A 41,760-nucleotide genomic window follows, 5' to 3' on the forward strand; every position below is an offset into this window, starting at 1 on the left:
CCTGGTCGTTTTTGGCGGGACGGCTCCCGGCATCGTGTGCGCCGTGCGCGCAGCGCGCGAGGGGATGCGGGTTGCACTGGTAACATCGGGCATCCACTTGGGCGGTGCGCTGCCTTCGCTCGGCGCGTTGGAGACCCACTATCGCGGTGCGCGCTCACCGCTCGTGAGCGAATTCGAAGCGCGGGTGAAGGAGCATTACCGAACGCGCCATGGCGAGGATTCCGAGCCGTTTCGCGTCTGCACGGGCGGTTCAATGCTCACGTTCGAGCCGCATGTGGCCCAGGAAATTCTCACACGCTGGATCACCGACGAACCGGGCATTCGCTGGTTGAAAGGATTCACGCCGGTCCGCGTGGAACGCGAAGGCGCGCTGATCCGCGCCGTGGTGTTCGAGGTGACGGAGGCAAAAAAACTGGCGACAGGAGGAACACTGAGGCTTGAGGCGGACGCCTTTGCTGACGGCAGCTACGAGGGCGACCTGATGGCGCTGGCCGGAGCCGGGTTTCGCATCGGACGCGAGGCGCGCACGGAGTTTGGCGAGCCGAGGGCGGGGCGGGTTTTCACGCGCTGGCTGAACGGCGTTCACCCGCGGGCCGCCGCCGAAGGCCGGCTCAATCTTGTCACCGCCAAAGCCACCACCTCCGAGCCACTGCCGGGCAGCACGGGCGAAAGCGACGACAACGTGCAAAGCTACAGCTACCGCCTCTGCCTCACAGACGATCCCGCGAACCGCCTGCTGCCTGCCTCCCCCCCCCCCCGGCTATGAACGCGAACGCTTCACGCCGATCCTGCTCCCGCCCGCCGAAAAAGAGCGCATGAGACTGCCGTTTCACCACCGCTTTCTTATCCAGACCCTGCACGAGATGGTGGAGAATGACCACGTCTTCCACGGGCACGCGCTGCCCAACCGCAAACGCAGTTGGAACGCGACGAATCTCACCGGCGCAGGCAAACGCTACGCGGCGGCCTCCCCCGCCGAACGCCGCGCCATCGAGTGCGCCCACGCCACCCACGCGCTCGGCCTCATGTGGTTTCTGCAACACGATCCAGCGGTGCCCGCCGACATCCGCTCCCGCGCCCTCGAATGGGGACTGGCCGGCGATGAATTTGCCGGGACGCAGAACCTGCCGCCCCAGCTCTATGTGCGCGAGGCGCGCCGACTTGCGGGCCGGGCCGTTTTCACCGAGCACGACGCCCTCGCCGAACCGGGAAGGGAACGCGCCCCGGTCCACGCCGATTCGATCGGCATCACCGAGTTTTCCCTCGACTCGCTGGCCTGCACCACCGAACGCCTGCCGGGAACAGGCGCATTGTGCGACGGACAACTTTTCCAGATGGAAAACTCGCGTCCCGGCCAGGTGCCGTTTGGGGTGCTTTTGCCGCGCGAGATCGACAACCTGCTCGTCGTCACCTGCGTCTCCGCGACGCATGTCGCTTGGGGCACGATACGGCAGACGCCGACATTGATGCACCTTGCGGAGTCGGCGGCCTGGGCACTGGTGCTCGCGAGGCGTCGCGGTGTGGCTCCGGCGAACCTCGATGTATCCGAATTTCAACGACACATCGTGAGTCACGGCATCATGATTTCGTTTTTCAACGACTTCGACATGTCCTGCCCCGAGCCGTGGGTTCCCGCGATGCAACTGCTCGGCATCCGAGGCTTTTTCCCCGATTACGACGCCGCGCCGCACCGCGTGCTCAACGAGGCCGCAGCCCACGACTGGAGCCGTCGTGCGCCGCATGTCGAGGCAAGCCGGCTCCTTGGCAAAACCCATGCGGAAGCCGCGTCGATGATCGTGGATTCGTAGCGCGAAGAAACGTCCGCGCATCATACTATTTTCCAATCAGAAATATCTCACGCAGAGACGCGGAGGCGCAGCGAAAACAGATGTATTCTCTCTGCGACTCTGCGACTCTGCGTGAGTTCTTTTTACCCTCTTATTATATCTTTGAGTGAGGGAGTGGTATCAGGCGGCGGAGGCACCATGAGCTAACTCACTGGGCAACGACATGGTTCATTTATTGGACCATGTAATCCGTCTTTTGAAAGCCCTGTTTCGCCCAAAAACTCCCCCAAGAAACCCGTATTCCAACCAGATTTTATCAACCCAACACCTCCCGCCCTCCCGCCCTCTTTCCTACTGCTCACTGTTCACTGCTCCCCCCCCCCCCCCCCCGTCCGACTCACAACGCCTGCCGAAATTCATGCACACCATTGCCACAACCACACTTCCCGCGCTTACCACTGACGTCCTTGTCATTGGTTCCGGAGCCGCCGGACTCACTGCCGCAATCGCCGCCGCACGCAATGGAGCCAGCACCCTACTCGTCGAGTCTGCCGGATTCCTCGGCGGACTCTCCGCCACGCTCCCCTGGCTAGGCTTTCACGACCGCGATTATCGCCAAGTCGTCAAAGGACTCCCCGCCGAATTTGTTCACCGCCTCCAGCAAGCCCGCGCCGCCTCGCCCTACGAATACGACATCAAGTGCGCCTCCGCCGTCAGCATCGACACCCACCGATGGAAATGCCTCGCCATGCAACTCTGCGCCGAGGCTGGCGTGAAGCTCATGCTCCACACCCATTTCCTGGACACCCTCCGCGACGGCGACCGAGTCACCGGCGTGCTCGTCCACCACAAATCCGGACTCCAGCGTATCCACGCCCGCACGACAATCGACTGCACTGGCGACGGTGACGTTGCCGCCCGCGCTGGCGTTCCTTGGGAAAAAGGCCGCACCGGCGACGGACTCGTTCAGGCGCCGACTCTTGTTTTCCGTCTCGGTGGCGGCGACCGTTCCGCCTTCATCGACGGCTGCAAACGCGAGGAACTCAACTACCGCGAATGGCTCGCGCCCTATCCTGAACTTCGGGCCAAAACGCTTGCCCGCCTCGACCGCATGCAAGTCATCATCTGCGGCGGATTCGCCCCCCTGCTCGCGCAAGCCCGCGCCGCGGGCGACCTCGACCTGCCGCAAACCCGCATCGTCGGCGTCAAGACCCACATCCCCGACGAATTCACCGTCGTCATGACCCGAGTCCTCGGCCTCGACCCCGTTGACGTCCACAGCGTCACCGCCGCCTACGCCCGCGTTTACGAGCAGATCCCGCCGCTCGTGTCATTCTTTCAAAAATACGTCCCCGGCTTCGCCTCTGCGCGTCTTCTCGAAATCGCACCCATGCTCGGCATCCGCGAAAGCCGCCGCATTACCGGTGACTACCTCCTCACAGAAAACGACCTGCTGAACGGCTGCGTTTTTAACGACGCCATCGCCATGGGCGCTTACCACATCGACATTCACCGCCCCGCTGGCACCTGGGTTGAATCCCGAAACGTCCGCGCCTACACCATTCCGCTTCGCAGCCTCATCGCCCGCGGGGTCGATGGCCTCATGATGGCGGGCAAGTGCATCTCGGCCGCACACGAAGCCGTCGCATCCACCCGAGTCATCCCCATTTGCATGGCCCAAGGCCAGGCCGCGGGCACAGCCGCCGCCATTGCTGCCCGCCGCCGTGCCAGCATCCGCCAGACACCACTCACCGAACTCCAAACCCTGCTCCAGCAACAAGGTGCCGAGATCGGCCGCACCCTCGAACCACCCAACCAAACTCTCATCGATGAAATCGGACAACTTCCATTCGACGAACCTCACACCACCGGCGACCGCGATGCGGCCTCATCCGCCTCCTTGGCATGGCTCCAACGCTGAAACCAACAATCTTCTTTATGGTATCTTTATGGAACCACGACATTGCGCTTTTGAAACCGACAAGTTGCACCGATGGTCTTGCAACAGCCCAGTTCCGCATCACCCGCTCGATAACATAAAACCCCGTTTACAGCCGCCACATTCCGCCTGCGCTCCTGAATATTCCCGACAACCCGAAACACCAAATCCTAATCCTGCTATGAACACCACCACCCGATACCTCCTATCCTCCGCCGCCGCCCTCCTGCTGGGCAGCTCCGCTCTAACCGCCGCCGACTTCATTTGGAACTCCGCTAGCAACGCCAATTATACGTCCGACGCGGCTTGGAAGGGCGGCACCAGTCCACATTCGAGCACTTCTTCCACCACGAACAGCATCGGCACTCCGGAGACTTTCACCAACGTGGGCATGAATGGCGGTGGGTCCTACGTGCAGAATTTCAACGTCATACTCACACAAAACTGGTTGTGGCGTGCCCCTAATACAGTCAACGGCCTCCTGCGGATCACCGGCACTCTCACCAAAGCAGGGGATGCCGCGCTGACCTTCACCAACTCTGCGGTCGATACACAGACCTTTACACTCACCATCAACCAACTCAACGTCCAAGCAGGCGTTTTGAATTTTGGACAAACCCGTGAGAGATCGAGAGAACAACTCAAGACCCTCACCGTGACGGGGGGGACCACGATTGCCGCCACCCTGAACGTCAACTCCCCCTCCGCTTCCTTCGCCGAGGTTACCCTTAGCGGCGGCATATTCAATATCCTTCAGGCCAGTGATGAGAGCGCAGCCAACACGACCTACGTCGGCGGCGTCACCGTGAAGGGGCTATCCGGCAACAGCGGCACCGTGCAAACACGCGGGGGAGATACGTGGACGACCTCCCGTGCCGCGCAAGGCACGCTTACTCTTTCCGCCGAGAGCGGTTCCGGTTCCTACACTTACGGCGGCACGCTGGCCGACGGCTCGGCAGGGAGCACCTTGGCTGTGGTGAAGGACGGGGACGCGTTCTCCCAGACGCTGACCGGCACCAACACCTATACCGGCGGCACCCGGGTCGAAGCCGGAGTCCTTGCCACCGGCGTGACGGGCGACTTCGGAACCGGTGATGTCCGCGTGCTCGCCGCCACGCTCACCTTGGGCAACGCCACCTCGATTGCCGACACCGCGACACTTTTCTTTAGCGACACCTCCACGATCAACCTGAGCTTCACCGGCACCGCGCTCATCGGTGCCCTGACCAACGAAACGAGCGGAACCAGCGCCGCCGACGGCCTCTACACTGCCGCTCAACTCAACGCATTTTTCGGGGGTAATATCTTCAACGGAGACGGCTTGCTAGGGGTAGGTGCCGCCATTGTCCCCGAGCCCGCCACAGTCACCGCCCTGCTCGGACTGATTGCCGCAACCCTTTTCCTAGCCTGCCGCCGTCAACGCTCCGCCTCCTAAGCATATTTGAAAAGTGGCGCGGACGTCTCGCCCGCTGTAGGGGCGTCGCTTGCGACGCCCGCGCCAGCCGGATGGATTTACCGAATACCAGAAGAGCAATCGCAGGCCGAAACGCGGTCGCGGGCTTCGCAAGCGAAGCCCCTACAACGGAGAGGCGCAGGTGCGGGCGTCTCGCCCGCATCTGATAGCTCTGCCTCTCAACCCTGTTTCAGAACAACATGTCACACCTCTGCCGCCGTTTGTTTGGTAAAAAAACGCGCACAATATTCCGCATAACATCACGTCCTAACTCCTAATTTCTCCTTCCTAATTCCCCTCCCCTCCCCCCCCCCCCTTCCATGAGAATCAAGCGCCTCCATCACCTTTTCACACTACTGGCCACGCTCGCCTTCCTCTCGGCTGATGCCGCCGCATCCGCAGCTACGGCGGCGACCGACGACACCGGTGTCGAGCGCACCCTGTATGCCCGCTGGCGCGGAGCCAACGCTCACATCAAGTCCCTGCCACCCGCGCTGATCGAGTATCTCGCCGCCAACAAAGCGAATGCCATTCGCATCCTGATGGAACTCGACATCCACGACGAAGCTTATGCCAAGGAACTCCGAACCACCAAACGCAAGCCCAAGGTTCCCACGCCCGAAGATCCCCTCGCTCCCTACGAACTCCACCTCGCACGACTCGACTCGCTCATTCCCCTCTGCCGCCAGCACGGTATCCAAATAATCCTTACTGCGGGCGGAGTGTATGGAAAAAGCGGCAAGCACGACGTCTTTTACGAAACCGGACGGGACGACCGCGACCCGCACCTGATCGACTTCTGGCGTGCCATGAGCAAACGCTACAAAAACGAACCGACCATCGTCGCCTACGGCATCAAAAACGAACCCAACTATCGCGACCCCAAGCTCGCCAAGGAAATCTGGTGGGACTGGCTTCTGCCCGAAACCATCAAGGCGATCCGGGAAAATGACAAAAAGGCCTGGCTCGTGGTGGAATCGCCGCCCAACGGGTCCTTGGCCTGGGGCTTCGCGAAGATACCAACAATCGATGACAAGCGCGTTATCTACGCTCTCCACCACTACATGCCGCACGCCTACACGCACCAAGGCGTGCGCGCCATCCAGAAGCGCGGCCCCGACACCCGCGGAGCCTACACCTATCCCGGCGACTCCCCGCGTTTCGACGGCGGCAAAATGGTCACAGGCTGGGACAAAGCCGCTGTCGAGCGGACGATGAAAGAAGTTTTCCTCTTCCAAAAGCGCAATCCGGGTTCGCGGGTGCTGGTCAGCGAATTTGGCGTCATCCGCTGGGCGCCCGGCGGTGCTCAATGGCTGACTGACTCAATCGAAATTTTCGAGCGCCACGGCTGGGACTGGACCTTCCATTCCCTCGCTGAATGGCCCGGCTGGGACCCCACCTACGAGGCGGACGCACCCATCAAACGCCGCCCGAAATTCGAGGAAGGTATCCAAGAAACGGATCGTCTTAAAGCCGTCAAAGCCGGCTGGTCCCTCAACACACGCGACACCTCCCGCGCATCCAAACCATGAAGCACCTCTTCCTACCTCTCCTCATGACCGCAGCCCTCTCCTGCGTTCTCCCATCGGCATCCGCAGCATCGACCGATGCCGCCGATGCCGGTGTCGAGCGAGTCCTGCATCCACGCTGGCGCGGAGCCAACTCGCACATCAAGTCCCTGCCACCCGAACTGATCGAGTATCTTGCCGCCAACAAAGCGAATGCCATCCGCATCCTCATGGAGCTCGATATCCACGACGATGTTTATGCCAAGGAACTCCGAACCACCAAACGCAAGCCCAAGGTTCCCACGCCCGAAAACCCTCTCGCACCCTACGAACGCCACCTTGCGCGACTCGACGCTCTGATTCCCCTCTGCCGCCAGCACGGTATCCAAATCATCCTTACCGCAGGCGGCCTGTATGGAAAAAGCGGCAAACACGATGTCTTCTACGAAACCGGACGGGACGAAACCGACACCCACCTGCTCGACTTCTGGCGAGCCATCAGCAAACGCTACAAAAACGAACCCGTCATCGTCGCCTACGGCATCAGGAACGAGCCCAACTACCGCGACCCCATCATTGCGAAAAAAATCTGGTGGGACTGGCTCCTGCCCGAATCCATCAAGACGATCCGTGAAAACGACAAAACAGTGTGGCTGATGGTGGAGCCGCCGCCCGCCGGATCCTTGCCCTGGGGCTTTGCGCAAATACCGGTGATCGATGACCCGCGTGTCATCTACGGTCTCCACCACTACATGCCCCACGCCTTCACGCACCAAGGCGTGCGCGCCGTCCAAAAGCGCGGCCCCGACACCCGCGGAAAATACACCTATCCCGGTAAAGCCCCCCGCTTCGACGGATCGGACACGCTGGTTCACTGGGACAAAGACACCATCGAAAAGCGCGTCCTGCACGAAGTCATTCTCTTCCAAAAACGAAATCCCAACGCCCGCATTTTGGTCAGCGAATTTGGCGTCATTCGCTGGGCACCGGGCGGCGCGCAATGGCTGGCCGACTCGATCGACCTCTTTGAACGCCACGGCTGGGACTGGACCTTCCATTCGCTCGCGGAATGGTCCGGCTGGGACCCCACCTACGAGGCGGACGAACCGCTCAAGCGCCGTCCCAATTTCAGCGAAGGCATCCAGGAAACGGCGCGCCTCCAAGCCATCAAAGCAGGCTGGCTGCTCAACGCATCGGAAAAATCAAACGTTAAGAATTAAGGGAACGAACCCACACACACGAAACGCCTAAAAATATTTGTAACCAAACCCGACGGCGAAGCCGCCCCTTCGATGTTGGACGTTCAACGTTCGATGTTGGATGTTCGGCAGCGAAGCTGCCCTCCCCCCCCCCCCCCCATCTGGACAATGAAGCACCTCTTCCTAGCTCTCCTCATGACCGCAGCCCTGACCTGCGTTCTCCCGTCAGCATCCGCAGCATCGACCAATGCCGCCGATACCGCTGTCGAGCGCGTCCTTCACCCGCGCTGGCGCGGCAACACCGAAAGCCTGGGCAAGGCCAGTGTCGAAAAAATCGAATTTCTGGCCGCGCAACACGTCAATTTCATCCGCTACCACATCAACATTGACGCGCGCATTGAGGAATTTCGTTCCCAGATCAGAGCGGAGAAACGCAAGCCCGCCGCGGCCACGCCAGAAAATCCCCTCGCACCCTACGAACGACACTTCGCTCGTCTCGACGCATTGCTGCCGACGCTGCGCCGACATGGTATCCAGATAATGCTTACAGCCAGCACGCTCTACGGCAGCCCGCAAGGCGATGTCTTTTATGAGACCGATAAGGACGACTACAACCGGCACATGCCCGAGTTCTGGTCAGCCGTGAGCAAACGTTACCGGCACGAGCCGACCATCGTCGCCTACTGCATCAAAAACGAACCCAACTATCGCGACCCCATCCAAGCCAAGAAAATCTGGTGGAACGACCTTTTCCCCAACTCGCTCAAGGCCATCCGTGCAAATGACGACCAAGTATGGCTGGTGCTGGAGTCCCCACCGACCGGAGCCTTGGCCTGGGGTTTCGCGCACATACCGGCGATTGATGACAAACGTATCATCTACGCATTCCATCACTACATGTCGCACGCCTACACCCACCAAGGCGTGCGAGGGATTCAAAAGCGCGGCCCCGACACCCGCGGTGCCTACACCTATCCCGGCGAGGCACCACGCTTCGACGGAGGCAAACCCGTCTATTGGGACAAAGCCGCCGTCGAGCTTACGATGCACGAGGTGTTTCAATTCAAAAAACGAAACCCTGGCGCACGCATTTTAGTCAGCGAATTTGGCGTCGCTCGCTGGGCCCCCGGCGGCGCTCAATGGCTGACCGACGCAATCGAAATTTTCGAACGCCACGGCTGGGATTGGACCGTCCATTCCTTCGGCGGATGGAACGGCTGGGATCCGACATACGAAGCCGACGATGGTCCGCGCAACCGTCCCGATCCCACCCAAGACATCAAGAACACCGACCGTTTCCAGGTGGTGAAAGCCGGCTGGGCACTCAACGCACCGGAAAAATCAAAAAATAAGAATTAAGGGAGGTTCTGAAAATTGAAAAATCACACAGAGGACACAGAGCAGGCACAGAGATTGGGGAGGACAAAACGACTCCGCACCTTTTCCCGTTAATAAAATTTTTCCATTTAAAATAAATGACTTACAGAAATATCACCTTGCAGAAAAAACATCCGATAATCGGACAGACCTCCCCAAGCTCTGTGCCCGCTCTGTGTCCTCTGTGTAATTCTTAGAAGCTCCCTTAAGAAAACGAACCCACTTACACGAAACGCCTAAAACCATTTGTAACCAAACCCGACGGCGCAGCCGCCCCTCCCGCCCTCTTTCCTACTGCTCATTGTTCATTGTTCACTGTTCATTGCCCCCCCCCCCCCCCCTCTCCAAACCATGAAACACCTCTTCCTTCCTCTCCTCATGACAACAGCGCTGACCTGCGCCCTCCCGCCTGCAAGCGCAGCATTGACCGCAGCCGACGATGCCGGTGTCGAACGCGCCCCTCATGCACGCTGGCGCGGAATCAACGCCCACATCCGCTCCCTCAACGAACCCTTCCACGACGTCCTCGACTACGCGGCCAACCAAGGTGCCAACGCCATCCGCATCAACTTCGAACTCGATTCCCTCGACCCCGCCTATCTCAAGGAACTCCAAGCCGCCGGCCTCAAGGCCAAGGCACCCACTCCCGAAAACCCTCTCGCGCCCTACGAACGCAACCTCTCCATACTTGATTCCATCCTTCCCATCTGCCGCCAGCTCGACGTGCAGGTGATCCTCGCCGCCGCCGACCTGCACGGCAGCAGCAACGACGTTTTCTACAAAACCAGCCAGCGCGAACGCGACGCGCACCTGATCAACTTCTGGCGCGCCATCAGCAAACGCTACAAGGACGACCCGATCATCGTCGCCTACGACATCAAGACCGAGCCCAACTGCGCGGACACCAAGCTCGCCAAGAAAACCAAGTGGAACTCGCTCCTCTCCGAATCCATCAAGGCGATCCGCTCCAACGACAAAAAAGTGTGGCTCGTCGTCGCCGCTTCGCCCAACGGCAGCACACCGCAAGGCTTCGCCCAAATGCCGCTGATCAAGGACCCGCGCGTCATCTACACCTTCCAGCACTACACGCCTTACGCCTATACGCACCAAAGCCGTCAAGCTATCCAGAAGCCCGACTTGGACAAAGCCGCCATCGAGCGGACAATGGAAGCAGTTGTCCTCTTCCAGCAGCGCAATCCGGGTGCGCACATCTTAGTCGGCGAATTCGGCGTCATCCGCTGGGCACCGGACAGTGCGCAATGGCTGGCAGACTCGATTGAAATCTTCGAACGCCGCGGCTGGGACTGGACTTTCCAAACCATTGGCGAATCACCCGACTGGGACCCCACCTACACCGCTGACGACGAAGGCAAAAAACGTCCGTCCTTCAAAAAAGGCATTCAAGAAACCGACCGCCTCAAAGTCCTGAAAAACGGCTGGGCACTCAACGCCGCACAAAACTAATTCCATGTCCTCTTTCGACCCATCCGCCTGGAAAAAAATCGGGAACGTAATCTCTCCGGAGACCATTCCCGGCCGCATCATCAACTTCAGCTCCGACGCAGAGCCTGCCGCCGCCGGGGACACTTGGCGTATCTGGTTCGACATCGAGGAAAACGGTGGCCGCAACATCTGTTTCGCCGACGGCTCCGTGCACGAACCGTCCGCCATGCAACGCACACGCGCCGTGCTTTCCTCCGGTCCGGCGGATCTCTCCGCGCCGCTTTCGCTTGGCAATCTCCCCGATCGATGGAATCCGCGCCATCCCCAGCATCTCCGGCTCAAGGACGGCACCCATCGCCTCTACTTTTGGACCCGATACCCCGGAGTCACCCGCTACCTCGCAGCCGACAGTGTGGACGGCCTCCACTACACGGTGATCGACCCGCACCGCGCCTGCTTTTACCATCCGCACGACCGCGCTGTCGCGGAAAACGCCGTGCCGGACGGTCTCACCTTCGATGGCAACCGCCACGCCTCGCGCCCCGCCAACGAACCCGCCGCGCTTCCCCACCAAGTCGTCAACGACGCCACCACCGTCTATCAACTCCCCGACGGCACATTCGAGGCTTACACCGCCGTCATTGAGCAGATGCCGGGCCGCAAAAATGACCCCGGCTATGTCGCCTACGACAACGCCGTCGGTTACCGCCGCTTCATCCGGCGTTTCGTCAGTGCCGACGGTCTGACATGGAACGGCCCGGTCGGCGAAATCCGGCCCGACGCCTCTGATCCGGCTGATCTCCAATTCTATTATCTCACGGTCACGCACACGGAGCGCGGCAGGGTGGGCTTGCTCGGTCACTACCGTTGCGCCGCGCAGACCATCGACGTGGAACTTTGTTTTTCGGATGACGGCGTCACTTGGCACCGCCCCTACCGGAAAACGCCTTGGCTCCCGCGCGGACGTGAGGGCGAATCCGACCATTGCATCATTATGCCGGGCCGCAGTCTCGTCCGCCACGACAAGGCCTGGTGGTTGTTTTATAGCGGATACAACTTTCTGCACAACCACTCACGCAGCTTCGGTGGTCCTGAAGCCTCGCACCTCATGTGCGCCAGCATTCCCGAAATCCCTTTCCCCCCAAACATGTCATGAATAATCCAATACCAAACGTCTCCGCAAATGCGCGTCTTCCCCTGAAGGCGTTTACCTTGATCGAACTGCTCACGGTCATCGCCATCATCGGAATTCTCGCCGCAATCATGATTCCAACCGTCGGCGCAGTGCGCAAAAAAGCCAACACTGCCAAGGCGATTACCAACCTCCGCAGCATCTACACTGGTTTTATTCTCTACGCGAACGAGAACAAGGACCAGATCTGCCCCGGCAACGATGCGAACTTCACTGGCAACGATGCGCATTTCCCTTGGCGCCTCAGGACATACGTCAACCAGCCCGACAAGGTTTACAAGACGCCCCAGTCGATCTTCCAACACCCCATGCACGAGACACTATATACCTTGGGCAGTTTTAAGATGAACATTAAGTGTTCCCGTGCGAGCGCAACGGCTCCGGTCAAGCGGTTCTCGGAATTTGATGTCCCTGCGTTGCGACTGTTCTTGTTCGACTGCGGCACCGATACCCTTGGCGGCGGAGGCCACAGCGGCGACCCGAATCTCATCGTCAAGCGGCACGACGGCAAAGCCATCCTCCTCTTTCTCGATGGCCGTGTGCAGTTCCGTGCGCAGCTCGATGCATCAGAAAAAGGCTTCTGGGTCGGCCAAGTCTCTCCCGCCAGTCCGTGAAATCGGACTACATTAATCGCAAAAACAACGCTCCATTTTTTTTCTCAAAACAGGAAAACGCACAGTGGTCTTCTTAAAAACTATTCTGCGCTGACAGCGCGTCGATGCTGACGTCGCCCTCTGCGTCCCCTGTTGCAACTGCTTCGTCCAACTCTCCCTCGTCGCCGAAATCGACACTGCACTCGTTCCGTTTCCATCGCTCCATCGCCCCATCCTCACCTCGCATAACCACGCAAATTTTATGAACTCACTCGACATCCGAATGGTTGCTCCGCTCGCACCGCTGCATGCTGATGGCTCGCTCAACACTGCGCTCATCAGTCGTCAGGCTGACATTCTTCGCCGTCGCGGCGCACAAGGATTTTATCTCTGCGGCGGCACGGGCGAAGGCCAGCTCCTCACCGTCGCCGAACGCAAACAAATCGTCGAAACTTGGCGCGACATCCTCCCGGCAGACGTTCCCATGATCGTCCACGTCGGCTCAGGCAGTCCGATGGACGCCATTGACCTCGCACGCCATGCGCAGGCAATCGGCGCGAGTGGCGTGTCGTCCGTCACACCCTCGCCCTACGCCGCGCGCGACATGAACGCGCTCGTCGCACACTTTGCCGCCATTGCTGCCGCCGCGCCTGCGCTGCCGTTTTACTACTACCACAACTCCGCCTCGCCCGGACTGAAAATCAAAGCCGTCGATTTCCTTGCCGCCGCGCAGAAACAAATCCCGACGCTCGGTGGCATCAAATACACCGACGCCGATCTCATGGATTACAGCCGCGCCCTCCGCTTCGACGGAGGCCGTTACGCCGTCCTCTACGGCAAGGATGAAATGTCACTCGGTGCGCTTGCCATGGGTGCGCGCGGATTCATCGGCGGCTCTTACAACATCCTCAGCCCACTTCTTCGCCAAGTCCTCCAATGTTGGGACGACGGCCTTCTGGACGAAGCCCGCGCCGCGCAGGACACGCTCATTGATTGTATTGCGATTTTCGGACGCTACGGCGGTCTCTCCGCGCTCAAAGCTGCAAGCCTTGAACTCGGACTTGATCTCGGTCCCATGCGCCTGCCCCTTCCTACTGTTCCCGTATCCAATATTCCACGACTACACGCCGATCTCGACGCCGTCTGGCCTGAATGGCGTGAAACATCGGCACCATCCCGCATCATTGAGCCATCGCGGAACGGTGTCTCGGCACACTCTTAGAACATTTTCGGTTTATTTTGTCTCACGCAGAGACGCAGAGAACGCAGAGTCGGGAAAATACAATATTCGTAATTTATTTATAATCAGCAATCTGCATTTTCCCTGCGCCTCTGCGTCTCTGCGTGACCTCTTAAACCTTGCGACAAATTGAACCGACAATGCTCCAGTATCCATTTTTCCACTTCGCAAATATCAGCTACGACATCCCCTGTGCGTCGCTTCTCTACAGGGAGGTTCTCAAAATTGAAATGTACACAGAGGACACAGAGAAGGCCCAGAGATTTGGGAGGACAAAACGACTTCACACCTCTTTCCGCTAATGAAAATTTGGGATTAAAAATAAATGAGTTACAGAAACCTCCATTCGCAGAAAAAACATCCATCAATCGGACAGTCCTCCCCGATCTCTGTGCTCCCTCTGTGTCCTCCGTGTAATTTTTGAAGGTCCCTACAACCATGCCCTCACAACAAAATACAGAACACGTCTTGTTCCCTTTCGATAACCGGGCACTCCCGTTTTTTCATGGCGTGCGCCTGAAAATGATCCCGTTCGCATCTGCTGCCGATTCCAATGGCTTGCCAAACATGGTTGTTTCTCCGGGACCTGACGGGACTCCTGATTGCAAGGGCATTTTGTATTATGGAACCGTGCTGTCTGTTGGTGAAGAACTCTGGATGTGGTATCTTGGACAAGGCGAAGGAGCTGAACAACGACGCCACTTCCGGGTATGTTTTGCAAAGAGTCGGGACGGTCGCAAATGGGAGAAACCCGACCTCGGTCTCGTCGAATATGCAGGCTCGAAAAACAACAACCTGGTCGATCTCGGCGGTGGTGAATTTTGCGTAGTTGGCTGCGTTGTCTTTCATGACCCGGACGAAGCGGGCGCGGGGAAACGCTTCAAAATGTTTTTCGAAACACGCAAATACAAAGGTAAGTTCGCCGTGGCGTATTCTCCCGACGGGCTGCGCTGGACGGAGTCGCCAAACAATCCGCGCGGCCCCTTTTTCGAGCCCGCCGGTGGCATCAAGTGGAACGGAATTTATCACGTCAACGGACAGGCGCACGACACGCATTTTCCTGCCGGAGTGAGGAAATTTTTCACCCACCAATCCTACGATTTTGAAAACTGGACACAAGTCGGCTGCCTGGGATTCAGACGTGATGCCGTGCCGCCAAAACCATTGACCACGACCGGCCCAGTCGATGGAGAGCAGGTTCATTTGGGTGCAGGTCTCTGGCATCGTGGCAATGTGATCGTTGGTTTCTACGGACAGTGGCACGGGCATCCGTCGAATGACCGTCGTTGGGTGTCGATCGACCTCGGTTTGGTCATCAGCCACGATGCACTTCACTTTCACGAACCGGTTCCCGATTTCAGAATTGTTCAGGCAAGTGAAGCCGTCTCCTGGCTTCCTCCTGCGAACTTCCCTTTCGAACGCGCCTCGGCGCTCATGCAGGGACAGGGATTCGCAAACATCGGTGACGAAACTCTCTTTTGGTATTCTGTCTGGGGAATCCCCAATGCCGGCATCCGCTTGGCCCGATGGGGACGTGATCGCTTGGGATATTTTGAAGTAGGCGGTTTGGAGCCGTGGATGGACCCCAACCATTCGCCGCACATCATCTCGGAACCACTGATGCCGAAGGGAGATTCCGCCGCCATCAGCGTCAATGTTGACGGACTGGGAGAGTATTCGTCGCTCAAGGTTTCCATCCTCGATGAACAATTCCGACCACTGCCCGGTTTCACCGCGCAAGATTGCACGGGGCCTGCGCAATCAGGATTTCGGCAACGCGTTGTTTGGGGCGCGAAGGACCGCGTGCCGGTGCAGGGAGCCATTCGCATCCGTGTGGATTTCGCCGGAATCCGCCCGGAGGACATTCGTCTCTACGCGATTTACATGGAGAACTGAGCAATGATTCATGGAAATTTGGATACAATTTCGGACTTAAATTATTTCGGATTGGGCGGGCATTTTCAGGCCGCGTTTCGTTACCTGCACGATCTCCGCAAAAGCCGCGCGCATGTTTGCGGGAAAACATCAATCCTTGGCGACAAGGTTTGGGTTAACGGCATCTCGAAAAACGGCTGTCCCAAAGCCGGAGAAATGGAGTTCGAATACCACAAGCGTTATGCCGATGTGCATTGGTGCATGACAGGCGAAGAGACCATCGCGTGGAGTCCAAACGCAGACGGGATGACGCCATCAGGCGCATTTGAAACGAGCAAGGATTGCGGCATGTTGCGCGGGGCTGTTTCCAATGTCGTTCACCTCAAGGGCGACTGTTTTGTCATCCTGTTTCCCGGCGAACCTCACGCCCCGCTGATTGGCGAAGGGCTCATTACAAAAGTGTGCGTCAAAGTGGAGATGGACGCACAATGAACATTCTGATTTTTCGCGACATTTCAGCGACGGATCTTGCCGCCTTGTCCGCGGAATTTCCGCAATGCAATTTCCGGCAAACAATGGATATGAGTTTGCTGGAAAAAGATCCCGACTGGCCCGCCGTGATTTTTGGCAACGTGCCATCCGCCCTCTTGCCTCGATGCAGCAATCTACGATGGCTCCAGATTGTTTCGTCGGGTTTTGACGAATACCTTCCGCCTCCTGCCCCGCATGTCATCATGACCACGGCTCGTGACATCCGCGCACCCATCATTGCGGAACAAGTTGTCATGACGATCCTGGCCTTTGCGCGCCAGTTGCCTCACTTCCTGCAATGCCAGCGCGAAAAAAAATGGGACCGGCGTCCGAGCATTCCGCAGATCATCCAAAAGCAAACGGTAGGAATTCTCGGCTATGGAAGCGTGGGCAAGGAAGTGGCGCGACTGCTCAAACCTTTTGGCGTCCGCTTGATTGCAACCAAGCGCAGCGTCCCCCCCCCCCCCCCCCCCCCCGAGTTGGATGCGCTCCTGCCTTTGGCGCAGTTGGATGAACTTCTCGCCACAAGCGACCACCTGGTCGTTGCGCTGCCGCTCACGGATCAGACACGGCGCATTTTGGACAAAAACCGAATCGCCATGCTCAAGCGTGGAGCTGTCGTTCACAACATCGCGCGGGGCGGATTGCTCGACGAAGACGCGCTGATCGAGCGCTTGCGCGATGGCAGTCTGGGCGGCGCGGCGCTGGATGTTTTCGAGCGGGAACCCTTGCCTGCGGACAGTCCCTTTTGGGAATTGCCCAACGTTCTCGTTACGCCCCATCTGGCCGGGCATCACGCGGAAGTCGGAGCACTTTTGTTCCAGCAATTCAAACTCAACCTCGCCCGCTTTCTTGATGGCAAAGCGCTGGAGTGCGTCGCCGATTTTTCCAGAGGTTATTAAGGGAGCTTCTGAAAATTGAAAAATTACACAGAGGACACAGAGCAGGCACAGAGATTGGGGAGGACAAAACGACTCCGCACCTTTTCCCGTTAATAAAGTTTTTCTATTTAAAATAAATGACTTACAGAAAAATCACCTTGCAGAAAAAACATCCGATAATCGGACAGACCTCCCCAAGCTCTGTGCCCGCTCTGTGTCCTCTGTGTAATTCTTAGAAGCTCCCTTAAGTCCCCATGAAAATCACCGGACTCACAACCCGTCTGCTGAAAATCGATGCAAGCCCTCGTTATCGGAATGGCATTGTCCCCACCGGACGCCCGCCGCATTGGTTTTTCCCGCTGGTGATTTTGCACACGGACGAAGGTGTGGACGGCCACTCGATGGCGTATGGACCGCATGGTGACGGACACGCGCTGGCTGCGATTTTGCACGAGAGTTTCTGGCCTCAACTGGAATTGGCCGACCCCGATCAGGTCGAGGCAATCTGGCAACGTCTCTTCCAACGCCAGCGTCATCTCTACAATCAATCAGACAGCCTTGTCGGCGTCATTGATGTCGCGCTCTGGGATCTGCGGGGGAAACGCTTGCAGTGCCCGATCTCAACCCTGCTCGGTCAATACACGGATCGCTTGCCGGCTTATCTCACCTCTCGCAGCGAGCACTTCAACGAGGAGGAAATCGCAGCGGAAGTTGCGGCTGCAAAAGCGTCAGGATTTTGTGGATACAAACTGCAACTGCGCGACGGACCAAAGCGCGACATCCCGCGTCTCAAGGCTGCGCGCCTCAGTGCCGGTGCGGATTTCCCGCTCATGCAGGACGCCAATTCCGCCTATTCCCTCCACGAAGCGCTCGCAGTGGGACATGCGCTCGACGCCTTAAATTATCATTGGTTCGAGGAACCGCTGCCCGAACAACAATTGGAGAATTACCGCCTTTTGTCTTCGCGTCTCAAGACGCCCATCGTTGCCGCCGAAACAGTGAGGCTGACGGACCTTCCCAATTTCATGACCAACCGCGCAATGACATTTGCCCGCGGAGATGTGTTGATCAAGGGAGGTGTTACCGGACTGAAAAAGGCGCTGTCAGCGTGCGAGTTGTTTGGTTTCAACTTGGAAATCCACACCGCCAACACGCCGCTTCTGGATGTTGCGAATCTTCATGTGGCATGCTCGGCCCGCAACACGAGTTGGATGGAAGTGCATCATCCTGTTTTCCGTTTCGGCCTGAAAGAACATCCTTTTGACAGTTCTGACGGCATCATTCGTCTTCCCCAAAAACCGGGTCTTGGCGTGGAGATCGATTGGGACTGGGTTGAAAATCACACCGGACAAATCCGTCACAGCGGAAACACCCCTTAGCCTCCCCCCCCCCCCCCGCACGCACGCACACAACCTGCAAAAAAATTTTCAAAATGGCCCATCCTCTCCAAGCTGACCTTCTCATTTACGGCGCCACACCCGGCGGAATTGCCTGTGCCGTCCGTGCCGCTCGCGAAGGAATGAGCGTCATGCTCGTCCACCATCATCAGCACATCGGCGGCATGATGAGCAACGGCCTCGGCGTGTTCGACACGCTCTACAATGGCCCGCGTTCGCCCTTGCACGACGAAATCCGCAAACGCATCACGCAACACTATCCACCCGACGCTCACGGCTACGAACCACACGTTGCCGAATCGGTTTTCGAGTCGATGATTGCTGCCGAAAAAAACATCACGCTCATCCGCGAACACCATCCGGTCGCAGTCACACGCAACGACAGAACAATCAAAACCCTCACCATTGCTCCGACACCTCGCGCAACCGGAAACACCTGCTCATCGTCCACGCAAATCCTGAAAGCCGCCGCCTTCGTCGATGCCTCCTACGAAGGCGACCTCGCCGCGCTTGCAGGTGCGACAATGACCGCCGGACGCGAAAGCCGCGCTCACTACAACGAACCCCACGCCGGACGTATCTACACACGCACTACAAAACACAACCTCCCCTCCCCCCCTCCCCCCCCCCCCGATTCCGTTCTTCCGACATTGGATGTTCGATGTTCGACGTTGGATGTTGGATGTTCGGCGAAGCCGCCCCTCCTTCGCCATTTCCCGCTGACGAGCGGCCCGCTGCTTGCCGGCAGCACGGGCGAAGGCGACCGCGCCATTCAAGCTTACAACTTCCGCGTCTGCCTCACCTGCGATCCAACCACCCGCCTTCCTGTTGAAAAACCCACACGCTACGAACGCGACATCTTCCTCGATCTGCGTGACCGCTGGCGCTTCACCAACCGACTCAGCAACCACAAAACAAGCTGGAACGCCCCGCTCCTCACCGGCGGCAATCACGACTACCCCGACGCCGACTGGCCCGCGCGCCATGTCATCACGCAACGCCACCGAGACCTCGCGCTCGGTCTCCTCTGGTTCCTGCAAAACGATCCCGAAGTCCCTGACGAAATCCGCGCCGAAGCACGCAACTGGGGACTGCCTCGCGACGAATTTTCCGACAACGCACACTTCCCTTGGGAAATGTATGTCCGCGAAGCCCGCCGTCTCATTGGCCGTTATGTATTCACCGAACACGACGCCCTCGAAGGACGCACGCACGACGATGCCATTGCCTTCACTGAATGGCCGCTCGATTCCCACGCCTGCACCACGTCCACCGTTCCCGGCAGCGACCACGAGGGCAAAATGATCCTCGCCGCCGAAACGCGTCCCGCGCAAATCCCCTACCGCTGCCTGCTCCCGCACGAGTTCGACAACCTCCTCGTCACCACCTGCCTTTCTGCGAGTCACGTTGGATGGGGAACCATCCGCCTCGAACCCGTCTGGATGCACGTCGGCGAAAGCGCCGCATTCGCGATTTCCCTCGCCCAAAAACTGAATCTCGCGCCAGCCAAGCTACCAACGTCGGCACTGCGCACAACGCTTGTGAAAAACCACATTTCGCTGAGTCCATCACGCTCCTGAAACAACATTCCGAAAACCGAATAGAAACCTAACAACGAATCCAAACCATGAAACGTTCCCGAATGATCTCAACCAACCTGCTCCCGCGCCTTGCGCTTGTTTTCACTCTCCTCCTCACCGGCTCCGTGGCGCTTTCCGCCCAAGCCTCCGGCGACTCCGCCAAGCCCAATCCCGCGCTTGTGCCCGCAACGCGCAACACATGGATATCGACTCACAACCGCCTTGCCTCCGCCGCCAGGCAGGAGGGTTGCGACATCATGTTCCTCGGCGACTCGATCACCTTTGGATGGAAAGATAATGGCAAATCGATCTGGGAGGAACGCTACGCCCCGCTCAAGGCCGTCAATTTCGGCCTCGGCGGCGACCGCACCGAGAACATCCTCTGGCGTCTGCAAAACGGTGCGCTCGGCGGCGGCATCAATCCGAAAGTCGTGGTGCTCATGATCGGCACCAACAACACCGGCCGCGACAGCGCGGAACAGATCGCCGAAGGCATTGCCGCCATCGTGCAAGAAATCGGCAAACGCGCGCCCAAAGCCAAGGTGTTGCTCCTCGATATTTTCCCGCGCAGCGAAAAACCGGACGACGTCCGCCGCGTAAAAATCGACGCGATCAACGCAATCATCGCAAAACTCGACGACGCTCAGCGGGTGTTTTTTCTGCCGATCGGGCAAAAATTCCTGCAACCCGACGGCACGCTCAACAGCAAGGCATTCAAGCCCGACAACCTGCACCTGAGTCCTGTTGGTTACAAAATCTGGGCCGACGCCATGGATGCCAAACTCAGCGAATTGCTAAAATAATGACACAGCCCGGCAGCTTCATCACCAGCCCTGCGGGCGCTTGGGAAACACCGTGCGACGACCTGCGCTCTCCGCTCTTCGCCGAGATGCCTTCCCGCAAAGCAACATGAGATCATATTATTTTCTATACGCTTGTTTTACCCTCTGCGCCGCACTGGCGGGACACGCCCAAAGCATCATGCCCAAGTCGGGCAACATGGGCGTGCCCACCTTGGATTTGTCCGCTGACACTGCGCGACAAGTGGTGGTCGCGCAGGGCACGGAAACGGAATATCAAGGGCAGCCGACCACGGTGCTGCTGCCGGACGGGAAAACTATTTATTGCATGTGGACCTACGAGCACGGCGGGAAATGCGGTCCCTTAAAACGGAGCGACGACGGAGGGCTGACGTGGAGCGAATTGCTGGATGTGCCGGCGTCTTGGCACGAGACGATCAATTGCCCGACGATTTACAGGCTCACGGCTCCTGACGCGCGTGCGCGTTTGATGGTGTTTGCGGGAAAGGGAGATCGCAAACGGTCGATTTCATTGTGGCGCTCCTATTCCGAGGATGATGGGAAAACATGGTCGGAGATGGAACCAATCGGGTTGAGCGGTGCGGTCATGCCCTTTTGCACGATAAAACCCATCGACGGCGGCAAGCGTCTGCTCGCATTGACCAATTTGCGGCGCGAGGGAAAAACGATTGAGAAGAGTTCGAATATTATCGCACAAAGCATCTCGGCTGACGGCGGCCTCACCTGGGGGGCTTGGAAAATAATACTGGATCTCCCGGAGCTGAACCCGTGCGAACCGAACTTGGTGCGTTCGCCGGATGGGAAACAGCTCCTCTGTCTCCTGCGCGAAAACGACAAAAACGCTTCTTTGTATATGACGAGCGACGACGAGGGCGGCACATGGTCGCAGGCGAAGGCGCTGCCGCCGGCCTTGCATGGGGGCCGGCACATGGCGAAATACGCGGCGGACGGGCGACTGCTTGTGTGTTTCCGCGACATGGGCGTGAAGAGTCCTTCCCGAAATCATTTCGTCGCCTGGGTGGGGACTTATGAAGACATTATCAATGAGCGCCCCGGCCAATATCGCATAAAATTACTCCACAACTACCGGGGGCGTGATTGTGGTTATCCGGGGCTGGAGTTGCTCCCCGACGAGACCTTTGTGGCCACCACGTATTTAAAATATCGCGAAGGCCCGGAGCGAAATTCCATTGTCAGCACGCGCTTCAAACTGTCCGGAACTGACGCCTTGGTTTCGGGAAAAAAATCCGGCGCGCGCCATTGATGCCAACCCAGCGAATCGCTCGCTCCAAACCATGCCTAACGCTCGAAACGCATCGTCCAGATTCCTCGGTTCACAAAATGCCGGCATTGCGTTGCTCCAGCAAAAACTCGCCGGGCGTGCCGATCTTCAATCCATAAACCTCTCGTCCCAACTTTGTGTGAAAATCCCCCGTATCCAACGTAAGCAACCAAACGGCCCGCGTTGCCAGCGCTGTGATGACAACCGGACGATCCTTTGCCTTCGGAAAAACAAGCGGTTTATCGAGGGAAACCGCATCCAGCACAAAACGCATTCGCGGTTCGATTTGTGTTTTCCAAGCGAGTGCCGAAGCGCGGCCAACCTTGGACAAATTTTTGCGTGTTTCGTCCGCACACCAAGTCGAACTCACCAACTCCCAACCCTGTGCCGCCGCTTCCCTGATGAGGAATCGCGAAGCGCCCCTTGCCGAACCTGCCGCCGCAAGCAGCACACTGGTGTCGAGGAACAACCTCATTTGGCAACTCTCTTGCCCGCTGCTTTGAATGCCTCCATCTCGGCCTCGTCGCGGGCGATCCATGCCCGGATTTTCGCCTTGGGAATATCACGGACCGGCAACGCAATCGCAGGCTGCAAAAACAATCCGCCATCACGTTCTTCCACCAACACCATCGGATTGGGCAGGGCATCAAGTCCCAGTTTTCGCCGCATATCGGGAGGCAATGTCAGCGTGCCACGCTTGGAAAGAGGAAGAGTCGTTGTCATGCGGCAATACTGCATTGCTGCATCCGAAACGCAAGCGTCCTTCCCCAATCCACCAAGCTACCAGTCTCCACTTTTCTACAATGATTGATTCAAACTCACACTATGACCTCGTCGTTATCGGCGGCACACCTGGCGGCATCGCCTGTGCCGTCCGCGCTGCTCGCGAAGGATTGCGCGTCCTGCTCGTCAACCACACGCAACACCTCGGCGGCTTTATCACCAGTGGTGCGGGCGGTTGGGAAACACCATGCGATTACCTGCGATCCCCCCTCTACGCCGAGATGATTACGGGAGCCGCCGAATACTACCGCGACACCTACGGCGAAAACTCGCCGCAACACCGCGCCGCACTTCCCAATCCCGACAATCGCTTTCACATCGAGCGCCCCAAAGTCGAACCCCGCGTCGCCGAAATGCTCTTCGAGCAAATGGTCGCCCGCGAAAAAACGCTCACCGTCCTCAAAGGCTATTACGTCGCCTCCGCCGAACGTGACGGAGCAAAACTCACCGCCGTATCGTTAAAAGAACTACATCCGGAAAGTGGCGCGGGCGTCCCGCCCGCAAGCTCCTCCGAAGCGGGCGAGACGCCCGCGCCACCACACACACTCCGCATCACTGCACGCACCTTTGCCGACGGCACCTACGAAGGCGACCTCGCCGCCGCCGCGGGTGTGCCCTGTCAGATCGGACGCGAACCACGCTCCCGCTACAACGAGCCCCACGCCGGCGTCATCTACTCCACCGAACGCCCGCACACACCCGACCAATCCCGCTTCCCGCAGGACGCCGTTGCCGGACGCCTCAACATCCGCAGCTTCCCCCACGCCACCGGCCCCCTCCGCCATCCCGACAGCACCGGCGAAGGCGACTCCGCTGTCATGGCCTACAACTACCGGCTCATTCTCACCAAAAATCCGGCCAACCGCATCCCCATCCAAAAACCAAAAAACTACGATCCCGACGCGCACAAAAAAGCCAGCAACGGCAGCTACGTTCCCAGCCTGCCCAACGTCATTGCCGACCGCCCCAACGTCGTTCCCAACATTCCCAACGAAAAAATCGGCTGGAACGGCGGACGCCTCATCGGTCCGCACAACGCATATCCCACCGCCGACTGGCCCGAACGCGAACGCATCTCGCGCCACTACCTCGACACCATGTTGAGCCTCCTTTGGTTTTACCAAAACGACCCCGCCGCCCGCGAATGTGACCGCGACTACTGGAAAGACTACGGCCTCGCCGCCGACGAGTTCATCGATAACCAAAACGTCCCCTACGAAATCTACGTCCGCGAAGCCCGCCGCCTCATTGGTCGTTACATCTTCACCGAACACGACGCCCTCCCTGTCCCCGCCTTCGCCCGCATCCACGCTGGCGCGCGCACGCCCATTCACCCTGACAGCGTTGCCACCACCGACTGGCCCATCGACTCCGTCGCCTGCATCGAACGCAGTTCCGGTCCCGGTGCGCATCCCGACGGCATCTTTTTCCTCGCCGAAGAATCGCGCCCTGCGCAAGTCCCCTACCGCACGCTCCTGCCCCAAGGTCTGGACAACCTCCTCGTTCCCGTCGCCCTCTCCGCCTCGCATGTAGGTTGGGGACCCATACGCCTCGAACCCGTCTGGATGCAAACCGGTGAAGCCGCCGGACTCGCCGCCGTGCTCGCGCAAAAACACGACACCACACCCACCGCACTCAATCCCGATCAACTCCTGCGCGGACTCGTCGAGCGACACACGATGATCTCCTTTTTCAACGACGTTGATCCCGTCTCAGCCGAACCGTGGATTCCTGCCGTGCAATACCTCGGCACCAAAGGATTTTTTGCGACCTACGATGCGTATCCGCACGAACCGCTCACATCTGCCACGGCAGACTGCTGGGCCAAGGCATTCGCCGCACTCCTCACTTGCGACACACCCGACGATGCCTCCCTCGCCGCATCCGCCGCCCACTCCCTGCCAGCCAACGAACCCACAAAACCGTCCGCCACCGCCACCGCCATCGTTGCCAGCACCCTTGGCGAATTTGCATCAAAACTGCGAACGGCCCTGAGTAATAACAATCTGGATACAGAACCACTCGAAGCGGCCAGGCGCGCACTCGGTCTGCGTTGTGAAGAACCGCTTCCGCGCTCCGCCGCCTGCCAGCTCATTTACGAAACACTCGGCGCGATCAAAACCCGAAAGCACACCTGATCCTCCCTCCTCTCTCCCCCCCCCCCCCCCGTAGCCGATGCCTTAACGGTAGGGAGGCCTCTCCGAGGCCTCCGAAACCACGCTCCAACTACCTATGATTTTCGCATCATCACACCACGCTCGCGGAGGCCTCGGAGAGGCCTCCCTACCAGCCAAGCACTGGCTATAGATTTTTAAAAATCCATCATTCGCATGTTTTTTCCACGCCTGATCCTCGCCCTGTTGCTCACTGCGACCGCGCTCACGCCTTGCCTCGTAAGCGCGAATGTTACGCTGCCCTCGGTTTTTTCCGAGCACATGGTTTTGCAACGCTCCAAACAAACCCCCGTGTGGGGACGCGCCACGCCTGGGGAAAAAATCACCGTCACACTGACAGACACAACTGGCGCTCGTATCGAATCCACAACTACGGCTACTCCAAACGGATACTGGCGGGTGAACCTTGACCTCTCCGACACCACGCGCATTCCCACCAATACCACCTGCCAACTGCTCATCAAAGCCGACAACACCCTCGTCATTCCCGACGTTCTGCTTGGCGAAGTCTGGCTGGCCTCCGGTCAATCCAACATGGAATGGCTGCTGAAAAACACCACGAATGCAGCCGAGGAAATTGCCCGTTCCGACAAGCCGGGCATCCGTTTTTTCACCGTCAAAGGAAACGCTTCGCTCACGCCCCGCGCTGATGCCGCAGGCAAGTGGAGTGTCGCGACACCCGACACGACGCCGGGGTTTTCCGCAGTCGCCTGGTATTTCGCGAGTCAACTTCAAGCAGGACTGGGAACACCCGTCGGCATTATCAACGCGAGCAGAGGCGGCACGCCCATTGAAGCATGGACCAGCCTCGATGCCCTGAAAACTGACCCAGAGATTGCAAAAATCACCTCCGCCGAAATTGAAACCGCCGCGAATTTTCCTGCCATCAAGTCCGCATGGCTCGCCGCCATGAAACCTTGGCTTGCTGCCAACCAGCGCGAAGACCGCCCCACCCCGCCAGATGTCCTTGCCAACTACGCCACACAACCCGTTTCCGCCGGGACCGACGGCTGGACCACGACAAGTCTGCCCGGGACACTCCCAAGCGAACGCATCCTATGGATTCGCCAGGAAATCAATATTCCCCCTGCTGACGCGGGAAAAACGCTTCCCATCGAAATCGGCGAGATTGTGGGCTTCGACACGGTTTATTTTGACGGCCTCCCCATCGGTGGCCGCGCGCTTGAAACCCATGAGGGCGACGGACGCACCCATCTCAACGTTCGCCGCCAGTATCGCGTTCCCGGCACGAACGCCACTGCTGGCAAGCACACACTTGCCATCCGCATTTACGCTCCACTTGCCGAAGCCGGGATCAATGCCGTGAGCGACTTCACTATCGGAAACCAGAAACTGCACGGCACCTGGTTGCTGAAAACCGAACACCCCTTCGCGCCCCTTTCTCCTGTCGCGCAAAGCACCTGCCCCGGCCCACTCAAAGCCCCCCGCCGTCCGGGAACCGTTCCCGGCTCGCTCCACAACGCCCTGATCGCCCCCCTTGTCCCCTATGGACTGCGCGGCTTCATCTGGTATCAAGGCGAACACAACGCCAGCGAACCTCTTCGCTACCGAGCCCTCTTTCCACTCCTCATCAACGACTGGCGTACCCAATGGGGCAATACAGACCTGTCCTTCTACTGGTGTCAGTTGCCCAACTTCCAAGGCAAGACAAGCAACCCCAATTCCCCCGTCGGTTGGGCCAGCCTTCGCGAGGCGCAAGCGCAAGCGCTGCGATTGCCTCGCACCGGTCAGGCCGTGCTCATTGACCTCGGCGAAGCAGCAAACATTCACCCATCCGACAAACGCGAAGTCGGCGCGCGTCTCGCAGCTCTCGCCCTTGCTCACGATTATGGGAAAAACGTCGCCGCCTCCGGTCCCGTTTATGATTCCATGCGCATCGAAGGCTCATCGATTCGTATCCAATTCAAAAATACAGACGGCATCAATGGCGGTCTCATTGCCCGTCCCGTGCCCGCCGAATATCTCCATGCAAGCGCTCCGCGGCGTGTCACCAAAGCGCTCAAACGCAACAGTCCCGGCAGCCAGCTCGAAGGCTTCGCACTCCGCGGCGACAACACCGAAAAATGGCAGTGGGCCGACGCCCGCATCGACGGCGACACTGTAGTTGTTTCCTCACTACGTGTTCCCCGTCCCAAGGACGTCCGTTATGCATGGTCGTCCAATCCCACCTGCAATCTCTACAACGCTGCCGGATTTCCCGCCGCCCCGTTTCGCACCGATACGGATTGAACCTCCCGCCTCCCGCCCTCTTTCCTACTGCTCCCTGTTCACTGCTCCCTGTTCACTGCTCTCCCCCCCCCCCCCCCCCTGCGCGCTCATTTTTCCTATGAAAAACCCATTCAAATCCAAAGTTCCCGAAGCCGACCGCGTGCCGATCGGTCAAAAAATCGCCTATGGACTCGGCGGACAACTCGAAGGCACCGCCGTCTGGATTCCCAAGGCCAATCTCACGCCCGTCTTCAACATCGGCCTTGGTCTCGATCCTGTATTCATCGGCATGATACTCATGATCTGGCGCATATGGGACGCCTTTACCGACCCGATCATGGGCAACATTTCCGACAACACCCGCACACGCTGGGGACGCCGTCGTCCCTACATCGTTATCGGGGCGCTTCTCACCGGACTCTTCATGCCCTTCATCTGGTGGATGCCTCATGGTCTGAGCCAGTGGCAGATGGCAACGTGGCTTGGTCTCGGCGGCATCGTTTTTTACTCCCTCTATACCCTATGGGCCATGCCCTACTATAGTCTCCAGTTGGAGATGACTCCCGACTACGATGAGCGCACCAATATCACCTCGTGGCGCGCCATCTCGCAAAAATTCATGTTGCTCACCAGCGGCTGGATTCTCGCTCTGGCCACGCTTCCCTTTTTCAGCACGCACGCGGACGGTTCGCCCGATCTCGTCAATGGTATGCGTTGGATCAGCATCGGCCTTGGCATCTTCACGATCATCTTCGGCATGTTGCCCGGCCTTTTCGTCAAGGAACGCTACTACGCAAAAGAGACCAGCAAACAACCCCGCCAACCCTTGATCGCAGGTTTGAAACAGACTTTTCGCACACCTCCTTTCCTGTGGCTGCTGGTCATCGTCATCTCCAAAAATCTGGGCGTAGGACTCGTCGCCGCGCTCGGATTTTACGTCAACGCCTACTACGTGTGTCGTGGCGATCTTGCACTGGCGGCAAAGATGCAGGGGCTCAAATCCACCGCTGTGTTTTTGCCCGGCATTTTGGCGATTCCTTTTTGCACCTGGCTCTCCTCGCGCTACGGCAAACGCTTCCTGCTCTACTTGACGGGTGGGGTCGCCATTACCGGATATCTGTCGATCTATATTTTTTACACGCCCGCCCATCCTTGGATGCAGGTGTTTTCCGGGCTGCTCATCGGCCCGCTTGCAACGGGTCTCTGGCTGGTGGCGCCATCCATGCAGGCGGACATCGTGGACTACGACGAACTCGCCACGGGCAAGCGACGCGAAGGCAGTTTTTCAGCGGTTTTCTCCTGGGTGTTCAAAGCCTCCACGGCAGCGACCACTGGGCTGAGCGGAGTCGTGCTCGTCTGGACAGGCTACAAGGCCGTTTACGGGAGCGCGCAACCTGCGGGAGTCGCTGAAAGCCTGCGCGATTTTTACATCTGGATTCCAGTGGGATTCATCGCGCTGAGCCTTTTCGCCGTCAGCCGTTACAAGCTCACCCGCGAGCGCATGATAGAAATCCGTGCCGAATTGGAAGCACGCCGCGGTGTCATCTGATGCCATTTTACGATCAAGAATATCTCACGCGGAGTCGCGGAGAACGCGGAGGAGAAAATAACAAAACTCCGCGCCTCCGCGTCTCCGCGTGAGATATTGCGCCACGACTGATCACCATTCTTCGGTTTCGCCGTCTGCGAAATCGTTGTCGAATGCTTCATCGGCTCCTGCATCGGCGTCTTCCTGAGCTTTCCACTTGGGAGTGACGGCTTCGCCGCTCGCTGCCTTGCCTCGATAAGGCGTGCCGGGTTCGTGCTTGGGTTTGCCAACGAGTTCGAAATACACGGGGCAACCACCCAAATCAAAGGCCTCGACAATGCCCGCCTCAAGGTAACGGCGGTAGGTTTCGGGGAGTTTTTCTTCGCGGTTGCAAAACAGTTTGATGCGGAAAGGACGCGTGCCGGTTTGCGTGCAGTAGTAGGCACGGAAACGGCGTCCAGCGATGGAGGGGGGGGGGGTGCGTTCGCAGAGATGCTGGATGATCTGGTTGAGTTTCGCCGTGGGGAGTTTGCGGTCGAGAACGCGGTGGATTTTCACGGCGGCGTTGAGCATCCGGTCCACTTCCAGGTTGCCGAGCGCGGAGACAAAAATCACCGGCGAGCCGGGCGTGAAGAAGAGACAGTCGAAGAGGGCTTTTTCGTATTTCTCGCGGTAGTCGCGTTCGTTTTTGTAGCCGGGGAGTCCGCCAAATTTCGCAAAGGATTCGTGAACGAGGTCCCATTTGTTGACGACAACGATGATGGGTTTGCGCTCTTTGACGGCTTCACCGGCGATGGCTTTGTCCTGCTGGGTGACGCCGTCGAGGGCGTCGAGAACGAGGAACACAACGTCGGCGCGCTGGATGGCATCGAGCGAGCGGAGGCGGGAAAAGTATTCGACGGGCGAGGCGAGTTTGGTCGCGGCTTTGATGCCGGCGGTGTCGATGAGGAGGAAGGGGTGTTCTTTGTGGTCGCGTCCGCGAAAGGTGAAAGGGAGTTCGACGGCGTCGCGTGTAGTGCCGGGGACATTACTGACGATGAGGCGGTCGCTTTGGAGGAGGCGGTTGCCGAGGGAGGATTTGCCGACGTTGGGGCGTCCGATGAAGCAGACACAGAGGGGATCGGCGGAGGTTTTGGCATTTTCGAATTTGGTGACCGGGTTGCCGTCCTCGTCGTAGGTGATGGTCGTGGTGTTTGCGTCGTCGGCGGGGGGGGGGGGGCCGAGGCGGTCGAGAATGGCGGTACGGAGTTCGGGTTCGCCGTTGCCGTGTTCGGCAGAGATGCGGACGGGGTCGCCGAGGCCGAGGCGGTAGGCTTCGGCGAGGTCAACTTTGTCGTCGTTGAAGTCGGCTTTGTTGACGACGAGGAGGACTTCTTTTTTCGACTTGCGGAGTTTTTGCGCGATGCGGGAGTCGAGCGCGGTGATGCCGTCGAGTCCGTCCACGACGAAGAGAATGAGGTCGGAGGTGTCGATGGCGAAGTCCACTTGGCGCTCGGAGGCGGCAGTGAGTTCGGCAGTGGTTTCGCCGCCTTTGAGTCCGAGTCCGCCGGTGTCGAGGAGGGTGTAGGCTCCGCTGGCAATTTGCGTCGATATGACGTCGCGCGTCACACCGGGTTGGTCGTGCACAATGGAGATGCGGCGTCGGGCAAGCCGATTGAAGAGGCGGCTTTTGCCGACATTGGGTCGTCCGACGATGGCAACGGTGCGAGACATAGTGTGGGGAGAGTAGCGAGTAGTGAGTAGCGGGTAGCGAGTAGATTTGTGGGAGCTCCTAAGAATTACACAGAGGACACAGAGAAGGCACAGAGTTTGAGGAGGTCTGTCCGATTGACAGATGTTTTTTCTGCAAAGGGATGTTTTTGTATGTCATTTATTCTAAATAACAAAAATTTGTTAACGGGAAAAGGTGCGGAGTCGTTTTGTCCTCCCATATCTCTGTGTTTTCTCTGTGTCCTCTGTGTAATTCTTCAATTTTTAGGACCTCCCTTGTGGGAAGCAGTGAACAGGGAGCAGTGAACAGTGAACAGTAGGAAAAGGGCGGGAGGCGGGAGGTGGGAGCGAGCGAAGCGTGTTGGTGACTTCTCTACTCGCTACTCACTACCCGCTACTCGCTACTTTTTCGCCGCCAGAAGTTGGTCGAGGGCGGCTTGGTCGAGTTCGCCTTGGACGGTGTTGAGATGAGAGAGGACTTTGAGACGGTCCTCGGGTCCACAGGTGGAGATTTCGATCATCCAGTCTTCGGTTTTGTCGGCGGCGACGATGACTTCGTCGGCCCAGGCAATGACGGTGGAGGCTTCAATGAAACCTTCAGTGATGCCACGTGCATAATACGCGGCCATGGTGCGGTGGTTAGGTGTTGGTTGGCTCATGGGAAAACGGGTGTGTGTAAGATTGATGGTAGGGAGGCCTCTCCGAGGCCTCCGTCGTGCGTTGTTTTGCGTGGTTGAGTGAATGCGAAATCTGACTGTATGCGTGTGCGTGATGCGGAGGCCTCGGAGAGGCCTCCCTACCGTGAGGATAATGCGGGTTATGTTTTTTTGATGCCGTTAACGTAGCGTTCAATGCGGTCGCAGGCGTCGATGAGTTGCTCGTAGCTGGTGGCAAAACAGGCTCGGACGTGGCCGGTGCCGTTTTGACCAAAAGCGGTGCCGGGGATGACGGCGACGCGTTCTTTTTCGAGCAGGCCGACGGCAAATTCCTTTTCGGTGAGGCCGGTGCCGGAGACGTGCGGGAAGGCGTAAAAGGAGCCGCGTGGCGAGTGACAGGTGAGGCCGATTTCGTTGAAGCGACGCACGACGAGGTCGCGGCGGCGGTGGTATTGGTCGCGCATACGACACACGTTGTCCCAGCCGCGTTGCAAGGCTTCGAGCGCGCCTTCTTGCGCGATGATCGAAGCGCACATCATGGCGTATTGGTGGACCTTCATCATGGCGTCGATGAGCGGAGCGGGACCGCAGGCGTAGCCGATGCGCCAGCCGGTCATGGCAAAGGCTTTGGAGAAACCGTGCAGGAAGATGGTGCGATCCGCCATGCCGGGGAGGCTTGCAATGCTGGTGTGGATACCGTCGAAGGTGAGTTCGGAATAGATTTCGTCGCTGAGGACGAGGAGGTCTTTTTCGCGGGCAAAGGCGGCGATGGCTTCGAGTTGAGCGCGGTCGCAGGTGCCGCCCGTGGGGTTGCACGGGAGGTTGAGCATGAGGATTTTTGCGCCGGGTTGCCAGGCGGCGCGAAGTGCCTCGGCGGTGAGCGCAAAGTTGTCCTTCGCATAGGTGGGCACGCCGATGGCCTGACCGTGAACGAGGGCAATGCTCGGATGATAGGATACGTAACAGGGTTGGTGATACATCACCTTGTCGCCGGGGTTGCAGAAGGCGCGGAAGGCGAGGTCGAGGGCTTCACTGACGCCAACGGTGACGAGCACTTGGTCATCGGGACGGTAGTCGATGCCGAAGTGTTCGGTGACGTAGGTCGAGATGGCGCGGCGCAACTCGATCATGCCGAGGTTGGAGGTGTAGTAGGTTTTGCCGCGTTCGAGAGCGTAGATGGCGGCTTCGCGGACGTGCCAGGGGGTGACGAAATCGGGTTCGCCCACGCCGAGGGAAATCACGTCCTGGCCTTTCATTTTGGCGACGAGTTCAAAGAAATCGCGGATGCCGCTTTTGGGCAACGAGGCGACATGCCCCGCCACCCAGCGTTTCGGGTCGGTGCTGCTCATGGTATTCCTTATATGGGTACGACCGGGGGTTAAGGTGAGACGTTGAGCCGGAACGAGGTGCCGTCCTCAGAGTCGAGAACGAAGCCTTGTTCCTTGTAACAACGGAGCATGAAGTGAGTGGCGGTCGAGAGGACGCCTTCGACGGTGCTCAGTTTTTCGGATACAAAGGAAGCGACTTTCTGGAGCGAGCCCCCTTTGACGAAGACGAGCAGGTCGTAACCGCCGGACATGAGATAGCAGGATTCGACTTCGTCGAATTTCGCAATGCGCTGCGCGAAACGGTTAAAACCGCCTCCGCGTTCTGGAGTAACCTTGACCTCGATGACAGCGCGCACGGCGGCAGCGGCTGCGGCCTCGCGCGAGAGATCGAGCACCGGACGCCAGCCGAGGAAGATTTTATCTTTCTTCAACTGTTCCAGGTGCTGTTCCACTTCAACGACTGAAAGTCCCGCCACTTGCGCCATTTGCGCAGTGGTGAGGCTTCCGCCTTCGAGTAACAGCTTCAGAACAGGGTTCATAGGGGGCGGACATTCGCAGAACTCTGGCACGGATATCCACACAATTCTGAACGGCTGCGCCGAAATCCCCTAATGCCAACGGAACCTTACTTTTTCTTGAGTTCGACGTCGTGGCGGATGTCGCGGGCCTGGGTGAGGAATACCATCTCCTCGGCGATGTTGGTCGCGTGATCGGCTATCCGCTCGATGGATTTGGAGATAAACATCAACTCAAGGGCGCGCGTGATCGTGTCGGGGCGCTCAATCATGAAACTGCTCAGTTCGCGGTAAACTTGCTTGTTGAGGCGGTCCACTTCCTCGTCGCGTTTGATGATTTCGATGGGGCGCTCCGGGTCGCCGGTATTGAGGAAACAATCGAGGGAGTCGCGCAGCATCGTGGTCGCAAGGGCGGCCATGCGTGGAATGTCCACGTAGGGCTTGAGAGGGGCTTCGAGGGCGAGTTTTTTGACGCGCTTGGCGATGTTGGAAGCCTCGTCGCCCACGCGTTCGAGATCGTGCGAGGCCTTCATGCCGACAATGACAAGACGCAGTTCGCTGGCAATGGGAGCGCGCAGGTTCATGTAGCGGATGGCCTCGTTGTCGATTTCGATTTCGAGGTGATCGAGTTCGTCGTCAGCCGAGATGACCTTGCGGGCGAGTTCGATGTCGGCGTCAACCAGCGCTTTTATCGCCTGGTTTACCTGGCGGATGGCGAGTTCACCCATGAGCAACAGGTGCGAGCGGAAGGACTCGAGTTCGGTGTCGAAGAAGCGTTTCATTTAAAAAGTTTTTCGGTTTATTTTGTCTCACGCAGAGACGCGGAGAACGCAGAGACGGAAAAATACAATGTTTGTAATTCATTTATAATTAGCAATCTGTGTTTTCTCCGCGCCTCCGCGTCTCTGCGTGAGTTCTTAAATCTAGTGTGCATTAGTGGTTAAATATATTTTCGTTTTTTTCAGCCGAAGCGACCGGAGACGTAGGCTTCGGTCTGGGGGTTGGAAGGGTTCATGAAGATGGTGTGGGTGTCGGCGTATTCGATGAGGCGGCCCATGTAGAAAAAGGCGGTTTTGTCGGAGCAACGGGCCGCCTGTTGCATGGAGTGCGTAACAATGATGATGGTGTAGGAATCCTTCAAGTGGTGGATCAATTCTTCGACCTTGGCGGTGGCGATGGGATCGAGCGCGGAACAGGGTTCATCCATGAGAATGACGTCGGGCTCAACGGCGATGGCGCGCGCGATGCAGAGGCGTTGTTGTTGTCCGCCGGAAAGGCCGAGTCCGCTTTCGTGAAGGCGGTCTTTCACCTCGTCCCAGAGGGCTGCGCCGCGCAGGGAACGCTCCACGATTTCATCGAGTTTGCCTTTTTGTTTCATGCCTTGGATGCGAAGGCCGTAAGTGATGTTTTCGTAGATGGACTTGGGGAATGGGTTCGATTTCTGAAAAACCATGCCGACGCGCTTGCGCAGTTCGATGGGATCGACATCGGGGCCGTGGATGTCGTGGCCGCGGATTTTTATGGAGCCGGCGCCGATGCGGGTGCCGGCGATGAGGTCGTTCATGCGGTTGAGGCAGCGCAGGAGCGTGGATTTGCCGCATCCGGAGGGACCGATGAGAGCGGTGACGCGCTTCTCCTCCACGCGCAGGTTGATGTCGAAGAGGGCTTGTTTGGCGTCGTAGTAAAAATCCAGGTGTTCGACGTCGATCAACGTCTCGGCGGGGGTCGTGATGCGCGGTTTTGGCGGCTGGATGGCCGGGCGACTGCCGGTGGCAACCGCGGGCGGCGTGGTGGTGGCGGAGGAGGGTTCCATGAGTGCTGAAAATTTGGATGCCGCGGTCGAAAGACCGGCGGCGGGTGCGGTGTTTACCATTGGTAGCGGCGGCGGAGCTTGTTGCGAAGAACGATCGAGGTGGTGGCGATCAGGGCGACGAGAAGCAGGAACACAAGAGCGGTGCCGTACTGGACGCGCTGGGTGTGGTCGTTCTGCGGGATTTTGGAGGAGACGACGTAAATGTGGTAGGGCAGTGCCATGACGCCTTGATAGAAGAAGTCGCCGATTTTCTCAACATCCCACGGCAGCTTGTCGCGGACGACATAGGCGGCGGTGAACATGATCGGCGCGGTTTCCCCGGCGACGCGGGCGATGCCAAGGATGGACGAGGTGAGGATTCCGGGTAGTGCGTAGGGCAATACATTGGTGCGGATGGCCTGCCACTTGGTGGCGCCGAGCGCGAGGGCACCTTCGCGGAAGCCGCGCGGCACGGCCTTGAGCGCCTCCTCGGAGGCGGTGATGACGACGGGCAGCACCATGAAGGCGAGCGTGAACCAGCCGGCGAGAAGCGAGACGTTCCAGCCGAAGAAGATGACGAAGAGGCCGAAACCAAAGAGGCCGAATACGATGGAGGGAACGCCGGCGAGGTTGAGGATGGCGAGGCGGATGAAACGCACGAAACGTCCATCCCGCGCATATTCGCTGAGGTAAATCGCGCTGCACACGCCAAGGATGAGGGCGATGGTCATGGAGCCGACCGTGAGCAACAGGGTGCCGACAATGCAGGGCCAGATGCCGCCGGCGGAATAAACGTAGGTCTCGGTCGTGAGGGGGGGGGAGGACGGGTCGGTGGCGGCGCGGGAGGTGGTGAATTCACGAAACTCGCGGTCGCCCATTTCGTGTTTCTCGCCATTGAGTTCGAAGACGTGAAGCGTCTCGGGCGCTTCCATGAGGAACGTGTTGGTGAAGTAGGGAAATGTGTCGGTGGTCTTGAACGCGCTCGTGAGGGTGCCGGTTCCCTTGACGAGGATGTCACCAAAGATGAGCAGGCCGCAAAGAAGCACGGCGTAGGTGGCGCAGCGGAAGACCCAGAAGAGTCCGCGCTCGACGGTGCGCAGGGGACCGGGTTTGGAGGAGAAGGGATTGGGCGCAGGTGTCATTTGACGAGGATCAGCCGATGCTGATGCGGTATTTGCGGACGATTTTTTGCGCGAGGAAATTGATGAGGAGCGCGAGGAAGAAGAGAACTATCCCGACCACGAAGAGCGCCCGGTAGTGGATGCTGCCGCGAACGACTTCACCCATTTCCTGCGCGATGATGCCGGTCATGGTGTGTACCGGCTGCGTGACTACGCCGAGTCCGGAGGTGAAGTCGGGGATGGCGATGCGGTTGCCGGCGCAAAGGAGCACGACCATCGTCTCGCCGATAACGCGGCCAAAGCCAAGGAGCGTGGCCGAGATGATGCCGGAAAGCGAGGCGGGCACGATGATGCGGAGGATGGTTTGCAGTCGCGTGGCGCCGAGCGCGAAGGAAGCTTCCTTGAAGGCGCGGGGCACGTTGTTGAGCGCGTCTTCGGCGAGCGTGAAGATCGTGGGCACGGCAATGAGTCCGAGGAGACATCCGGCTGTGAGGGCGTTGAGCCGCTCGGAAAAGGGGAAGCCGGGCACCCAGTCGAGCCAGGTGACGCCGGAGAGGGTGCGCAGGAGTTGCCCGAGGACGGCGATGCCGAAAAAGCCGAGCACAACGGAAGGGATGGCGGAGATGAATTCGATGGCGGGCTTGACGATGCGTTGTTCGCGAAGGGTGGCGATTTGGTTGATGTAAATTGCCGCCCCCACGCCAAAGGGCACCGCAAGGACGAGAGCGATGGCGGAGACGAGCAGGGAACCGGTGAAGAGAGGCAGGATGCCATACCAATCCTGCCAGAAACTGGCCGTCAGCCATTGCCGGCCGGTGATGAAGGTCACGATGGATTTCCACGCCGGGATGGGCGCGGCGACGTTCCAGGCTTCGAGGTTTTGCAGGATGGCGGGAATGCCGTCGAGATATTGGCTGGTGAGTGTAGCAAGACGCTGGATACGCTGGTCGAGGGCGGGCGAGGACATCGAGGGCGGGCTGGCGACGACTTCGCGGAGCCGGGTGGCAAGTTCCGCCGTGGCGTCTTTGAAGGCGGGAAGCGCGGCGGTGAGGTGAGCGGACTCGGCGGCGAAGTCGATCGTCTCGATTTTGATGGCGGCGGCTTCGTCATGCCGTCCGGCGGCGATGAGTTGCTCCCGTTCGGTGATGCGGTCGGCGTTGGTGAGGTAACGGGTTTTGGTGGCGGTGGCCACATCGACGAGGTCGGAGGTGACGCTGCGGACGGGGTCGATGGTGTCGGAAAACCGGCTGGCAAAATCGTCAAAGGGCGCGAGGCGGGTGTTGATGTCGGCAAGCGAAAGCGCGGTTCGCGTGGAGGTGGGCGTGCTCAATTCGCGGACGGCCTGCATGCGCACGTCGTTGAGGTAGCGAGTGAGGGCGGTGTGCGCGTGCTCCACGGCGCGCATTTCGTCCACGTATTCGAGACCGGCCTGACGATAGATGCGCAGGTTGTCCCGGTTTTGGGTGAAAAACTCCGCGCCTTCACGAAAGAGAAACAGGGTGATGAGCGCGAGCACGACCACGGCCATGATCGCGTTGCCTCCAAAAAAGCCCTGGATGCACTCGTCGAGCGTAAGACCGAAAAGGCGCGTGCGCGGTTTGCAAATGTCAAAGGCTCGCGGGACGGCAACGGGGGGGGGGGGGGGAGGGGACATGCGGCGGATTGGATACGGTAGGGAGGACTCTCCGAGTCCTCCGTCGGGTGCGATTGGTTGTTTCGAATTACGCTGGTATTCGGGACTGGGTGACGGAGGCCTCGGAGAGGCCTCCCTACCGTGTGGTGGCGCGGACGTTCCTGGTTGTAGTTACTTCACCGGTACGAACCCGATCTTCTCGGCGATCTTCTGACCTTGCTCGCCGAGGGTGAACTCGACGAACTTCGCCGCTTCACCCGCAGGCTCCCCGTTCGTGTAGTAGAACGTGGGGCGGGCATAGGGATACTTCTTGGTGAGAACCTCTTCCTTGTTGGGCGTGTGGCCTTCGATGGAGACGACCTTGATGCCGGGAGCCTTGATGTAGGCGAGGCCGACATAGCCGATGCCGTTGGCGTTGCGGGCGACTTCGGCGACGATCTGCTCGTTGCCGGCCATCTTTTGCGAAGAGGGAGCATAGTCGCGTTTCTTCATGGCGAGTTCCTTCCAGTCGGAATAGGTGCCGGAGGAGGTGTTGCGCGTGTAGATTGAGATCTTGCCGGGCGTGCCGCCGACGGCGGACCAGTCGGTGACGTCGCCAGTGAAGATTTGCTCGACCTGACGCTTGTTGAGGGCGCTGACGGGGCTCTTTTCGTTCACAATGACGGCGATGCCGTCGTAGGCGACGATGATGGGCTTGAGTGTGACGCCCTTGGCGCTGGCTCCAGTGACTTCGGTGGCCTTGGCGCGGCGGGAGGACATGCCGATCTGGGCGGTGCCGTCGATGATGGCGGCAATGCCGGTGGTGGAGCCTTCGGCGGCGATCTCGAAGGAGACGCCGGGGTGGCTGGCCTTGTATTCCTCGGCGAGCATGGGCACGAGCTTGGCGCCGAGTGTGTCGGAGCCTTTGATGACGAGCTTTTGCGCGGAGGCGGTCGCCACGCCGGAGGCGAGAGCGAGCGCGGCGAGAGCGGCGCTGAGGAGTGTGCGTGATGTTTTCATAATTGGTTTATTTGTTTTCCAGTCGTAGTTGTTTTTATGTTACACGGCTTCAGAAGTTGACCTGGAGCTGGGTGCGGATGCCGTTGATGGTTTCGTCCTGGCCGCTGGCGCCGGCGAAGTCGCCGCTGGTCTTGCCGCCGACGTAACCGAACTGGAGTTTCACGTCGTTGCCTTGGAAGTAGTAGTTCAGACCGGCGTAGTATTCCTCCATCTTGTCGCGGCGTCCGGTGGCGGGGCCGTATTTGATGCCGTCTGAGGCGGTGATGCCGCGTCCGTCGGTATCGACATGGCTGTAACGGAGGACGAGTTCGAGTTTGTCAGTGAGCATGTAGGAGGGCTGTATCCAGAATCCCCACGGCGAGGCGTCGTCGCCATTGCGCGCACCGTTCTCGACTTTGGCGGCGAGGATTTCACCGGCGAGGGTGAAGCGTCCGATGTTGGTCGTGCCGTAGAGTGAGCCGAGGGCGAGATCGCCACCGGTGCCGCGTCCGAAGGGAGCGGCGGAGGCAAAGCCGCCTTGGTCGGGCAGGTAGCCGAGAGCGGCGCCGACAGTGTAGCTGCCGCCGGAGAATTTACCGCTGTAACCGCCGTTGATCCAGAAGGCGGGCGAGGCATCGGTGTAGTCGCTGTCGTCGATGATGTCGTTGCCGGAGTTGCCGCCGGTGTCCACGCGCTCGGCGTTGGTGATGGCTGCGCCGTAGAAGATGCCGGTGCTTTTGCCTGCGGCGGCGTCAGGATTGAAATCGGAGAAGGCACCGAGGCGATAGCTGGCGGCACCGAGGCGGCGTCCGTTGTTTTCTTCAACGAAATAACGCGTAACGGCGGAGCGTTCGATGGCCTTGAGGCTGCCGGAGGAGGTGAACTCTTCGTAACCGAGGGCGACTTTGCGAAGGCCGAAGGTGAGGTCGAGGTTCTGGTCGATGAAATCGCCGCTCCAAGTGATGAAGGCTTTGTCGAAGCCGCCGTCGCCGGCGAAGTCGTAGTTGACCGCGGCGGACCAGTTCGGGCCGAGTTTGGCGCTGGCACCGAGATAGATGCGGCGGAGGGCGAAGCCGTCGTTGGCGTTTTTGCCGGAGTCGCTGTTGTCCAGCGCGGCGTATTGGACTTGCACGCGTCCGCTAATGGCGAGCGCCGTGGTGGACTTGCCTCCGGAGACGGTGGAGAGCATCGCGGTGTGGGCCTCTTTGGTGAGGTCCACGCGGATTTCTTCGGCCTCCTGGTCGGTGAGAATGCCTTTGCGAACAAGGGCGTCGAGCAGCGCGCCACTGTCTTGCGCGCTGGCCGGTGTGACGGCAACCGTGATGACGGCGGCGAGGGAGACGCTTGCGAGAAGCGCAATCCGTTTGATGAGGGTGGTATCCATTGTTGTGTGCGTGGATGCGTTATTGGTTGTGGTTTACCGCCAGCCCCGGTCCTGCCGCGGCTGGCTTGCACACATTCTGGCCCGCCAATGTTACGATCTCGTGGCGGAATTGTTACGATAGGGTGATATGAAGGAAAAATCAGGGCGCAAAAAAAGCCGGTCCCCTCTTTGCAGAGGAGGACCGGCGCCTTGTCACCATCAACTACTTCGTGAAGTCCGTCAGTTGTCGGACGGTGATTTCTGGGTGGTTTTGGCGGCCAGCTTTTGCGACCCGGATTCCGAGGACACCGTTTTTGTTGAGGAGGATTTTGTCTGTTCGTCGTCCTCATCTTTTTCGTCATCGGACTCCTGCGCCTTCTTGAATTCCTTGATCGATTGCCCAAGTCCCCGGGCTAGTTTTGGCAGTTTGGCGCCGCCAAATAGCAGCAGGACAATCAGCATGATTACGACCAGTTCGGGCGCACCCAAACCAAGAACCCCGAGTGGCAGGGAGGAAAAAAGAGTCATGCGCGCACCGTAAACCGGAGACTCCGGGAGTAAAGTGGGAAACTCATTTTAGGCGGCGGGGAGCTGGTTTTTCGCCCTTTGCCACTTACGGGAAAATGCCACTTCCGCTCTTGCAAAGGTTTTTGACGGATACTCAGTTTCCTAACTTTCCGTTTCGTCGCGCCTCGGCGCCTCTTTTTCCATCGTGCTCAATCTTCCAAATTTGCTTACGCTCTCGCGCGTGCCGCTGACGTTCATTGTGGTGGCTCTCATGTACCAGTCCTGGCATGGAGCCGCGACGCTGGCGTTTGTGCTGTTTCTTGGAGCGGGAATCAGCGACTGGCTGGATGGTCACATCGCGCGAAAACAGGGTATCGTGTCCAATTTTGGCAAATTCATGGATGCGTTGACGGACAAGATTTTCGTCATCGGCCTGATGGTCGCCTTCGTCGCCATTTACCATAATCCAATCTGGATCGTGCTGGCGCTGATCACGCTGTGCCGCGAGTTCATGGTGTCGGGCATGCGCATGCTGGCCTCCTCCAAAGGCGTGGTGGTGGCGGCGGACCGGGGGGGGAAGGCCAAAACCGTCACCCAGCTTATTGCCATCGGCTTCCTGCTGGCGGCACCGGTCATCAGCATCGACATCGCCCGACTGGGACACTGGGATCTGACCGAATTTGCCGCCTGGGTCCACAAGGTAGGCATGGCGGGCTTCGTCATCGGCACGATTCTCACGGTGTGGTCCGGCTATCGTTATTTCCGCAACAACTGGGCGCTGATCGCCGACGAACCCGTGAAGTCGTCGTCATGATGAGCCCCAATACCGTGGATCCCGGACACCCTTTGTGGCCGCGTTTTCTGCCGACGCGTATCGTCATGGCCCTGGCAAAAATCGGCCCTGTGGGCAACGCGCGCCGCGCGCCGGGCACCTGGGGATCGTTGGCCGGCATGATTTACAGCGTGGTGGTGTTTTATGACATGAATCCGATGTGGTTCGCCCTTACCGCCCTGATCGGACTTTACGTGGCGGTGGGCATTTGCGGCGAGGCGGAGTTGCGACTGGGACAACGTGACCCGGGATGCGTGGTGCTGGATGAGTTCATGGCCATGCCCTTGTGCTATATCGGCTGGCACTCGCTGCCCGCGCTCTGGGTCAACCAGGCTCCGTGGGCGATCTTTCTGGGTGGTTTTGTGCTGTTCAGGATTTTTGACATCGCAAAGCCCTTCGGTATCGCACGGCTGCAAAAACTCCCCGCCGGCTGGGGCGTGGTGATCGACGATGTGGCCGCCGCGCTTGCCGCCTGCGCCGTGCTACATGGCATCGGTGCGTTCTTCCGTTGAC

The 41,760-nt window shown here is 59.0% G+C and carries 36 protein-coding genes (1 of these 36 cut by a window edge); 23 read left to right on the top strand and 13 right to left on the bottom strand.

Going from position 1 to position 41,760, the window contains the following annotated elements; genetic code table 11:
* The 18 genes from OBACDRAFT_RS30970 to OBACDRAFT_RS22740 all read left to right on the top strand — a co-directional run.
* On the top strand, positions 1–766 hold the 3' portion of the coding sequence (locus tag OBACDRAFT_RS30970) for an FAD-dependent oxidoreductase (RefSeq protein ID WP_043589212.1). Its footprint begins 71 nt before the window's first position; the window shows 766 of its 837 coding nt (coding positions 72–837); its start codon lies beyond the left edge, outside the window; the stop codon is at positions 764–766.
* A gap of 49 nt (positions 767–815) precedes the next feature.
* Positions 816–1,808, top strand: a complete 993-nt coding sequence (locus OBACDRAFT_RS30975) for an FAD-dependent oxidoreductase (RefSeq protein ID WP_081722288.1) — start codon at positions 816–818, stop codon at positions 1,806–1,808.
* 397 nt (positions 1,809–2,205) lie between these two features.
* Positions 2,206–3,708, top strand: coding sequence for an FAD-dependent oxidoreductase (locus tag OBACDRAFT_RS22665; protein WP_043589215.1), 1,503 nt, complete (start codon positions 2,206–2,208; stop codon positions 3,706–3,708).
* Between the two features lie 199 nt (positions 3,709–3,907).
* Complete coding sequence (locus OBACDRAFT_RS22670) at positions 3,908–5,161, top strand: autotransporter-associated beta strand repeat-containing protein (protein ID WP_043589217.1); 1,254 nt, start codon at positions 3,908–3,910, stop codon at positions 5,159–5,161.
* A 338-nt stretch (positions 5,162–5,499) separates the two neighbouring features.
* A complete protein-coding gene (locus tag OBACDRAFT_RS22675) occupies positions 5,500–6,711 on the top strand; it encodes a glycoside hydrolase family 5 protein (RefSeq protein ID WP_043589218.1) in 1,212 nt (403 codons plus the stop codon).
* Positions 6,708–7,907 carry a glycoside hydrolase family 5 protein gene (locus OBACDRAFT_RS22680; RefSeq protein ID WP_043589219.1) on the top strand — a complete coding sequence of 400 codons (1,200 nt, stop codon included), beginning with the start codon at positions 6,708–6,710 and terminating at the stop codon, positions 7,905–7,907. The genes OBACDRAFT_RS22675 and OBACDRAFT_RS22680 overlap by 4 nt, the downstream gene beginning before the upstream one ends.
* A 72-nt stretch (positions 7,908–7,979) precedes the next feature.
* On the top strand, positions 7,980–9,245 hold the full coding sequence (locus OBACDRAFT_RS22685; protein WP_081722290.1) for a glycoside hydrolase family 5 protein: 1,266 nt from the start codon (positions 7,980–7,982) through the stop codon (positions 9,243–9,245).
* A 369-nt stretch (positions 9,246–9,614) separates the two neighbouring features.
* A complete protein-coding gene (locus OBACDRAFT_RS22690) occupies positions 9,615–10,727 on the top strand; it encodes a glycoside hydrolase family 5 protein (protein WP_043589223.1) in 1,113 nt (370 codons plus the stop codon).
* Positions 10,728–10,731: 4 nt separating this feature from the next.
* Positions 10,732–11,862 (top strand): hypothetical protein, encoded by a 1,131-nt coding sequence (locus OBACDRAFT_RS22695; RefSeq protein ID WP_043589224.1) that lies wholly within the window; start codon positions 10,732–10,734, stop codon positions 11,860–11,862.
* Positions 11,859–12,512 (top strand): type II secretion system protein, encoded by a 654-nt coding sequence (locus OBACDRAFT_RS25970; protein ID WP_052362398.1) that lies wholly within the window; start codon positions 11,859–11,861, stop codon positions 12,510–12,512. The genes OBACDRAFT_RS22695 and OBACDRAFT_RS25970 overlap by 4 nt, the downstream gene beginning before the upstream one ends.
* Positions 12,513–12,753: 241 nt before the next feature.
* On the top strand, positions 12,754–13,713 hold the full coding sequence (locus tag OBACDRAFT_RS22705) for a dihydrodipicolinate synthase family protein (RefSeq protein WP_043589226.1): 960 nt from the start codon (positions 12,754–12,756) through the stop codon (positions 13,711–13,713).
* Positions 13,714–14,298: 585 nt separating this feature from the next.
* Positions 14,299–15,627, top strand: coding sequence for a glycoside hydrolase family 32 protein (locus OBACDRAFT_RS22710; protein WP_157837259.1), 1,329 nt, complete (start codon positions 14,299–14,301; stop codon positions 15,625–15,627).
* A 3-nt stretch (positions 15,628–15,630) separates the two neighbouring features.
* Entirely contained in the window at positions 15,631–16,098 is a 468-nt protein-coding gene (locus OBACDRAFT_RS22715; RefSeq protein WP_043589229.1) for a NanQ anomerase/TabA/YiaL family protein, read from the top strand.
* 89 nt (positions 16,099–16,187) lie between these two features.
* Complete coding sequence (locus tag OBACDRAFT_RS22720; RefSeq protein WP_157837260.1) at positions 16,188–17,039, top strand: D-2-hydroxyacid dehydrogenase; 852 nt, start codon at positions 16,188–16,190, stop codon at positions 17,037–17,039.
* 233 nt (positions 17,040–17,272) lie between these two features.
* Complete coding sequence (locus OBACDRAFT_RS22725) at positions 17,273–18,397, top strand: mandelate racemase/muconate lactonizing enzyme family protein (protein WP_043589231.1); 1,125 nt, start codon at positions 17,273–17,275, stop codon at positions 18,395–18,397.
* A 53-nt stretch (positions 18,398–18,450) separates the two neighbouring features.
* Positions 18,451–19,995: an FAD-dependent oxidoreductase gene (locus tag OBACDRAFT_RS22730; RefSeq protein ID WP_052362400.1), complete on the top strand. Its 1,545-nt coding sequence runs from the start codon at positions 18,451–18,453 to the stop codon at positions 19,993–19,995.
* Positions 19,996–20,042: 47 nt separating this feature from the next.
* Positions 20,043–20,798 carry a GDSL-type esterase/lipase family protein gene (locus tag OBACDRAFT_RS22735; RefSeq protein ID WP_232767600.1) on the top strand — a complete coding sequence of 252 codons (756 nt, stop codon included), beginning with the start codon at positions 20,043–20,045 and terminating at the stop codon, positions 20,796–20,798.
* A gap of 178 nt (positions 20,799–20,976) precedes the next feature.
* Positions 20,977–22,080, top strand: coding sequence for a sialidase family protein (locus OBACDRAFT_RS22740; RefSeq protein WP_052362405.1), 1,104 nt, complete (start codon positions 20,977–20,979; stop codon positions 22,078–22,080).
* Positions 22,081–22,150: 70 nt separating this feature from the next.
* On the opposite strand, the gene OBACDRAFT_RS22745 is transcribed toward OBACDRAFT_RS22740, so the two are convergent.
* Together OBACDRAFT_RS22745 and OBACDRAFT_RS28740 are read right to left on the bottom strand one after the other, a co-directional pair.
* The gene (locus OBACDRAFT_RS22745; RefSeq protein ID WP_157837261.1) at positions 22,151–22,567 is read right to left on the bottom strand and encodes a PIN domain-containing protein; all 417 of its coding nucleotides are present in this window, start codon (positions 22,565–22,567) and stop codon (positions 22,151–22,153) included.
* A 2-nt stretch (positions 22,568–22,569) separates the two neighbouring features.
* Entirely contained in the window at positions 22,570–22,821 is a 252-nt protein-coding gene (locus tag OBACDRAFT_RS28740) for a hypothetical protein (RefSeq protein WP_125068641.1), read from the bottom strand.
* 80 nt (positions 22,822–22,901) lie between these two features.
* Between OBACDRAFT_RS28740 and OBACDRAFT_RS22750 the strand changes: the two genes are divergently transcribed.
* The 3 genes from OBACDRAFT_RS22750 (at position 22,902) to OBACDRAFT_RS22760 (ending at position 28,833) form a co-directional block, all read left to right on the top strand.
* The gene (locus OBACDRAFT_RS22750) at positions 22,902–25,019 is read left to right on the top strand and encodes an FAD-dependent oxidoreductase (RefSeq protein WP_043589237.1); all 2,118 of its coding nucleotides are present in this window, start codon (positions 22,902–22,904) and stop codon (positions 25,017–25,019) included.
* A gap of 192 nt (positions 25,020–25,211) precedes the next feature.
* Positions 25,212–27,305, top strand: coding sequence for a sialate O-acetylesterase family protein (locus OBACDRAFT_RS22755; RefSeq protein WP_043589238.1), 2,094 nt, complete (start codon positions 25,212–25,214; stop codon positions 27,303–27,305).
* 97 nt (positions 27,306–27,402) lie between these two features.
* Positions 27,403–28,833: an MFS transporter gene (locus tag OBACDRAFT_RS22760; protein WP_043589239.1), complete on the top strand. Its 1,431-nt coding sequence runs from the start codon at positions 27,403–27,405 to the stop codon at positions 28,831–28,833.
* Between the two features lie 111 nt (positions 28,834–28,944).
* Here the strand turns inward: OBACDRAFT_RS22760 and der are convergent, their stop codons facing one another.
* The 11 genes from der to tatA form a co-directional block, all read right to left on the bottom strand.
* Entirely contained in the window at positions 28,945–30,525 is a 1,581-nt protein-coding gene (gene der / locus OBACDRAFT_RS22765; protein ID WP_043589240.1) for a ribosome biogenesis GTPase Der, read from the bottom strand.
* A gap of 398 nt (positions 30,526–30,923) precedes the next feature.
* The gene (locus tag OBACDRAFT_RS22770; RefSeq protein ID WP_043589242.1) at positions 30,924–31,181 is read right to left on the bottom strand and encodes a hypothetical protein; all 258 of its coding nucleotides are present in this window, start codon (positions 31,179–31,181) and stop codon (positions 30,924–30,926) included.
* A gap of 158 nt (positions 31,182–31,339) precedes the next feature.
* Positions 31,340–32,527 carry a pyridoxal phosphate-dependent aminotransferase gene (locus OBACDRAFT_RS22775; RefSeq protein ID WP_043589244.1) on the bottom strand — a complete coding sequence of 396 codons (1,188 nt, stop codon included), beginning with the start codon at positions 32,525–32,527 and terminating at the stop codon, positions 31,340–31,342.
* A gap of 29 nt (positions 32,528–32,556) precedes the next feature.
* Complete coding sequence (locus OBACDRAFT_RS22780; RefSeq protein ID WP_043589246.1) at positions 32,557–33,045, bottom strand: Lrp/AsnC family transcriptional regulator; 489 nt, start codon at positions 33,043–33,045, stop codon at positions 32,557–32,559.
* Positions 33,046–33,131: 86 nt separating this feature from the next.
* Positions 33,132–33,803 (bottom strand): phosphate signaling complex protein PhoU, encoded by a 672-nt coding sequence (gene phoU / locus OBACDRAFT_RS22785; protein WP_043589248.1) that lies wholly within the window; start codon positions 33,801–33,803, stop codon positions 33,132–33,134.
* A gap of 179 nt (positions 33,804–33,982) precedes the next feature.
* The gene (gene pstB, locus OBACDRAFT_RS22790; RefSeq protein WP_043589282.1) at positions 33,983–34,834 is read right to left on the bottom strand and encodes a phosphate ABC transporter ATP-binding protein PstB; all 852 of its coding nucleotides are present in this window, start codon (positions 34,832–34,834) and stop codon (positions 33,983–33,985) included.
* 53 nt (positions 34,835–34,887) lie between these two features.
* Positions 34,888–35,955, bottom strand: coding sequence for a phosphate ABC transporter permease PstA (pstA, locus tag OBACDRAFT_RS22795; protein ID WP_043589249.1), 1,068 nt, complete (start codon positions 35,953–35,955; stop codon positions 34,888–34,890).
* Between the two features lie 10 nt (positions 35,956–35,965).
* Positions 35,966–37,588, bottom strand: a complete 1,623-nt coding sequence (gene pstC, locus OBACDRAFT_RS22800) for a phosphate ABC transporter permease subunit PstC (protein ID WP_043589250.1) — start codon at positions 37,586–37,588, stop codon at positions 35,966–35,968.
* Between the two features lie 150 nt (positions 37,589–37,738).
* The gene (locus OBACDRAFT_RS22805) at positions 37,739–38,566 is read right to left on the bottom strand and encodes a phosphate ABC transporter substrate-binding protein (protein WP_043589252.1); all 828 of its coding nucleotides are present in this window, start codon (positions 38,564–38,566) and stop codon (positions 37,739–37,741) included.
* A 49-nt stretch (positions 38,567–38,615) separates the two neighbouring features.
* Positions 38,616–39,929: a porin gene (locus OBACDRAFT_RS22810; RefSeq protein WP_043589253.1), complete on the bottom strand. Its 1,314-nt coding sequence runs from the start codon at positions 39,927–39,929 to the stop codon at positions 38,616–38,618.
* A 219-nt stretch (positions 39,930–40,148) separates the two neighbouring features.
* Positions 40,149–40,436, bottom strand: coding sequence for a twin-arginine translocase TatA/TatE family subunit (gene tatA, locus OBACDRAFT_RS22815; RefSeq protein ID WP_043589254.1), 288 nt, complete (start codon positions 40,434–40,436; stop codon positions 40,149–40,151).
* Between the two features lie 184 nt (positions 40,437–40,620).
* Here tatA and pgsA point away from each other — a divergent pair, with 184 nt between their 5' ends.
* Entirely contained in the window at positions 40,621–41,229 is a 609-nt protein-coding gene (gene pgsA, locus OBACDRAFT_RS22820; protein ID WP_043589255.1) for a CDP-diacylglycerol--glycerol-3-phosphate 3-phosphatidyltransferase, read from the top strand.
* Complete coding sequence (locus tag OBACDRAFT_RS22825) at positions 41,229–41,759, top strand: phosphatidylglycerophosphatase A family protein (RefSeq protein ID WP_052362401.1); 531 nt, start codon at positions 41,229–41,231, stop codon at positions 41,757–41,759. Before pgsA ends, OBACDRAFT_RS22825 begins: the two co-directional genes overlap by 1 nt.
* Position 41,760: the final 1 nt, after the last annotated feature.

The sequence above is a fragment of the Geminisphaera colitermitum TAV2 genome (assembly GCF_000171235.2).
GTDB lineage: Bacteria > Verrucomicrobiota > Verrucomicrobiia > Opitutales > Opitutaceae > Geminisphaera > Geminisphaera colitermitum.

Excerpts from the sequence above, each read along its gene's own strand:
- OBACDRAFT_RS30975 (WP_081722288.1), top strand. The coding sequence starts at position 816 with ATGAGACTGCCGTTTCACCACCGCTTTCTTATCCAGACCCTGCACGAG.
- OBACDRAFT_RS22665 (WP_043589215.1), top strand. The coding sequence starts at position 2,206 with ATGCACACCATTGCCACAACCACACTTCCCGCGCTTACCACTGACGTC.
- OBACDRAFT_RS22670 (WP_043589217.1), top strand. The coding sequence starts at position 3,908 with ATGAACACCACCACCCGATACCTCCTATCCTCCGCCGCCGCCCTCCTG.
- OBACDRAFT_RS22675 (WP_043589218.1), top strand. The coding sequence starts at position 5,500 with ATGAGAATCAAGCGCCTCCATCACCTTTTCACACTACTGGCCACGCTC.
- OBACDRAFT_RS22680 (WP_043589219.1), top strand. The coding sequence starts at position 6,708 with ATGAAGCACCTCTTCCTACCTCTCCTCATGACCGCAGCCCTCTCCTGC.
- OBACDRAFT_RS22685 (WP_081722290.1), top strand. The coding sequence starts at position 7,980 with ATGTTGGACGTTCAACGTTCGATGTTGGATGTTCGGCAGCGAAGCTGC.
- OBACDRAFT_RS22690 (WP_043589223.1), top strand. The coding sequence starts at position 9,615 with ATGAAACACCTCTTCCTTCCTCTCCTCATGACAACAGCGCTGACCTGC.
- OBACDRAFT_RS22695 (WP_043589224.1), top strand. The coding sequence starts at position 10,732 with ATGTCCTCTTTCGACCCATCCGCCTGGAAAAAAATCGGGAACGTAATC.
- OBACDRAFT_RS25970 (WP_052362398.1), top strand. The coding sequence starts at position 11,859 with ATGAATAATCCAATACCAAACGTCTCCGCAAATGCGCGTCTTCCCCTG.
- OBACDRAFT_RS22705 (WP_043589226.1), top strand. The coding sequence starts at position 12,754 with ATGAACTCACTCGACATCCGAATGGTTGCTCCGCTCGCACCGCTGCAT.
- OBACDRAFT_RS22710 (WP_157837259.1), top strand. The coding sequence starts at position 14,299 with ATGGTTGTTTCTCCGGGACCTGACGGGACTCCTGATTGCAAGGGCATT.
- OBACDRAFT_RS22715 (WP_043589229.1), top strand. The coding sequence starts at position 15,631 with ATGATTCATGGAAATTTGGATACAATTTCGGACTTAAATTATTTCGGA.
- OBACDRAFT_RS22720 (WP_157837260.1), top strand. The coding sequence starts at position 16,188 with ATGAGTTTGCTGGAAAAAGATCCCGACTGGCCCGCCGTGATTTTTGGC.
- OBACDRAFT_RS22725 (WP_043589231.1), top strand. The coding sequence starts at position 17,273 with ATGAAAATCACCGGACTCACAACCCGTCTGCTGAAAATCGATGCAAGC.
- OBACDRAFT_RS22730 (WP_052362400.1), top strand. The coding sequence starts at position 18,451 with ATGGCCCATCCTCTCCAAGCTGACCTTCTCATTTACGGCGCCACACCC.
- OBACDRAFT_RS22735 (WP_232767600.1), top strand. The coding sequence starts at position 20,043 with ATGAAACGTTCCCGAATGATCTCAACCAACCTGCTCCCGCGCCTTGCG.
- OBACDRAFT_RS22740 (WP_052362405.1), top strand. The coding sequence starts at position 20,977 with ATGCCCAAGTCGGGCAACATGGGCGTGCCCACCTTGGATTTGTCCGCT.
- OBACDRAFT_RS28740 (WP_125068641.1), bottom strand. The coding sequence starts at position 22,821 with ATGACAACGACTCTTCCTCTTTCCAAGCGTGGCACGCTGACATTGCCT.
- OBACDRAFT_RS22750 (WP_043589237.1), top strand. The coding sequence starts at position 22,902 with ATGATTGATTCAAACTCACACTATGACCTCGTCGTTATCGGCGGCACA.
- OBACDRAFT_RS22755 (WP_043589238.1), top strand. The coding sequence starts at position 25,212 with ATGTTTTTTCCACGCCTGATCCTCGCCCTGTTGCTCACTGCGACCGCG.
- OBACDRAFT_RS22760 (WP_043589239.1), top strand. The coding sequence starts at position 27,403 with ATGAAAAACCCATTCAAATCCAAAGTTCCCGAAGCCGACCGCGTGCCG.
- der (WP_043589240.1), bottom strand. The coding sequence starts at position 30,525 with ATGTCTCGCACCGTTGCCATCGTCGGACGACCCAATGTCGGCAAAAGC.
- OBACDRAFT_RS22770 (WP_043589242.1), bottom strand. The coding sequence starts at position 31,181 with ATGAGCCAACCAACACCTAACCACCGCACCATGGCCGCGTATTATGCA.
- OBACDRAFT_RS22775 (WP_043589244.1), bottom strand. The coding sequence starts at position 32,527 with ATGAGCAGCACCGACCCGAAACGCTGGGTGGCGGGGCATGTCGCCTCG.
- OBACDRAFT_RS22780 (WP_043589246.1), bottom strand. The coding sequence starts at position 33,045 with ATGAACCCTGTTCTGAAGCTGTTACTCGAAGGCGGAAGCCTCACCACT.
- phoU (WP_043589248.1), bottom strand. The coding sequence starts at position 33,803 with ATGAAACGCTTCTTCGACACCGAACTCGAGTCCTTCCGCTCGCACCTG.
- pstB (WP_043589282.1), bottom strand. The coding sequence starts at position 34,834 with ATGGAACCCTCCTCCGCCACCACCACGCCGCCCGCGGTTGCCACCGGC.
- pstA (WP_043589249.1), bottom strand. The coding sequence starts at position 35,955 with ATGACACCTGCGCCCAATCCCTTCTCCTCCAAACCCGGTCCCCTGCGC.
- pstC (WP_043589250.1), bottom strand. The coding sequence starts at position 37,588 with ATGTCCCCTCCCCCCCCCCCCCCCGTTGCCGTCCCGCGAGCCTTTGAC.
- OBACDRAFT_RS22805 (WP_043589252.1), bottom strand. The coding sequence starts at position 38,566 with ATGAAAACATCACGCACACTCCTCAGCGCCGCTCTCGCCGCGCTCGCT.
- OBACDRAFT_RS22810 (WP_043589253.1), bottom strand. The coding sequence starts at position 39,929 with ATGGATACCACCCTCATCAAACGGATTGCGCTTCTCGCAAGCGTCTCC.
- tatA (WP_043589254.1), bottom strand. The coding sequence starts at position 40,436 with ATGACTCTTTTTTCCTCCCTGCCACTCGGGGTTCTTGGTTTGGGTGCG.
- OBACDRAFT_RS22825 (WP_052362401.1), top strand. The coding sequence starts at position 41,229 with ATGAGCCCCAATACCGTGGATCCCGGACACCCTTTGTGGCCGCGTTTT.